Source organism: Bacillus hominis (assembly GCF_018332515.1).
GTDB classification, from domain to species: Bacteria; Bacillota; Bacilli; order Bacillales; family Bacillaceae_G; genus Bacillus_A; species Bacillus_A hominis.
The window spans coordinates 1-53785 of record NZ_BOQD01000092.1 but is presented as its reverse complement, the minus strand read 5'-3'; the positions used below and the strand labels follow the sequence as shown (position 1 = coordinate 53785).

Genomic DNA, 53785 nt, shown 5'->3' with positions numbered 1-53785 from the left:
AAAAAAATTAAACCGAAAATCGTTGAAGAGAAATAGTACATATGTCTTCTTGCGAAAGAGAGTGGAATTCACTGGCTGAAAGATTCCTCGCATAGAATATATCGAACCTATCTCTGAGTCTTAAATGAAAGTTTAGGCGTTCGCCTGCGTTATAGGCACCAAGTGGATATCTATGTATATCAATTAAGGTGGTACCGCGGAACAATGACCGTTTCGTCCTTTTTATTTTATTAAGGGCGAAGCGGTCATTTTTATTTTGTCCTCTAATACGATAGGTGCAGCATTGATGAGAAGAGACATAGCAGCAAATTGTATGAATAAAAGTGTGATTGATAAAAAACTTTGATTTTAGACTTGGAGGATATAAAAGTGAAAAAACAACGAATTGTTGTAAAGATTGGGAGCAGTTCCTTGGCAGCGAGTCATGGAGGCATCTCTAAAGAACAACTTTCAGATCACGTTGCCGCATTGGCACGACTGAAACAGGAAGGGCATGAAGTTTTGTTAATTACATCAGGAGCCGTCGCTGCAGGTTTTTCTGCTCTAGGGTATCCTAGCAGACCTGTGACAACTAAAGGGAAACAGGCTGCAGCAGCTGTCGGGCAAAGTTTATTAATGCAGGCGTACACGGAGGAATTCCGTAAATATGATATCGTTACTGCGCAACTGTTACTAACGAGAAGTGATTTTTCTCGAAAAGAACAATACAGTAATGCGTACGCCACTTTAGGAGAGTTACTAAACCGTTCCGCTCTTCCTATCATCAATGAAAATGATTCCATTTCTTTAGAGGAGCTGACGTTTGGTGATAATGATATGCTGTCAGCTTTAGTAAGCGGACTTGTGTCGGCAGATATGCTTATGATTTTTACGGATGTGAACGGTTTATATGACCAAAATCCTCAAAAAAATGCGGACGCGAAAAAATATTATTTCCTTCCTGAGGTAACAGAAGAAATTGCTTCTCTTGCAGGAGATGCTGGTTCAAAACTTGGGACTGGCGGTATGAAATCAAAAATCGATGCTGCAAAGACGGCACTATCTCTTGGAGTAAGTGTATTTATCGGAACAGGACATGGACAGGAGAAATTTTTAGATGTGTTGAAGGGAAAAGGTGACGGAACGTATATCGGGAATGCGCCTCAAAAAGTAATTAAGATGAACAAGCAATGGATCGCCTTGCATTCGCTTGTTAGCGGACAAATTGAAGTAGATGCCGGGGCAGCTACTGCCATCATTCAGCATGGAAAGAGTTTACTTCCAGCTGGTGTTACGAATGTTTCAGGATTTTTCCAAGTGGGCGAAGTTGTGGAGGTAATCACGCAACAAGGGCGCGTAATAGGAAAAGGACAATGCACATATAGTGCAGAGGAACTAAGGGATTTAAAAGGTATGCAGAGCCAAGATATTCAAGCAAGAGGCGAAAGACATAATTATGAAGTCATCCATAGGAATCATTGGGTTTCATTTTAGGAATAGAGAGGGTAGAGTCCACTGCTCAAATTCTTTAATTTCATAGGCAGGACACACATAGTTAGTGGAGATAAACGGGTCTCAAATTTTTACGTATTAACTTTTTAAAAGGAGGAAATGAAAATGAATGAAGTGTTAGCAAAAGGTAAAAGAGCGAAAGAAATTGCTAGAGAACTTGTGCTTAAATCTACAGACCAAAAAAACGAAGCACTTGCTGCGATTGCTGATCAACTGATATTAGAAACAGCTTATATTTTAGAGGAAAACAAACGAGACATCGAAGAAGGTAAGGCAAAAGGATTTTCTGATTCTCTCCTTGATCGCCTTATGCTGAACGAGCAGCGTATTATTGATATGGCTGAGGGGATTAAGCAGCTAATTGATTTACGTGATCCGATTGGAGAATGTGTAAGTGCATGGGAACGACCAAATGGACTATCTATTCAGGAGATGCGCGTACCACTTGGTGTTGTCGGAATGATTTACGAGGCAAGACCGAATGTGACAGTGGATGCTGCTACAATTTGTTTGAAAACAGGAAACGCAGTAATATTGCGTGGGAGTTCTTCTGCTATTTATTCTAATAAAGCGATTGTTGCTGTAATTCACCTAGCGCTCAAACAAACGAGTTTGCCTCAAGAAAGCGTCCAGCTCATAGAAGATACAACGCGAGATAGCGCGAAGCAGTTGTTTACATTAAATGAGTACTTGGACGTTCTTATACCAAGAGGTGGCAAGCAGTTAATCGATACTGTAGTGAGAGAAGCATCAGTTCCAGTACTTGAAACAGGTGCGGGAAATTGCCATATTTTCATTGATGAAACAGCGGATAAACAAATGGCATTTAATATTATTGTAAATGCAAAAACGCAACGTCCATCTGTATGTAATGCGATTGAAACGATTATACTTCATGAAAATTGGGCGCAGCAATTTGGTAGCGAATTGTTTTCTTCCTTGAAGGAAAGAGGCGTGGAGATACGTGGTGATAAGAACGCATTGGCAATTGATTCATCTATTGCATTAGCTTCAGAAGAGGACTGGGAAACAGAGTTTTTATCTCTCACTTTAGCAGTGAAAGTGGTTTCTTCAGTTGAAGAAGCGATTCATCACATAAATACGTATGGATCTATGCATTCCGAAGCGATTATTACAGAGAACGAGGAAAATGTCAGCAAATTTTTCACTTCTGTTGATGCGGCTGCACTTTATCATAATGCATCAACTCGTTTTACAGATGGATCTGAATTTGGATTCGGAGCAGAAATTGGTATCAGTACACAAAAGCTACATGTAAGGGGACCAATGGGGCTTCCTGCATTGACTTCCACAAAATATGTGATTCGTGGAAATGGACAAATTCGAAAATAAAAGAACAAGTAATAATATGAAGACACCCAATTCAGTTTGAGTGTCTTCATATTATTACAATTATTCATTTACCATACAAAAAGCCCCACGAGCATAGCACTTAATAAGGAAACAGCCATTCCGCTAACAAGAAGCTTCCAAACATTTTTACCGATTATTGCTGATTTTTCCCCGCCAAATAATGAATTGAAAGTTCCGTAAATCATACCTACTGTACTAAAGTTAGCAAAAGAAGCTAGAAACGTTGTTGCAACGGCAATCGTATGAGGTTGTAAAGACTGTAAATTTGATTTTAAATCCATCATGGCAACAAATTCATTCGTTGTTATTTTGATCCCCATTAGTTCAGCTACATACATAGCATCTTTTCCTGATAAACCGAGTAAAAAAGCGAAGGGACTAAAGATAATGGAGAAGATTTTTTGAATTGTTAAACCCGTTACGAAAAAGCTTAAAATACCGTTTAAGCATGCTGTTAATGCTACATAACCAATTACCATCGCTAAAATAACGATAACCATATTCATCCCGACTAACATACTGTTTGAAATAGTAGAAAAGAAATCTTTTTTTTCATTTTTTGAAGGTTTATAAATAACATCTTCTTCTTTCGTAACTTCAATAGGATTTAAAACATTGGCTAAAATTAATGCGTTTATACAGTTTAAAGGAATAGCGCTGAAAATATATGTTGCTGGAACCATTGATAGATAAGCACCAAGAATGGATCCGCTGACGCTACTCATACTCATAATTCCAAAAGTCAACAAACGATTTTCTTTTAACACAGATAATTGATCACGAACAACTGCAAGTGCTTCCGTATTTCCTAAAAACATCATTTGAATGGAAAAGAAGCTTTCTAACTTTGGTAAACGAGAAATCTTTGAAATAATCGCACCAACTTTATCAATAATCCAAGTTAAGATTCCAAAATACGAGAGAATATCAAAGAAAGTGATAACAAAAATGATCGGAAGTAACGCACTAAAGAAGAAATCAATGTGTTGATTTTCCATAGCTGAAGGAAAGGCAAATCGAATTCCTTCATTCGCACATGATAGTAACCAACTGAAAAATGACGCAATTTTATTAATGATAATACTGCCCAATTTTGTACCTAACATAAACCACGTAATAAAAAGCTCCAATATGATTAGAATAACGATTGGTCTCCATTTTATTTGTTTCTTATTAGGCGAACATAGGAAAACGATTAATATGACAACGAAAATCCCTAACATATTTAATATGAACTGCATAACAACAACTCCTTGAGGCTTATTATTTGTATATAAAAAAGCCTCTATTCTTCCAAATTTGAATTATGATCAGAAGTTATGAAGAATGTAAATTATGTTTGGGATCAATCTATTTCAATTAATGTTTTTTCGCTTTATAAAGTATATTTATTAGTAATATAAAGCAACAAAATAAATCTATTGACGGAACGAAGGACAACTAATAATTGCATCCATTTTTAAATTGTTTAGGTGAAATACCAGTATGTTTTTTAAAGACCTTTGTAAAATGACTTTGGTCATGGAAATTTAATAGTGTGGAGATTTCGGATATAGAATGTTTTGTATAGGCCATTAAGCTTTTTGACTCATCTATCTTAGCATGCTGAATATATTCGCCTAATGAAATTCCTACTTCTTTTTTGAAAAGGGAAGATAGATAACTAGGATTTAATGCGACTATTTCTGCTAGATGGGACAGTGTAATATCTTCGTAAAGATGAGTAAATATATAATTTTGACATATGTTTATAGGTTTTGAATGTTTTTGCATCTTCCCATTTTTAACTCGTTCTGAGAACTCAAGTAAAGCATTCTCCAAAAATGGGGAAATGGCTTCACTTTTTTTTATTTCTTCGAGTTTTTGAATAAATAAATCACTGAGGGTATATGCGATTTCAGGGAATAGTCCGCCATCTATAGCCGATCTAGTCGCAAGTGTAATTGCTGCGATGGCAGAATTCTTCTGGCTTCGCAGGTGACTTGTTTTTGATAACACCCCAAGAGCTCCTGATTCAGGTAATCTTCTTAGGTTTTGAATTAAATCATCCTTTTTTCCTTCTTTAATACACTCAAATATTTTCCTTTCAACTAGTGGATCGATATGAGTTAATGTACTTTGACGTTGCTCCGATATTTGTATATCGGGCTGTTCAATCTCAAAATCATCCTTTTTTAACAGTATATTTTTTTGCAAAATATCAGCAACATCTAATTTTTGTTGATACAGCATGTAATAAAGAACCATACTTATATTTAAAAATTTCAAATTGCTTAAAACAGGGAGAGATTGATAATATCGAATCATTTCCTCTTTGTCTATTTTTAGTTGAAGATCATTAACGATTCCTTTAATTGAGATTTCTGATAACCTGGAATAAAGGACTGGTCCAATGATGATATTCCCACTCAGTTGATCGTTTAAACGTAAGTTAATTGAGAAAAAATTTTCAAGAAAGGCAGTCTCTTCAAGTACCGGAAAAGTATAGGGTGGATTTCCACTAAATAGTTGATTAAATAACGCCTCTTTTGAAGAATACAACGGGTTATGCTGAAAATTGGGCGAGATTTCAAATGCCAAATCTCCTTTGTTATTAATGAAAAAGATAGGTGTTTTATGTATGTCAAAAACCAGCTTACAAATATAATATAAATCTTCAAGTTTGGAGCAATTCATTATTTTAACCTCTATTCATTAAACATCAGCCGATAAGTGTACAAGTTACAAGCAACATAAACTTCTCTCTTAAGCAAAGGTTTTACATACAGCTCATGGTTACTCTGCAAAGTAACCATAAATATAATCAGCTGAAATTTTTACCAGTATTCTAAAAAATATACCATAATATCTAAAGAATAATAACTATAATACCATTAAGAAAGCGTTTACTTCATTATTTTTTAGGAGGGCTATCATGAAAAGGGATATTAAGAATATCATTTCACAAATGACATTAGAGGAAAAGGCAAGTCTATGTTCTGGATTAGACTTTTGGAATACAAAAGGAATTGAGCGATTGGGTATTCCTTCTATTATGGTAACTGATGGACCACACGGGCTTAGAAAACAGGCAGAGGGAGCAGATCACTTAGGGATTTATAACAGTATTCCAGCGACTTGTTTCCCTTCAGCAGTAGGATTAGCAAGTACATGGAATAAAGAATTAATCAAACAAGTCGGAGTTGCATTAGGAGAAGAATGTCAGGCTGAAAATGTAGGTGTTCTCCTTGGACCAGGTGCAAATATTAAACGTTCGCCGCTATGCGGAAGAAACTTTGAATATTTTTCAGAGGATCCGTATTTATCATCACAAATGGCTGTAAATCATGTTAAAGGCGTACAAAGCCAAGGAATTGGAACATCATTAAAACATTTCGCTGCTAATAATCAAGAGCATCGTAGAATGTCTGTAGATGCAATCGTTGATGAAAGGACATTGCGTGAAATCTATCTTGCTAGCTTTGAAGATGTCATTAAGGAAGCACAGCCTTGGACAGTAATGAGCGCTTACAATAAGGTAAATGGTGAATACGCTTCGGAAAATAGCTATTTATTAAATGATATTTTAAAAGATGAATGGGGATTTGAAGGTTTTGTCGTTTCTGATTGGGGCGCAGTAAATGAGCGTGTCGCAAGTTTAGCGAACGGTTTGGAGTTAGAAATGCCTTCAAGCTTTGGAATTGGTGAGAAGAAAATTGTCGACGCAGTTAACTGTGGTGAGCTATGTGTAGAAAAGCTTGATCAAGCAGTAGAACGACTACTTTACATTATTTTTAAAGCTTATGATAACCAATTAGAAAACGCTATGTATAGTAAGGAAGCACATCATCAGCTTGCAAGAGAAGTTGCAAGTGAAAGTATGGTTATGTTACAAAATGAAGATTCCATTCTTCCGCTGAAAAAAGAGGGAACGGTAGCGGTAATTGGAGGATTTGCAAAGCAACCACGTTATCAAGGCGGTGGAAGTTCTCATATTAATCCAACAAAGCTTGAAAGTATTCTCGAAGAAATTGAAACGGTATCAGGTGAAAAAACGAACATATTGTTTGCTCAAGGTTATGATATTGCAAGTGATGATGTAAATGAAAGCATGGTTAGTGAAGCGAAAAAAATAGCAGAGCGAGCAGATACAGCGGTCCTTTTCGTTGGACTTCCAGATCGTTATGAATCTGAAGGATTTGATCGGAAACACTTACAGATGCCAGAAAATCACGTGCAATTAATTGAGGCTATCGCTGAAGTTCAAAGTAATATCGTTGTAGTTTTAAGTAACGGTGCTCCAATTGAAATGCCATGGATAGGTAAAGTAAAAGGAATACTTGAAGGCTATTTAGGTGGCCAAGCATTAGGCGGAGCAATTGCTGATTTATTATTTGGTGATGCAAATCCAAGCGGGAAATTAGCGGAAACATTCCCGAAAGTTTTAAGCGATAATCCTTCTTACTTAAACTTCCCTGGTGAAGTTGACAAAGTGGAATACAAAGAAGGGGTGTTCGTCGGATACCGTTATTACGATGCGAAAAATATTAAACCGTTGTTCCCATTTGGCTTTGGGTTAAGCTATACAAATTTTGAGTATAGTAATCTTTCAATAAATAAGAAAGAAATAAAGGATACGGAGATTGTTTCTGTCAGTGTTAACGTGAAAAATACTGGTAGTACGGCGGGGAAAGAAATTGTTCAGCTTTATATAAAAGATGTTGAAAGCAGTATGACTCGTCCTGAAAAAGAGCTAAAAGGATTTGAAAAAGTAGAATTGCAGCCGGGAGAAGAAAAAACAGTTAACTTTACTTTAAATAAAAGATCATTTGCTTATTATAATGTTGAATTGAAGGACTGGCATGTTGAAACAGGTGAATTTGAAATTTTAGTAGGAAAGTCTTCAAAAGAGATCGTTTTACAAGATAACGTGTATATTCAATCAACGACTATAATTCGAAAACAAGTACATCGTAATACTTTACTAGGGGACATATTTGCGGACCCAATTTTAGCACCAATCGCAAAAGGGCTTATGGAAAAAGCATTAAAAGATAGCCCGTTTGGTAGTATGACTGAAGGGGATAGTGATGCCTCTGAAATGATGGACGCTATGCTGAACTATATGCCATTACGAGCATTAGTGAACTTTAGCGCAGGTGCTTTTACAGAAGAAATGTTAAGTGAAATAATTGGGCTATTGAACGATGCGCAGATGAATGGATAAGTGGTGAATACAAGGAAGTTAGTCGGGAGATAATGGTCCGTAAATACCCGATTGGTTTGGGCTAATAATCAGTAGGGATGGACAAAATCCCACTGATTAAAGTTTTACTTTATACATTTGAACATTCTTTGGTGAATTTTATTTCATTGTAGGACGTTTCTCCAACATACAAAAAAGGCAAATGAGAGCTAGAATCTCATTTGCCTTTTTTTGTACTTATTCTGCTAAATATAGAATGATATGCGTGTCTATCATCTTTAATCGTCACTTATAAATATGAACGATGAGCTGGCCATGAACCTTGGAGTTTACGAAGTTGTATAATTTGACCTGTATGATAAGCATCGTGCAAAAGGATATTCATATATTGTTGCCAAACTGGTAGAGAAGGACTTGGTTGATCCAGTTCTGCTTCTTGAAGGGATGTTAATGAAGATTGTAAGGCATCATGTACGTGAAGCGTTCGCTTCACTGTTTGCTGCCAAGCATCCTCATCATTAGGTCCACCTTGGACAAACGTGTCATCATTATTTTGTGGAGCAACAAATGTGTCATCTTGATGTAAGCGGGAAAGTAAGCGCTCTTTAAAAGTTAGTAAATGGTTTGCATTTTCCCAAATCGTATTACTGGCCTTTCCTTCTGGTTGCCAACATGCTTGTGCGGCGGTAAGATTCTTTAACGCTTCTGATATCGGTGGGTACCATTCTTCATCGTAAAAAACTTGTTTGACTCCATTTTGTAATATTTCTTTTTTACCCATTCGTATAACCTCCTTAACTATGAGATAGACCAACAATAAGTGTTAGAGAAAGTAGGTACGTACCTACTTATCATCTGATTGATATTTTGAAGTTTCTAAAAGAACAATATGACGCCGTTGTAGCAATTGCAGAAATAAACTTATGCTTTCTAAATCATTTTTCTTACTGCAATAAATTCTCCTTTCTCTTCAAGAAACCTGCCTCATAGTTGAACATGAAAAGCAACTGCAGCTTAAATTTAAAAAATTGTAGCGAAATAAATTTCTAAATGTTTCAAAATTCTAAAAATATAGAAGGTATAATTCGATAAATATAGAATTTAATACATAGCAAATAAGGAGGGGATAACATGGGAGTCTTTCACGTAACGAGTAGAAAGAGGGAAACGTACAACATTCAAATGAAGTATTCGATACTGTTCGAATGTGCACTTGGCATTGCGGCAATTACTCATAAGAGGTTAATCGACACGCTTGAAAAGCCTCAAAGCGAATGGGAAGAAATTAGAAAATCTTTACCTCATGAAATGATAGAGCATTTGCAATTTGTTGAGGAGCACAATACGTGGAAAGCGTTGCTACAGTTACTGTATGATGGAGATTTTACAGATTTATCTCAGTTTGTTCATAATATCAATTCGTTATCGGAAGTAGATTTTAAATATGTGTGTTTACCGTTTTTAGGAGAGATGTATCAAGCGAAAAGACGTTTAGCAGCTAGCGGAGAAGTTTCAGCTTTACAAGAACTAGTGGAGCTAACGCATGAACATCAATTTTTCTCTGCGTATATTGAGTTTATATGTAATACAGATATGCAATTATTAAAAGGGCATTTAATCGCTGTTATGACAGGATGGTATGAGGGTGTTATTAAGAAAGAGGAAGAGCAACTACTTTCTATACTAGAGCGAGATTATGAAGCGAAAAATGAAATGAATAAAAAGATGAAGCCGGAAGAGTTTGTCGAGTGGGCAACAGGTGGAGTTATATATATGCCAGAACCAAGTGTGCATCATGTACTTCTTATCCCGCAAATGACGTACAGACCGTGGAATATAGAGGCAGATATTGAAGATACAAAAGTGTTTCATTATCCAGTTGCGAACGAAAGTATACATCCTGAAGATCCATATGAGCCGAGCTATTTTTTAGTACATAAACATAAGGCGCTCGGGGATGAGGCAAGGCTCCGTATCGTAAAACTACTATTTGAACAAGAGCGTACACTGCAAGAAATAACGGAAAGATTACAACTTGGGAAATCAACAGTACATCACCATTTAAAGTTATTACGTTCTGCAAAGTTAGTTGATATTCATGACGGCAAATATGTGTTGAGAAAGAAAGCAGTACAGTCTTTAGCGAAAGAATTAGAAGTATTTTTAAATAGATAATATACAACGAGAATGTACATAAAGGGAGGAATTTAATAGAAAAGTTGGTGCGTTATAGTGGAAAATGTATTGAAAAATCGTTCATTCTTTTTTATGTGGATTGGTAGTGCGATTTCAGAATTGGGCGGGGCTTTCGGGACGTTATGTAATTCAATTCTTGTATATGAGTTAACAGGATCAAAAACAGCATTAAGTAGTATGTGGTTATTATATTTTATCCCGTCTCTCATATTGCAACTAATAAGCGGACCATTTATAGATAAATGGAGCCGAAAGTGGATTATGATTTTTTCACAATGGATACGGGCATCTGTTTTCTTACTACCTTTAGTCATGTTAGTTACTAGTAGTATAGAAGTTTGGCACGTGTATGTCGTTCAAATAATAATCGGGCTCATTACACCGCTTTATACACCTGCAAGTCAAGCCATTACACCGAGCATTGTAAGTAAAGAGCAGCTTCAAGACGCAAACGCGTATATAGATGGGATGGCTCGTCTCATGATGTTTCTTGCGCCAGTATTAGGTGGTATCGTCATTAATTTTATTGGAATGAAGCTTACACTATTTTTTGTGTGCGTTTGTCTATTCATTAGTGGAGGATTGTTACTTTTCATAAAAGAAAAGAGAATAAAGCAAGAACTTCGAAAAACGTGGCTAGAGCAATTTCTTCACGGTTTTACATACTTCTTCACAAAACCAGTAATTGTTTGGCTCGGTGTCTTTCTTACTTTCGTTCAATTTGGAGTAGGAGTAACGATGGTTACAAATCTACCTTATATAAAAGATGAGTTGTCAGCAGGATATGCGGAGTACGGATACTTCATGGCAGGTTTCCCACTTGGCTATGTAGTTGGATCAATATTAGTCGGAAAAATAACATATAAAAGCCGGCGTATACTTATGCTTGGAGGATTGTTTTTAGGAGGGCTAACATACATTTCTCTAGGGTTCAATCATAGTATAGTAATTGCGGTGTTCATTGAAGTAATTGCAGGTATTTGTATTGCATTTTTCAATGTTCATAACACGACGATATGCCAACAAACAGTCCAAAGCAATATGATAGGAAAAGTATTTTCAGTGCGACTATTTTTCATACGATCCGCTATGCCATTAGGTGTGTTTCTAGGCGGAATACTGAGTGAAATGTGGGGAGTAAGAGTATTATACTGTATTATCGGTGCGATTATATGTGTCACGTCTTTAATAGGGATATTACTTCCGTATTTTAAATTTTTGGATGAGTCGATTGAGGAGAAGTCAGCATAATTCTAAAAATTTAAAACTTTATAATTGAAAATAATTATCATAATCAATTATAATGGAAGAATACTAGTATTCGTATTACAAAAAGGGAGTGGGATATATGTTTATCGAAACTAAGACATTTACAGTAAAAGAAGGTACATCTGATATAGTAGTGCAGCATTTCACTGGAGAAGGAATTATTGAAAAATTTGAAGGATTCATCGACTTAAGTGTGCTAGTGAAAAAAGTAAGACGAGGAGATGAAGAAGTTGTAGTTATGATTCGCTGGGAATCTGAAGAAGCATGGAAAAACTGGGAAACGAGTGAAGAACATTTAGCTGGACATAGAGCGAGTCGTGGTAAACCAAAACCAGATCATATTATTAACGTTGATCACGCAGTTTATTATGTGAAATCATCGAAATCGGCTTATCAGAAGTCGTAATAATACATTTGTTTCATTATATTCTTTCAAATATATAACCATCTATCTGTTTATTGATAGATGGTTATTAACATTGAATAAAGAGAATGATTTGCATGTGGTGTAAGAAGAATTAACGGTCAGGTTAAAACTAGAAATGTTATAATATAAACTCGATCAGTGAGTAAGATTAGGAGGAACAATAATGGTTCAATCGATAGTTCATATTGCATTAGTAGTAAAAGACTATGATGAGGCAATAGAGTTTTATACAAAGAAACTAAATTTCACATTAGTTGAAGATATTTATCAGCCAGAGGAAAACAAACGGTGGGTAGTGGTATCTCCTCCAGGTTCAGTCGGCACCACAATATTATTAGCTAGGGCATCTAAACCTGAGCAAGAGCCCTTTATTGGTAATCAATCAGGTGGTAGAGTATTTCTTTTCTTAAATACTGACGATTTTTGGAGAGATTATAATGAAATGATTTCAAGAGGAATAGAATTTGTGAGAGAACCGAAAGAGCAATCATACGGAATTGTTGCGGTGTTTAAGGATTTATACGGGAATTTATGGGATCTGTTGCAACTAAAGAATGATCACCCAATTGCACAAAGACTTAATAGAAAGCAATTCGATTAAGCATTTCACAAGTATGTGAAAATAAAATAGAGCTCGGCATGTAACAATTAGCAGTGTGTATAATGGAAATGTATGAGAAAAAATATAATTCAATATCGTTTAAAAGGTGTTTTCTTATTTTAGAAACTGAGAAATATAGATCTATTCGTATAAGGATTATATTACGCGCTCGATAACTTGGAGGATAGAAATGATAGAAAACCTTTCATTTATTACATATGAAAACTATTCTGTTTCTACTGATAAAGTTAAGGGCATTTCTCATTGGTTAAATAGTTCACGCATTAAAATTCAGTCTGCTTTGAAAGTAAATGATGAGTTAAAAGCTTCATATATAGTTCATACATCAATGTGGACATTGCTAGAGGGAATATGGGCTATTAATAATAAGCCAGCCCCTCCAGCTGGATCTGTTTTAAGGTATATTCAAGCATTACCTATTAGACCGACTAATTTTGATGAGTTCCTTAATAAAGTGTTCTTAGGGGATACGACAGAGCGGATTTCTTCAGCAATTTTCTTGATTGAGTGGATTTTACTTAATTTGGAGAATAAATAATAGGGCTATAAAACTTGTCAACTTATATAGGTAAATCGATACTCCATGTCGAATTGTTCATATGATTGCATTCCTTTCGAAAAACGTTCTAAGCTATAGGAAAAAGCATAAGACTATAAAAAAGTCTTAGACGGTATATCTTTCTTTACATATGTAAGTGTTATCAATATGAGTATATATATCCTCTGCTTAAAAGGAGATGAGTAAATGAAGTTAAATCATATGAATCTATGTGTTGATGATTTATCAGAAGCGAGACATTTCTTTGAAACATTTTTTGATTTTCAATTTTTGGAGCAAAAGGGAAAGGCGCTAGTAGTGATGAGTGATGAGAGTGGATTTATACTTGTGCTAAGCGATCCAAAAGCATTTAAGGGGAATAAGGAAGTTATGTATCCGGAAGCTTTTCATATTGGTTTTTTAGTGGATACTTCAAGTGAAGTTGATCAAGCGTATAATCGTTTAGTAGCTGGAGGCATTGAAATAGACAAGGAACCTTATTCGATGAGAGGTAGTAGTTATGGTTTTTATTTTACAATGTTTAATGGATTGTTAATTGAAGTATCTTGCCTTGATTATAGAGATGGTAAGAAAGTTTCAAAACTAAATAGCATTCATCAAGAGTAATTGTTTGAAGGTGTATATATAGCCCCTTATCCAGTGTGGAAGGGGCTTATTTCCATTTAGAACACTTTTATAATGGAACACGAAAGCAAAATAGAAGGGTCACTTAGTCAGAAATTCGACTTATGGGACAGCTTCTTTATTTATTAATCTAACTGAATTTCAAATTCAAACACAGCTGGATCTTTCATAAACGGCATACTTCGGTCTTTAAATTGTAAGCTTATTCCAGACAAAGTATCAGGAAGAGCAGGAGATACAATAAATTGGTAGCTTACATGTCCTTCTGTTCCAGTCCATCCTTCTGCCCAGCAATCGTATGTATCTTTTATAGATAATTCAATAAGGCTGTGTGCATTTTTCTCATTAAGTTTTTTGTTTTTTGAATCCCATTCTTTATATAAATAAATTATACCAGCATTAGAATATTGACGAATAAAGGTTACAGTATATACTGTTTCATTACGTTCATAAGTTTTTAAAACGGGTATATGTTTTTTAAACTTAGCCGGTTCAACCCGAGGTTTAAATTCTTCTTCGTCCATCATGGAAGAGAATAATGAATTTAAATAGTCTGGATAGAATCCATATTGCTTTGCCCAATTATAAATTGCTTCATCATGTGGAAAGCCCGGATTCCCATTTGAAAGTTCTTTTCGTTCTTTTAATAGAGAGCAAATTTTTTCATCAATAGAAGATAAGCGTTCATCGTAATGGTCAGTAGGACGCTCAAAAGGCATTCGTTGCATAATCATTCCTCCTTTTCTATAGTTTAACAAAAAATGACAGACTACTATATTACATAGTCTGTCATTTTTATTTTAATTTTTCACATCATCATACAATTCCAAAGCCTCTTTCACACTCAATCTATTTTTCACAATGCCATGTATCGCTTGAATCATCGCAGCTGGATGTTCGGACTGCCATATGTTTCGGCCCATGTCTACGCCGATTGCACCTTCTTGCAGTGCATTGTACGTAATGTTTAGTGCGTCTTCGATTGAATCTAGTTTTGGACCGCCCGCGATTACGACTGGGGCAGGGCATGTGCTCGTAATTTTTTCGAACCCTTCGCAGTAGTACGTTTTAATAATGTCAGCGCCCATTTCAACGCATACGCGGGAGGCGAGTGCTAGAAAGCGAGCCTCACGTTTTTGTAGCTCTTTCGCAACGGCGGTAATGCCGAGTACTGGCAGACCGTAATCGTGAGCTTCAGAGACTACGTTTGCGAGATTTGAAACAGTTTGTGTTTCATAATCTGATCCAACAAAGACAGAAACACCGACGCCAATTGCGTTCTGTTTTACTGCTTCTTTCACAGGTGTAACAATTGTTTCATTCGCTAAATCTTTGCCGACGACAGTAGCTCCGCCTGATACACGCATAACCATTGGTGTGCTGCAGTTTTCAGGAATGCAAGAGCTGAGTACACCTCTCGTTAAAAAGAGGGAGTCTGTATATGGAAGCAAGTTTTTAACTGTTTCTAACGGTTGTTCTAGTCCGTGAATCGGCCCTAAAAAGTAGCCGTGATCTATCGCTAACATAACCGCTCTGCCATCAGGCAAAATTGTATTTAATCGATTTTTAAATCCCCAAGTCATTCGAAATCACTCCTTCGTTAATGTTGGATTTTCAGTTTGTACAGTATCTTTATTTGGTAAATGCGGTGACTTTATAAAAACAGCTTTAAAAGGCTTATCGGAATGGTTAATAAGATAGTGTGATTCATGAGGGCGAACTTGCAAGACATCACCTTGTTTGATTGGAACTCTTTCGTTATTTATATAGAAATCTATTTCGCCTTCTAACGCATAAAAGACTTCTTCGCACGTTGTATGATAATGATTTTGAAACTCTTGCCCAGGCTGAATAACGACTAGGCCAAGATCAATATTTGGACCTTGTAATAAATATTTCGGTCCGTTATCACCGAAGCGATAGGTGAAGTCATCTTCATTTACCTTAAGCATAGAAATCACTCCTTTATCCCGCGTTAACGAGCAGTAAAACTCCCATCTCAAAATTTGGCTGGAGCAAAGAAGTTAGGTGGGAGTCGGGCTGCCCGTAAACGCCCGATTGGTTCAACTAATAATCAGTGGGGGAGGAACAAAACCCCCACTGATTAAAGTTTCACTTTATGTAATGTGTTACAGCGCACCTGGGGCAATCCACATATGTGATGTAAAACCTTTATCAGCTAAAGAAAGTTGGCTAGCATACACTGTTTTCCATGTTTCATAAAATCCTTTATAAAGCTCATGATTTTCAGTGTTTGGCTTAAATGTTTTTTCCCACTGTACAAATCGCTCGGCAGTTTCTTCCATCGATTCAAAAATGCCTGCACCAACTCCAGCGGCAATTGCCGTACCTAAAGCAGCGGCTTCTTTTACAACTGGTACTTTAACAGGGATTCCGAGGACATCTGCTAGGATTTGTGGCCAAAGTTTTCCTTTAGCAGCGCCGCCAGCAAAGATCACTTCAGAAGGAAAAGTTCCTGTGAGGGCTTCTATTAATCTCAAGTTGCCTAATGTAACGAAGGCTGCATTCTCTTCAATTGCACGGAACATTTCTTTCTTACCGCATGTTTCAGTATTTAAGCTTAAATTTAAAAAGGATGGAGCAGCATGTCGCCAAGAAATATAATTCATTACGTTTGAGAAAGTAGGGATTATCCCGTGTGAGCCGGCGGGTACATTTTTTGCTTGTTCTTCGAGTAATTCATAAGCATCTACACCGAGTTGTTCAGCGAGCTTTTTTTCTTCTTGGCAAAAAGCATCTCGAAACCATCTCATAACAAGGCCAGGGAAAAAAGCGATTGTTTCGTATTGCCATAGGTTAGGAATGACGTGGCAATTTACACGAACCAGTGCATTTGGATCAGTTTCTGGTTTTGTTATATTTACTTCTTGCTGCCAAAAGCTGCCCCCACATATAAACGTTTGTTCTGGCTTCACAACCCCAGTTCCGAGCGAGGCCATTTGTGCATCTCCGCCGCCAGCAACGACCGGTGTTCCTTCGTGTAATCCTGTTAATTCAGAACTTCGTTTTGTGATATTCCCGATAACTGTACCAGCTTCATTTACTTTTGGAGAAAAGGCTAGAGTAAGACCGCATTGCTCAGCAACCCAGTTATCCCAAGCTCTATTTTGTAAATCGAATATACCGGACGTACATCCATTTGAAGGATCAATTTGCAGTACGCCACACAATTTATATAAAATCCAATCGTTTAACATCGTAAAAGAATGAATATTTCTGTATACATCTGGCTCATGCTTTTTTATCCAAAGCAAGCGAGGTAAAGCACCTAACGAAAATGTTTGACCTGACTTTTTATATAACTCTTCTTCAAGTTGTGACCGGATTCGTTTTAGTTCACTAACTTCAGCTGATGCGCGGCCATCAACATTTGCACAAGCCCATATTTCTTGCCCATTTTTATCGTATAAAACAAATCCTTCGCGCATACTTGTTGCACTTATACCTTTAATAGAAGAGGGGGACGTATTACTTTTTTGAAGAACATCCTTTGTACATTCTTGAACGAGCTGCCAATTTTCTTTTACATCAAAATTCATAGAACCGGGATAACGACTATCGGATTTATGAACCCATTCTTTTTGACTTACTGCAAGTTGATTACCATTTAAATCAAAAAGGACTGCTCGAATACTACCTGTACCAGCGTCGTAAGCTAATAGAGTAGACATTAAGAGTCACCTTCCTTTCTTAATAAGGAGAGGGCAGTATGTTCATCGGTAATTAATGTATGAATGAATGTTCCTTTGACCACTGCTTAAACATATGTGTTTGTTATTTTGTTTATTCCAGTTGAACCAATCGGGCGTTTACGGGCAGCGGGGCTCCCACCTAACTTCTTTGTTCAAGCCGAATTTTGAGGTGGGAGTCTTATTGCCCGCAAATAGCGGGATAAATAGTCCAGTGAAAAGAGTGTTCTAGATATGAAAAAAGAAATATACAATGCTACAAAATAAGTAGAGCCAAACTCTATTCAAGGGTATGACTATGAGGCAGAAGGAAACGGTATTATCGTATTACCTGAACGAGTTGTATTTACGGAGGATAACATAAATAAGTATAATTTCTAGTTGAGAGTTAACGGGGATATGTCATTTATTGTCGAATAGCTGACATATTGAAAAAATCGCCGATATAATTTTAGTCACTATATTTCTTCGTCAGACATAATAAAAACGTCCGAATATATCGGACGTTTTTATTATGTTGTTTTTTTAATCTATTCATTAATTGTGAACAGCTTCTTTTTCATTTAACCCAAGTGTGCGTCCTGTTGAAGCGTGAAGCTCTTGGAACAATCTTGGATTTTCCGTTAGTGATACGCCATAAGAAGGGATCATTTCTTTTATTTTTGGCTCCCATGCTAGTATACGTTCTGGGAAGCATTTTTCTAATACTTCAAGCATAACGTGAACCGCAGTAGAAGCACCTGGAGAAGCGCCAAGTAACGCAGCGATTGATCCGTCAGATGCACTAACAACTTCTGTACCAAATTGAAGTGTTCCTTTACCACCTGCATCAGTATCTTTAATTACTTGCACACGTTGTCCAGCAACGACAATATCCCAATCTTCACTTTTAGCATTCGGAATAAACTCACGTAATTCTTCCATACGCTTTTCGTGTGATAACATAACTTGTTGGATTAAGTATTTTGTTAATCCCATTTCTTTTACACCAGCTGCTAACATCGTTAAGACGTTATTCGGTTTTACAGAACCAATTAAATCAAGGTTTGAGCCAGTTTTTAAGAATTTAGGTGAGAAGCCTGCAAATGGTCCAAACAGTAAAGCTTTTTTGTTGTCTATATATCTTGTATCAAGGTGAGGTACAGACATTGGCGGAGCACCAACTTTAGCTTTTCCGTATACTTTTGCATGATGCTGCTCTACAACTTTTTGGTTTTTACATACCATAAATAGTCCACTTACTGGGAATCCTCCAATATGTTTTGATTCAGGAATACCAGTCTTCTGAAGTAGAGGTAGACTACCGCCACCGCCGCCGATAAAGACGAACTTTGCAGTATGGTGTTCGATTTTGCCACTATTCATATCGTGTACTTTCACTTCCCACAAACCGTTCTTCGCACGTTTAATATTTTCAACACTGTGTTTGTAGTTTAGTTCGACATTTTTAGTTTTTAAGTAATCAAACAACATGCGTGTTAACGCACCAAAGTTAACATCTGTTCCAGAATCAATTTTCGTTGCAGCCATCGGTTCATTAGAGGTACGGCCTTCCATAATGAGTGGAAGCCATTTTTTTAATGTATCAGGAGCATCAGAAAATTCCATTCCTTGGAATAGAGCGTTTTTTGAAAGCGCTTCAAAACGTTTTTTTAGAAACTCTACATTTTTTTCTCCTTGCACCAAACTCATATGAGGTAGTGGCATAATAAAATCATGTGGATTACGAATTAAGTTTCTCTTTACAAGATACGCCCAAAATTGTCTTGAAAGTTGAAATTGCTCATTTACTTTTACAGCTTTACCAATATCTATAGACCCGTCAGATTTTTCGGATGTATAGTTAAGCTCACATAGCGCAGAATGTCCTGTACCAGCATTATTCCATTCGTTAGAACTTTCTTCTCCGGCATTAGCGAGTTTTTCAAATACTTTAATTTCCAATTCAGGTGCCAATTCTTTAAGTAATGATCCTAACGTGGCGCTCATAATTCCAGCGCCAATTAAGATAACGTCTGTTTTTTGCTGCATGTTGCTCATGATAATCTCTCCATCCCCTATATTGGCAAAAAAGAGTAGGTGTTTTTATATCTAAGCCGTAAAAAGAAAACACCGCCTAGGCCCCACCTAGGTATTTACCTTTTTTGTCTCAATTATATAACCATCTCATAGTCTATTATAATAATTAATAGACTAAAATATCTAGTGTTATCTGATAATTTTAAACTATTTAACGCTTTATTTCATAGAATTCTTCTGTCATAAGGGTAAAAAGCATAGTAGTAAAGCGGAATTTGGAGAAGAATTCCAGTTTGATGTTATCCCGAAAAAACTTCTATTTTTATGTTTTATCTTTGGAAACTAGTAAAATTTTATTTTTGAAACATTTAATTTGAAAAAATAGAGTAAATAACAAATAAATGATAAGATTATTCTGAAAATAAAACAGGAGGGATACCAATGCTTACACGAGAACAAATCGCAAACTTATTTCGAAATTTTTCTGTGAATGAATGTAAAGGATCAAGTGATTTATACGAATATTTATCAATAAAAATTTCTGAAGATGAGGAAGTTCTTACGTTAGCTTCCTATGCACAACCTGGTCAACCAATCCCAAACTTATTATTAGGTGCAGTCCATTATTTATTGTTAAAAGGAAAAGAACACAGTTTAAAAAGGTATTATTATAGTTTAGTTGAAAATGCTGATACAAATTTTGAAAATGCCTTTCATCAATTTAAAGATTTTTGCCATGAATATCGAGAAGAAATTACCTTTTTATTACAAACGAAACTCGTTCAAACGAATGAAGTAAGGCGATGTGCCTATTTATATCCAAGTTTCTGTTACATATTTAATAAAGTGAACAAACCGTTAGCGTTAATAGAAATTGGTACAAGTGCGGGATTACAACTGTTTTGGGATCAATATCGTTATTCATATGGAACGGAAGAAGTATTTGGAAACACACAGTCTAATGTTCATTTACAATCAGAAATAAAAGGGGATAAGAAGCCATCCTTTTTAAAACAAAGTCCACCTGTTATGGAAAGAATCGGACTAGATTTACATGTGAACGATTTAAATGATGAAGAAGATTATTTATGGTTACGCGCGCTTATTTGGCCAGAACATAAAGAAAGACTTGAACTATTCGATCAAGCAGCGACGCTTGTAAAAGAAAAATCAGTGCAATTAATTGAAGGGGACGGTGTAGCGCTTCTGCCGGCCATTGCAAATCAAATAAGGGAAGATGCTGTAATCTGTATTTTCCATACACATGTAGCAAACCAAATACCTGAAAATGTAAAACATACGCTAGAAAAACAAATTAAAGAGATTGGTGCAAAACGTGATGTATTCCACCTATATAACAACATGTGGGACCGGGACCTTCATATTGATTATTATATTCACGGAAACGAATATTGTGAAATTGTTGGGGAAACGGAAGGGCATGGGAGATGGTTTAGTTGGGGGATTGGGGGATAAGACTTTATGCTAGAGTAAACCTAATAATTATGGGTTTCATCACCAAAATTCGTAATGAAAATAGCTGATGGAAGACACTCCATCAACTGTTTTTTACTTTTCATAAAACTCATTAGGTATCTAAGGTAAGCGTCAAATATTCCTCACCTACAAGTTGTAAATAGCCCATGAGATTCATCTTCTTACATCCAAAGATTTAAAGAAATTAGATTATTAAAACCTGACAGGTGTCAAAACAGAACCTACCGGTTAATTAGCTATATTACTGGTTCAAGAAATTATTACTTCAAACGGAAGAGCCGAAGGAAAGTAAATGTTTAAAATGAATATATAATACATGCGAGAAAGAGCACAATTTGATAGGGGGGCTTCCAAATGCATATGGATGAAAGAATGAATTTGCAGTTAACAAGCCAGGCTCTTCAGGTAATGAATAACGGAATTGCTGTCATAAGTCATGATGGAATCATCACATTCAGCAACCAACCATTCTGCAGCATGTTACATAAAAAAGAAAATGAAATAATAGGTAAGCATATATCAACGATTATTCCTAATCGTAAAAAGCTAGTAGTGAATCAAAATGATAGTTTGTACAAGTACGAGTGTAAGGTGGGCAACCAAGTATTGATTATGAATGAATCCCGTATATATCAGAGCGGGAAAGAAGATGGATCAATTGCCATTTTGGAAAACAAGGAAAAAAGTATACAGTCCTTGGAAAGTATCATCAGTCGGTATGAAAATGCCTTGAATTTACTGTCGGAGTGTATTCTAGGGGTAAATGAACAAGGGATTGTCAATTTTTTAAGTGGTTCTTATGCACAATTTTTAGGGATTGATGACCCAAAGGAAGCGATAGGTAAGCATTGTACGGAGGTTGTTGAGAATACGAGGATGCATATTATCGTGAAGACGGGACAGGTGGAAATTGGGCATATCCAGCGTATAAGTAATCGGAATATTATCGCAACTCGCATACCTATTGTTAAGGACGGTGAGGTTATTGGTGCGATTGGTAAAATTATGTTTCATGATATACAGCAGTTTAAAGCTTTGGGGGATCAGATTAGTGCGATGGAATCAAAGTTATCTTACTATCAAACTGAATTACAGCGGTTACAAGAAGGTAGGTTGTCCTTTCAAAGTATTATAGGAGAGAGTGCGAAAATGAAAGAAGTTAAAACGATGGCCTTGAAGGTTTCTAAAAGTCGGTCTACCGTTTTGATAAGAGGAGAGAGCGGTACAGGGAAGGAGCTCTTTGCACATGCGGTACATCGTGCAAGTCCGCGTGCTAGGGGTTCATTTATTCGTTTGAATTGTGCTGCGATTCCGAGGGATCTTTTGGAGGCTGAATTGTTTGGATACGAAGAGGGGGCTTTTACAGGAGCGAAAAAAGGTGGTAAGCCTGGGAAGATTGAGTTGGCCCATAAGGGAACGTTGTTTTTAGATGAGATAGGTGATATGTCTTTGGACATGCAAGTGAAGTTGCTGCGTGTGTTGCAAGAGAAAGAGATTGAAAGAATTGGTGGTACGAAAATTCAAAAGATTGATGTCCGTTTCATTGCGGCGACACATCGAAATCTTCGTGAAATGGTGCAAAGAGGGGAATTTAGGGAGGATTTATATTATAGGTTGAATGTGTTTGCGATCGATATTCCTCCGTTACGAGAGAGAAAGGAAGATATGATACATATAATGGAATTTTTAATTCGGAAATTGAATGGGGAGCTGGGTAGTAGCGTTCTTTCATTGGATGAGAGAGTAAGGGATATATTCATGGAACATGATTGGCCAGGGAATATTAGGGAGCTAGAGAATGTGTTAGAACGAGCGATGAATGTTATAGAAGGAATGATTATTCAAGTGCATCATCTTCCTGTCTATTTGCGGAAAAAAGATTTGGAAGAAGAGTTATATCATGAAATATTTGAGGTGGATCAAGAGAAGAATGAGATGAGTTATTCACTGCAGGAGGAAGTGGAATCGGCTGAAAAACGGGTGATTACAAGGGCTTTGGAAAAGACAGCTGGAAATATAAAAGAGGCAGCCAAGCTTTTAGGGATTCATCGGGCTAGCTTATATCGGAAAATAGAAAAATATGGAATGTATTGAAGGGGAATAAAGGGCAAACAGGCCCTTTTTTTGTTTGGTTTGCAGTAATACATACTGTCTCTTTTTTGCGACACTTTCTTATGGATGCGACATGATCGTAATCATTTGTAGCGCAAATGCGACATGTGAAGGTGGACATGTAAGGGAGAACGGGGTATATCCCTGAAGGAATAAGGGAATAGAGAATGAGTCGATTTTTGGCATGTTTCTTGCTATATAAATAAAAAAGATTATAGCAAGAAGGGATGGAATTCAATGCTGGAAAATCACAGTTTGCCGCATTTTATTATGCAAAGTATTGAAAAAACACCAAGTAAGGTGTATTTACAATTTGAAGAACAAAGAGTTACGTATGAGGAGCTCTATCATCGAATTACAAAAGCTGCAGCGGGATTTTGTGAGCTCGGTATTCAAAAAGGGGATAAGGTTTGTATTATGCTTCATAACACTCCTGAATATCTGGATGTATGGTTTGCTTTATCTTTTATGGGAGCAATTGCAGTGCCTCTGAATGTGCATTTAAAAGGGGAAGGTCTGCAGTATATTTTATCTCACTCCGATTGTAAGCTAATTATCGTTGATAAGGAATTTGTTCCTCAAATTGCTTCTTGTTTGCCATTTATACAAAGGGACATTCAAATTGTCGTTTACGGAAATGATGAAAGCGCAATCATTACAGGTGAGGGTAAAGAACGGCTCGTAATCGAATTGAAAGATGTACTGAATACAAATAATCATCACCTTCCAACTGAATTTGTTTCCTCTTCTTCTATTAACAGTATCCTTTATACCTCTGGAACGACTGGATTACCTAAAGGGGTCATGTTAAGTCATTCTGCCTATGTAAATTCTGCGCAGTCATTTGCCGTCTATATGGTTGGCGCGAGTTCGAAAGATATCTTATTTACAGCGCTGCCGTTATTCCATATTAACGCCCAGGCCCATACAGTACTCGGTGCTATTTCTTCCAGTGCGACGATTGCTCTTGGCAAGCGGTTTAGTGCTTCTAGATTTTGGGATGAAATTCGCGGTCATGGCGCAACCATTTTTAATTCTTTAGGATCTATGATTCCTATTCTCTGCAAGCAACCAGAAAAGGAAAACGACAATGAAAATTTTGTAAGGGTGACGGCTTGTGCTGCTACGCCTAAGGAATTTTGGAAGCCGTTTGAGGAGAGGTTTGGCGTCCGGATTGTGGAAGGCTATGGATTAACGGAAACGACGGGTTTTTGTGTAACGAATCCATTGAATGCCAATAAGCCGCCTTCTATTGGAAAACCATATTCTTACGTAGAGACGAAGATTGTTAATGAGGAGGGAAATGAAGCGCGGACTGGTGAAATTGGGGAGATTTTTATCCGTTCCTTACAGGGACAAACATTCATGGAAGGCTACTATAAAATGCGGGATAAAACAGAGGAGGCGATGAATGAGGGATGGTTCCATACAGGAGATCGCGGTTATCTAGATGAGGAAGGTTACTTATATTTTTGCGATCGAATCAAACAGTGTATCCGGAGGCGTGGAGAAAACATCTCCTCTTGGGAAATCGAAAAAGTCGTGAATAATCACCCGAAAGTACTTGAATCAGCGGCCATCGGTGTCCCATCGGAAGTGGGAGAAGAGGATGTCAAATTATATGTGATTGTAAAGAAAGGAGAAATGATGTCCCATGAAGAGATTATAGATTGGTGTCAAGAACGTATGGCTTACTTCATGGTGCCGCGATATGTTCAGTTCAGTGAAACTTTCCCAAAAACCGCGACGGAACGGATTCAGAAGTTCAAGCTGAAGGAGGAAGGAATCGGTACTGCTTGGGATCGCGAACAGGTCGGCTATGTAATTAAAAGAACGAGTTGATGTGCTGAAGGGTAGTAAAACAGTTTGCTTTTTATCTCATTACATATTGGAAAGAAGGGATTTCATTGGAAAATAAGCGGGTTGTTACATGGTCCAAAGAAAAAGGAATCGCGACGGTTATCATTGATAATCCTCCTGTGAATGTACTGAGCTGTGCTGTGATTGAGCAACTGACGACGGCGGTCGACGAAATCGAACGGGATGATGAAGTAATTGCTGTACTTTTAACTGGTGCTGGAGAAAAGGCTTTCGTTGCAGGAGGGGACATCAAGTCGTTTCCGGAATGGATTGGGAAAGGGAGTGAATATGCAGAGGGAAAATCATTGTGGCTTCAGAACCCATTAAATAAAATAGAAAGATTGCCGAAGCCTGTAATCGCTGCTATTAACGGATTAGCGCTTGGGGGCGGGTGTGAATTAGCCTTATCATGTGATTTACGGATTATAGAAGAACATGCCCAAATCGGACTTCCGGAGGTGAAGTTAGGATTGTTTCCAGGTGCGGGAGGCACGCAACGTTTGCCTCGATTAATAGGAACTGCAAGCGCGAAAGAAATGATGTTCACTGGTGAACCGTTCACTGCCGAAGTAGCTTGGCGAGTTGGTTTGGTGAATCATGTTGTTCCGCGTGGCGAAGCGCTGAATAAGGCGAAGGAACTAGCTGCGAAGATGGCTCGATTTTCCCTTCCTGCTTTATCTTTGATGAAGCAATCTATCAATAAGGGATTATCTTCTTCTCTTGAGGACGGGCTAAAAATAGAAGCTGAGAATTTCGGCCATGTATTTCAAACGAGTGATGTAAGAGAGGGAGTGGAGGCTTTTATAGAAAAGAGGGTACCGCTTTTTCATCATAAATAAAATAACAAAAAGTAATGCCTGCCTCTGGCAGGCGTTGCAACAATATATAAAAATATAAAAGGGTGTAAAGTAAATTTAAGAGAATCCATTTTATTGAGGGGGATTACGGTTATGGATTTATTGATTGTATTGCTATCGCTTGGCTTGCTTATATTTGTAGCTTACCGAGGATTCTCAGTCATTTTATTCGCTCCGTTATGTGCTTTGTTAGCTGTGTTTTTAACGGAACCGGCGAATGTTTTACCGTTCTTTTCTAATGTTTTTATGGCGAAGATGGTCGGATTCATAAAATTATATTTTCCTGTGTTTTTGCTTGGAGCGATATTCGGTAAAGTGGTAGAAATCACTGGGATAGCAGAAAAAATCGCGAAAATTATCATCCATTTTATAGGTGTGAAAAGAGCTATTCTTTCTATTGTGTTAATGGGAGCGATTCTTACATACAGTGGTGTCAGTTTATTTGTCGCAGTATTTGCGATTTATCCATTTGCGGCGCAATTATTTCGCGAGGCAGACATTCCGAAACGTCTCATTCCAGCGACAATCGCATTCAGTGCATTCACGTTTTCGATGGATTCGCTTCCTGGATCGCCTCAAATCCAAAATGTTATTCCAACTACGTTCTTTAAAACAGATATTTATGCAGCTCCTACATTAGGAATTATCGGAGCATTGTTTATCTTTATATGTGGGATGCTGTATTTGGAAAGGTGTAGGAAGAAGGCTGCGGCTAAGGGAGAGGGATACTTCGGAAAAGGCGGTGCCACTTCTGAACTGGCTGCCACAACTAGCGCACAACCAGTGCAAACGCCGATTGTGTCCAGTGATGTTATTCCAGCTAGTTACTGGGTAGCTTTTCTTCCGCTTGTACTGGTTGGAGTGATGAATAAAGTCTTTACAGCATTCATCCCTGTATGGTATACAAAGGGATTTGATTTTGCATCTATAGGTTTGAAGGAGTACGGAACGATTGATATGGGACAAGTCGTAGGTATTTGGTCAGTGGAAATGGCACTTCTTATCGGAATACTTGGTGCTATATTATTAAACTTCCAAGCGGTAAAAGAACAGTTTCAATCTATTACAAGCGTGGGCGTAAGTGGTTCAATCTTAGCTGCCATGAACACTGCAGCCGAGTATGGATTTGGTGCCGTTATAGCAGCTTTACCCGGATTTGTCATGATTCAAAATTCTTTGACAGGAACATTTTCAAACCCTTTAATTAGCGGAGCGGTCATGACGAATATTTTGTGCGGTCTGACGGGATCAGGTTCGGGTGGAATGAGTATTACATTAGGTTTAATGGCAGAAAAATATATTGAAGCGGCAGCGAACTTTGATATTCCGTTAGATGTGCTGCATCGTGTAATTGCAATGGCAGCAGGAGGTATGGATACTTTACCTCATAACGGAGCAGTTATAACCTTACTTGCGGTTACAGGATTAACGCATCGGGAAGCTTATAAAGAGATTTTTGGTATTACGATAATTAAGACATTAGCCGTTTTCTTCGTTGTTGGAGTGTATATGATGTTTTCTATTGTATAGTAGGGAGGTTGCTTGGCTGTTATAAATAACGCAGCCATCAAGTTAAAATTATGTATAATGGTAAACAGAAACAGCCATCATTCCATGAAATGATGGCTGTTTGTATGTTTTCAATGAATTTCACAAAAAACTTCAAGTGAAGATTGGAATTGAACTATCCTAACCTTCACTTGGTCTAGAGGAGGGCTTCTCGGTTAAAATGATAAAGTCGGTAAATTTACTTGTTACAACAATGCTCTTCTTCTCATCCATTGCGTCATAACCCATTTTTCACCTTTGATAATAGGTGCACCGCCATGTAAAGTATGTTTATTTGATTCATCCTGATAAAAATACTTGAAATATACCGCCCAAGTAGCAATTTCATTACAAGGTGCAGCAACTACAAGCAAATCCTCACATTGGACCCCAGCTGGCCACCATTCATAATAGTCGTGAAAATCATTTCCAAACATGATTTGTCCGTTCTCAAATAGGGTAACAAATGTGGGGTTTCCGTACTTATTTATAAAAAAGTTGAAAATAAACAATAATATTATTATGTAAACAAAAGTGGTGACTAATCGTTTAAGTTTCTTTTGTATTTAGGGGGACATTAAGAATATCTTATGTATTTCTCATCATATTTTCATATTTTTTTAGTAGAGTATACCTTGTATCCTACAAGGAAAGAGGAAGAAGACTATGCATGTACTACATTTTTTAAGTGAATATATAAAGCACCCAAGAACTGTAGGAGCAGTATTGTCAAGTTCTAAGAAACTTGCAAAACAAATGGTAGCCCCTATAAATTTTGAACAAGCAAAATGTATTATTGAGTATGGACCAGGAACTGGAGTGTTTACGGAACAGCTCGTTCAACATAAACATAATGAAACGGTATTGTTAATTATTGAGAATAACGCACAGTTTTACCGTATACTTCAAGAGCGATATTCACACATGGAAAATGTGTACATTATTCATGACTCTGCCGAATATACGGAAAAGTATGTTCAGCAATATAAAATTACCCAAGTGGATTATATTATTTCAGGATTGCCATTTACCAGTTTATCCCTTGATACCTCTACAAAGATATTACAGGTAACAAAAGAAGTATTAGGAGAAGAAGGGAAATTTATTACTTTCCAATATACACGCTTTAAACAACAATTTTTTCGTTCATTTTTTGCAAATATTGAGGTGAAGAAAATAAACTGGAATATTCCACCGGCTTTCGTGTTCACTTGCTTTATGTAAGGTGATGGGGAAGTGTGAAACCAAATCACTATCATGCAAAAGAAACGAATTATTTCCAACATAAAAAATGAACGATTCTTCCCATAATTTTCACGGAAAGAATCGTTCATTTTTTGCTAGAAATATAAACTATAACTTTCATTTTAGACTATTAAAAGGGCGGAATACTTTGCGGAAAGTTGAAAACATTTTTCGGGTCATATTTAGCCTTTACTTCCATTTTAAATGGTAAAGGCTTTCGGGTCGTGTTTCAGCTATTCGTAATGTGAAAAAGCGGGTAGAAAAATAGAACTGACTATACGTTATAAGTAGATGAATGAGCGAGGGTGATTATTCCTAGAGTGAGATTTTGAAGCGTAGCAATGGATCAAAATAATGAATAAAAGGCAATGTTACAAGTATTTCGAATGTAACATTGCCTTTTTGAATAGTTAAATATATTTACTTAAAATCTCCCCAGGTAATCCATCAATCTCACAAACTATACTTGATGTAAAACCAACGTTTAATAAAATTTTTCGAGAGGGAATATTATTTGGATCGATAATTGCCTTTAGTACGTTTACATCTGTCTGCTTCGCTATTTCAATTAATTCTCTTGCAATACAACTACCATATTTTTATCCCCAGTGTTCTGGCAATAACATATAACCAAGTTCAGCTTCTTTAAAATCATCCTCATTTACTGTTATATGTCCAGGTCCGATAAATTCATTTGTTACACTGTTATAGACTTTATAAGACCCATACAGTTTATGTTTTTCATTGCGCCTTAACAATTTTTCATAGTCGCTTTGTGCTTCTTCTAACGGAATGATGCGCTCTGTAATTTGTGCCATGACTTTTTCGTTCGATACAAGCTGGAAGTATAGATTAAAATCTATTGCTTCAAATTTTTTGAAATGTAGCTTATGCATATGATTCCTCCAAACTAATTTTCATTTGTTCTTCAGAAAAGATAAACGATTGTTAAATAGTGATTTCTATTTGATTGCCTTCCGGATCACCTATTACACTTTCGTAATAGCCATCTCCAGTGAAACGTGGTCCATTTAATAAAGGATAACCAGCTTCTACCTACTGATGAAGATAGCTACTGGGAAGCTTTCGATTTGTTCGGTTCGGAATGTGTATGTAGATTATTAGGGGCACATTATATGAAGATCTTCCAGAGGATTTGGTATGCCCAACTTGTTCTAAAGAGATGAATTATATTGCTACAATTACACAAGATATTAAAGAACGAGAACTTATTTCAGTAGTTGATTTTCTGTTCGGGGAAATGCACATCTATTATTACATATGTAAAAATTGCTCTGTAATGAAAACTGAAATACAAAGTACATAATGAAAATAAGACTGACTCATTTCGTCAGTCTTATTTTTGCATTGTAATATCATTAAGAATCGCATGAAATATATCTTTTTGCGTGAAATTATCTGTAAAAAGAGTTTCTCTAGCAACTTCAATTGTATCGTGAGGATTATACCATTTTTGTAATGAATCCTCACCAAATTCATGGCGTTTTTCTCTTGTATTATGCCGTCTAATTGTTTCTTCAAGTGATAAGTCAAAATAATATGTATAAGCGTTTCCTTCAAAATTATGTATTAATTCTCTTAACATATCGCCGTACCTACGACTGTTCAGTATACCTTCTAAAATAACAAATTCACATTTTCCTTTTCCATACTTCGTAATTTCAAATAGTAAATCATGAGATAAGTTACCCATTGTATCGTGCACCCTTAGCATATCTCTACGCACAACGTCTTGAGAGACTAGAAGTGTACCTTGCCCAAAATGTTCTTGCAGTTCTTTTGCGATTGTTGTTTTGCCACTTGCGGAGTTTCCTCGAAGAATGATTAATGTCGATTTCAAAGTCTCAGCTCCAAATTGTTTTAGTAAGCGCTTCTCGCCAGTTTGTAGAAGTTATTGCTTTCAAAGTGATATGAAACATCGTAAATAACCTCCAGTTTATTTGTGGTTTGATTATATGAACTCTTTATTTTAAAGATACAATATTTTCTTGAAAAATAAACAGAATTATTGTAAAGTAATGATAATTAAAATTTATATTGTTTAAAAGCTATGAAAGGAAGTAGTAACAAGTATCTTTTCTTTTAGAGAGTCGGTGGGTGGTGTAAACCGATAGAAAGCGCTTGTGAATCCGTCCTTGAGCGAAATGTGGAACCCTTCAATGTGAAGTTAGTAATCGTTTCCGGTTAAAAACCGTTAATTTTTTAAGTGGAAAGCTTATATTTTCTATGCTTTCAACTAGGGTGGCAACGCGGGTTAACTCTCGTCCCTTTTATAGGGACGGGAGTTTTTTGTGTTTTTTTAGTGAGATTCCCTATCTTAAAAGCTTAATGTGAACGAAGAAGATGACATTAGTCACTTATTAAAGGAGAGATAAGACATGTTAGATGTAAAAGTATTACGTGCTAATTTTGAAGAAGTAAAGAAAAAATTGATTAATCGCGGTGGAGAGTTTCTTGAATTGGATACTTTTGAAGAATTAGATCAAAATCGTCGTGAACTGTTAGTAGAAGTAGAAGAATTAAAAAGTAAACGTAATGGAGTATCTGAGCGTATTGCGAAGTTAAAGCGTGAAAAACAAGATGCTAATGAACTTATTAGTGAAATGCGTGAAGTAGGAGAAAGTATTAAAACGTTAGATGATGAGTTACGTAATGTAGAAGAGGAGTTGAATTCTATATTAATGGCATTACCAAATATACCTAATGAAACAGTGCCTATTGGGGCATCAGAAGATGATAATGTTGAATTACGTAAGTGGGGAGAAATAAACGAATTTTCATTTGAAGCAAAACCACATTGGGAAGTTGCTGAAAAATTAGGATTACTAGATTTTGAGCGAGCAGCAAAAGTAACAGGAAGCCGCTTTGTATATTACAATGGCTTGGGAGCACGTTTAGAGCGAGCAGTAGCTAACTTTATGCTAGATTTACATGTTGAAGAACATGGATATACAGAAATGATTCCACCGTTTATCGTAAATAGCGATAGTTTAATAGGAACCGGACAATTCCCGAAATTTAAAGAAGATGTATTTACATTAAAAGACACAGATTACTCTTTAATTCCAACGGCGGAAGTACCATTAGCGAACTATTATCGTGACGAAATATTAAATGGTGCAGAATTACCTATTAATTTTACCGCTCATACGCCATGTTTCCGTTCTGAAGCTGGTAGTGCAGGACGTGACACGAGAGGACTTATTCGCCAGCACCAATTTAGCAAAGTTGAAATGGTTAAATATACTAAGCCAGAAGAATCATACGATGAGTTAGAAAAATTAACTGCGAATGCCGAAAGAGTACTACAATTGTTACGATTACCTTATCGAGTTATCGTATTATGTACAGCTGATATAGCATTTCCAGCTGCGAAAACATATGACATTGAAGTTTGGTTACCAAGTTATGGGGTATATCGTGAAATATCTTCTTGCTCAAACTGTGAAGATTTCCAAGCGCGTCGTGCAAGCATACGTTTCCGTCGTACACCAGGTGCAAAACCAGAATTTGTGCACACATTAAATGGTTCTGGGTTAGCTATAGGGCGTACAGTAGCAGCTATTTTAGAAAACTACCAACAAGAAGACGGCTCAGTTATAATCCCAGAAGTATTGCGTCCATACATGGGAGGAGTAGAAGTCATTAAATAAGAAAGATGATGATGTAAAATAAAGTTTAACAGTTTATAAAATACTAGCAACGAGGTGCTATATGTTATTTCAAAACAATAATTTATCGGTTAGATATGTAACAAAAGACGATGCACCTATCATCTCCAAATGGTTAACAGATCCAAAAGTTTTACAGTATTACGAAGGAAGAGATAATCCGCAATCTGTAGAGAATGTACTTGAACATTTTATACATAATCCAAATAGTAATGAAAAAAGATGTTTAGTAGAATTTGATGAAGTACCGATCGGTTACATACAAATGTATCCTGTTGATTCTGAATGGAAAGCTTTATATGGATATGAAGAATCAAAAAATATATGGGGCATGGACCAATTTATCGGTGAACCGATCTTTTGGGGAAAAGGGATTGGAACAAATCTCGTTCAAGCAGCCATTACATACATTATAGAGAGTTTAGGAGCAGAAGCGATAGCGATGGATCCTAGAGTAAATAATGAGCGTGCGATAAGCTGTTATGAAAAATGCGGATTTAAAAAAGTGAAGATTTTAAAGGAACACGAGTTACATGAGGGGAAATTAGAAGATTGTTGGATGGTGGAATATAAACAATTCTAATGAATATGCAAGGGGAGTATACAAACAAAGGGAGCTGTGTGAAATGAAAAAAGCATTAATAGTTATTGATGTGCAAGCGGGTATGTATACAGCAGGAATGCCAGTACATAATGGGGAAAAGTTTTTAGAAACATTGCAAGCGCTCATTGAGGAATGTCGCTCAAATGATATTCCGGTTATTTATGTCCAACATAACGGGCCAAAAGATCACCCGTTAGAAAAAGGTACAGATGGCTGGAAGGTGCATGCGGCAATTGCACCACAAGAGGGTGATAGTATCGTTGAAAAGACGACGCCAGATTCATTCCATAAAACAAACTTAAACGAAGTGTTACAAGAAAAAGGAATTGAACACGTCATTATTTCAGGCATGCAAACTGAGTACTGTGTGGATACGACAACACGCAGAGCATTTAGTGAAGGGTATAAAGTAACGTTAGTAAGTGATGCACATAGTACATTTGATACAGATGTGTTACGTGCTGAAAATATTGTGAAGCATCATAACGTAGTGTTTGGAGCGTTTGCTGATGTTGTGACGTTAAAAGATTTGAAAGCGGCTGCCTCTAAATAAGAGGCAGTTTTTTATTTGAAGATAACGTATCAAATATTGTCGGTAGGTCTATGTAATTTCATGTACCGAAATGACAGTACAGAAAAAGGAGCCCACACGATTAAAAAGAGAGCTCCTTCATCAAAATGTTACTTCTTCTTATCTTTATCCAACACATTCTGTTCTTCAGCAAACTCCGTACCATATGCAAAACGGCGATTAATATGAATATTATCGTTTTGATGTCTTGTGTGTGAGTTAGAGAAGCGATGTACAATTACTTCTGATAATGTGAAGACAATCGCTGAAAGGATACTTCCCCATGCAATTTGCATGTAGTTGTCTAATAAAATATTACCGAAAATCCAAACGCTTAAATACGCTAATAAGAAATCTGTCATAATGGCACCAGTATTGCCAATGCGATTTAAAATAATTTTATCAACGAACATATAAGATACGATTGTCACAAAAAGACTGAATGAAATAATTTGGACGAACGTTGCGGGAAAAAATAAAGCTAGTCCGATACTAAATGCGATAATGCACGATATGAATTTGATAAGTACTACAGTAAAACCATTCAATAGTTACACCTCCGATTTATACATAGTTTTGCAATAAATTCAGGAGTTCATACATTGGAACTATTTAATTTATATAAAACTTTATCACGTCGAAATTTTATCTAAATATTAAAAAAACAACTGAAAAATGTTATAGTGAAATGAGAACGTATGACATTTTTAGGTAAGGGGGAATCCGGGATGTGGATTACTTCAGAAGTAGAAATTCCAGATGAGTTAATCGATCACCTTGAACAAGGGAAGTTAGTATTATTCGTTGGAGCAGGAGTTTCTATGAAGGGGAAATCAAACTTACCGAATTTCGATGATTTAGTTGATGAAATTTCGAAAGCTTTATATGTCGAAAAGCGTGAGATGACAGAACCCCACGATTATTATCTCGGTAAAATTGCGAAAACGAAAGATGTGCATCAAGTTGCAAGAGACCTCGTTAATATAGAAAAATCAAAACCAAATCCATTACACTATGCGATTCCAAGGCTGTTTCCGTTAGATACGGATGTTCGAATTGTAACGACAAACTTTGATCAACATTTTACGTCTGTAATTACAGAAATGAATAGAGAGCTGAATATTTATTACGCACCTGCGTTACCGACAGGGAGAGCGTTTAAAGGGTTGGCTTACATACATGGGAATATAGAACAAGAGAAAGAAGCTTTAATTTTAACGGATGGTGATTTTGGAAGGGCTTACTTAACGGAAGGATGGGCGAGACGATTTTTAGTTGATTTATTTTCAAATTACACTGTTTTATTCGTTGGGTATAGTCATAATGATCCTGTAATGAAGTATTTAGCAACAGGCTTACCACCGAGTACAAGGCGTTATGCTTTCGTCGCACAAGGTGATAATACATATCATTGGGAACATTTAGGGATAAGACCGATTGTGTATCCGAATAAAGCAAATAATCATCAGGCACTTGTGAAAGCGGTGAAGCGGTGGGCGGAATTAATGGGGGATAATTATATTACGAAAAGAATGCGTATTCGTGATATTGTAACCGTTCCTCCATCAGTAGAGCAGGAGCAATTATCCTATATAAAACAATCAATAAAAAAAATAGAAACCGTTCGGTACTTTGTTGAATTTGCTCGTGATTACGAATGGGTGGAATGGCTTGAAGCGGAGGGGAAACTAAGAAATTTATTTCTGCTTACAGCAAATTATGATGAAGTAGATGAATTGCTTGCGGAATGGTTAGTGGAGCAATTTCTATTTAGTCATCAAAAAGAACTATTTCAATTGATTTTTAAAAATCATTCTAAAATATCCCCGTTATTGTGGCGAACAATTTGTACGTATTTGAACGAAACGAAGGAAACGATGGATCCTTTGTTATTTGCAAAATGGACATTGCTTGTATTAGAAACGGCAGAAAAAGATAGTAGCTCTATAGAAAAGATTTCTTACTTACTGCAAAAATGTTCTTTTCCTGAGCATAAAGAAATTGGCTTGTTGTTGTTAACGTTTATTTTAGACGGGAAACTTAAATTGAAACGTGTAAGAAGATGGGGAAATGATACGCAAGAATCCATAGAACTTGTGGAATCGAGTCGTTTGCCGGTGCCTATTTTTTCTCATGTAGAGCGAATTTGGAAAGAGAAAATGAGACCACATATTTCATACTATGCTGCTCCTATTATGGTAATGGGATTAGAAAAGATACAACTATTGTCATTAAGACAAAGTGTACTAAAAAAAAGAGATAGAGAAATTTCAGAGCAAGAGTTACAGCAAAATGATTTTACGTTTTTAATTCAAATTGTAAAAGAGTGTCTTACATATTTATGTGAAAACAATGAGAAAAAAGCGAATTATTATATTACAGAAATGATAGAAACAGATAGTGTACTTCAAAAGCGAATTGCGATTGAAGCAATGAGTAAAAATGTATTCGTTACTGTGGACGACAAAATGAAGTGGTTGTTGTATGAAGGTCTTCTTTTAGACTTCACATATAAACATGAAGTTTTTCAAGTTTTAAAGGGCTACTACGCAAATGCTTTAGAAGAAACAAAAGAAGAAATTATTCAAACTGTAATAAAGCACCTTGCAGAGGAGAGGGCGTTTGATGCTTGTCTCGTTTTAGATTTATTATTTGCATGTGATTCGAATAGTCGATGTACGATAGAAGGATATGAATTAATGAAACAGAAGCATCCTCATTTTTCTTCTGATCGATACAGTGTTCCAAAGAAAGAATCTATTGAACAAAGCATTACGTGTAATGTAACAGCTGATGGATTACTGCAGCTGAAAGACGATGAAATAATGAAGCAAGTGCAGCAATTTTCTCAAGATGGTGTTTTTGAACAACGCCATTTTTTAGAAATGTTATCAAAAGCATGTAAATTGAATGTAGAGTGGAGTATTTCGTTTGCATACCAACTAATTGGCGTGCATGAAATAAGTAATGAAGTTTGGTTTGTTTGTATTAGAGAGTGGCGAAATAATAGAAATTTGACGGATGAGCAAATCCAAAAGGTCATTCCGCTATTGCAAAAGTTTGTTAGAAATACTGCTTTTCATTGGTTAATTAGTAGTTTTCTTTATGAAATTAGTAATCGATTAGAAGAGCTAGAGGAGAATAGTATACGTGTTGTAAAACGATTTGCATTTTCCGTATTTCCACAAGTAATGAGAGGGGAAACGGATTTTAAGATTGGAAAACAAGAATTTTACAATGAATCTATTCAGCATCCTGTTGGGAAAATGACTGCTGTATTACTAAAACTGTTAGCATATGATCATTTATACGATCGCAATGTGTATGAATATTTATTTTTATTTGAGGAACAGGTAAGAGTTACTTCGGAAAGAACGAACTTTATGTTTGCTCGTTTAACAGCAGATATTACGTTTTTATACCATATTGAGAAGCAATGGTGTCGAAAAAATGTATTACCTTACTTAGATTTAAAGAAAGAAAGTGAGTTTACGAAATATGCGTGGGCGGGGTTATGTAATACGCAAATTAATGTACCTTTGTTTACAGAGATAAAGCGATATATTAAGTATGCGGTAGAACATTTAGATGCACTATATCCATATACGAGAGAAGCATTTTTAAAATGGCTTAGCTTTGTATTTATTAAATGCGTATTATATTGGGAGCAAAAAACAGATTGGTTATACCCACTTTTGATGCAAGAAAACGAAGAGAATAAAATTAAATTTATGCAGTATTTATGCTACTACGTAAAAACGTTAAGTGGTAAGGAACAACAAAAATTTTGGACAGCGTGGCTTAGTGTGTTTTTAAGAGAACGTCCGAAAATGGGCGTAATATCAACGAGAGAATATATGATGCTTTTACGTATTGTTTTATGCATGGATGAGGTTTTAGAAAAAGGACTAAATATTATTTCGAGTAAATTTCAAGGTGTGGAAGGACAATGTAATCAAGAAGAAATGAAACAATTATTTATCGAGATACTTGAAAAGAAGGAGAGTATGAAAGCGTATAAAGAATTGTATGCAAATGTGTTTTTTACTTTACTTCAGACGTGTCAAGAAGCCGATTTACTTGAAAGTGAGATCATACAAATAAAAGAACTATTAACCAAGTATGGGTTAGAAAGACATGTATTAAATTTAATAGAAAATGAGATGATTCGCATCGGAATTGTAACGGAGAATTTACAAGAGGAATCATAGGGCGAAAAACGGAATTTTAAAAAATGAATAAAAAATTGTTGACAGTGTTTTGAAAAGCGTTCTATAATACGAATCATACTTATTCAATTTCAAAAACATTTGAATAAACAAAGTGCAATGAAGAGATCACAGTAGTGGTTAGTCTTACTGTAACAGAGAGCTGGTGGTTGGTGTGAACCAGTACAGGGATAATCATGAATTACAGTCTTGGAGCATCTTTTTCGTAGTAAAGATAGTATTGTCTTTATGAAGAAAGAGCGGTCAAATGATCGTTAACAGTGAAGAGAGGTAGACGGAAAGTTAGTCTACAACTAGGGTGGTACCGCGATAAATATCGTCCCTACTGATTTATTCAGTAGGGACTTTTTGTATTTTAATGGTCCAACTTGAAAATAAAATATATATGCGTTGAAAGGAAAAGGAGTAGTTGTTGTTTCCCTGTAACAGAGAGCTGGTGGTTGGTGCGAACCAGTACAAAAACAAGAGCGAATTACAGTCCTGGAGCATCTTTTTCGTAGTAAAGATAGTATTGTCTTTATGAAGGGAAAGACGGTCACATTGATCGTTAACAATGAAGAGAGGTAGACGGAAAGTGAGTCTACAACTAGGGTGGTACCGCGATAAATATCGTCCCTACTGATTGGATCAGTAGGGATTTTTTGTACAAAAAATGTGGATTTTTAACTAGTAGATAGTGTCTTTATGGTAATTATTAGTTTAAAATAAGAAGAGGTATCGATTCCACTTTAAATTTGTATAATTTATCAGTTCAGAAAATAGAGAATTTTCCATTCTCTTACTATACTTTTAAAACATTAGAGGAGGATTTCCAAATGGCAAATCATGAATTAGATCAATTACGTAAACAGGTAGATGAAATTAACTTACAACTATTACACCTTTTAAACAAACGTGGTGAAATCGTTCAAAAAATTGGGGAGCAAAAACAAGTACAAGGTACGAAACGTTTTGATCCAGTACGTGAGCGTGAAGTGCTTGATATGATCGCAGAAAATAACGAAGGACCATTCGAAACGTCAACGGTTCAACATATTTTCAAAACGATTTTCAAAGCAAGCTTAGAATTACAAGAAGATGATAACCGTAAAGCGTTACTAGTATCACGTAAAAAGAAAAAAGAAAATACAATCGTTAATGTGAAAGGCGAATTGATTGGAAACGGAACACAAACGTTCATTATGGGACCTTGTGCGGTAGAAAGCTTAGAGCAAGTTCGCCAAGTTGGGCAAGCGATGAAAGATCAAGGGCTTAAATTAATGCGTGGTGGTGCTTTCAAACCAAGAACATCGCCATACGATTTCCAAGGTTTAGGAGTAGAAGGTTTACAAATTTTACGCCAAGTAGCAGATGAGTTCGACTTAGCGATTATTAGTGAAATTTTAAATCCAAACGATGTGGAAATGGCATTAGAATACGTTGATGTAATTCAAGTTGGAGCACGTAACATGCAAAACTTCGATTTACTACGAGCTGTAGGTAAAGTTAACAAGCCAGTATTATTAAAACGTGGTTTAGCAGCAACAATTGATGAGTTCATCAATGCAGCGGAATACATTATTGCGCAAGGAAATGACCAAATTATTCTATGTGAGCGCGGTATTCGCACATACGAAAGAGCGACACGTAACACATTAGACATTTCAGCAGTACCGATTTTAAAGAAAGAAACACATTTACCAGTTATCGTTGACGTAACACATTCAACAGGACGTAGAGATCTATTATTACCAACAGCGAAAGCGGCACTAGCAATTGGTGCGGATGCAGTAATGGCGGAAGTTCATCCAGACCCAGCAGTTGCATTATCAGATTCTGCACAACAAATGGATATTCCAGAATTCCATAGATTCATGGATGAGTTAAAAGGTTTCAAAAATAAATTATCTTAATTCCATATCATATATGCGCTGAAGAGGAAACAGTAGTGCTTATCTCACTGTTAAAGAGAGCTGATGGCCGGTGTGAATCAGTACAAAGGTAAGCATGAATTACAGCCTTGGAGCATCTTTCCCGCCAACTTTTGGAGGGAAAGACGGTCAAACGATCGTTAAAGAAGAAGAGAGGTAGACGAAAGTTGTCTACAACTAGGGTGGTACCGCGATAAACATCGTCCCTACTGAGCGCTCAGTAGGGACTTTTTTGTACAAAAAAATAGTAAAGGGGCAAGAGAAATGAGATACATTACAGCTGGAGAATCACATGGTCCGCAGTTAACCGTTATTTTAGAAGGTGTACCAGCAGGTTTAACACTTACGGCGGAACATATTAATAAAGAATTATTAAGAAGACAAAAAGGGCATGGACGCGGAAGACGCATGCAAATTGAAACTGATACAGTTGAAATTGTAAGTGGTGTTCGTCACGGGATGACACTTGGCTCGCCGATTACGTTAATCGTAAAAAATGATGATTTCAAACATTGGACGAAAGTAATGGGTGCAGACCCGATTTCGGAGCAAGAAAGTAAAGAAATGAAACGTACAATTACAAAACCACGTCCAGGACATGCGGATTTAAACGGAGCAATTAAATACGGTCATCGTGATATAAGAAACGTATTAGAGCGCTCTTCTGCAAGGGAAACGACAGTTAGAGTTGCGGCTGGTGCAGTTGCGAAACAAATTTTGAAAGAGTTAGGTGTGGAAATTGCAGGGCATGTTCTTGAAATTGGTGGGGTGCAAGCGAAGCGTATTTCAAACTTACCAATTGAAGAAATTAAAACGATTACTGAAAACTCACCAGTTCGATGTTTAGATAAAGAAGTAGAACAAGAAATGATGGATGCGATTGATGATGCGAAAAGTAGCGGAGATTCAATCGGTGGTATTGTTGAGGTAATTGCAGAAGGTATGCCAATTGGAGTGGGTAGCTACGTTCATTACGACCGTAAATTAGATGCAAAACTTGCCGGAGCTATTATGAGCGTGAATGCATTTAAAGGTGCTGAAATCGGAATTGGTTTTGAAGCGGCAAGACAGCCTGGAAGTAAAGTGCACGATGAAATTATGTGGGATGAAGAAAAAGGCTACACAAGAAAAACAAATAATGCCGGCGGTTTAGAAGGCGGTATGACAACAGGTATGCCGATTGTCGTAAGAGGCGTAATGAAGCCAATTCCTACATTATATAAACCGTTAGCAAGCGTAGATATTGATACGAAAGAAGCGTTCCAAGCGAGTATTGAGAGATCTGATAGCTGTGCAGTACCAGCAGCAGGTGTTGTAGCTGAAGCTGTCGTTGCATGGGAACTTGCAGATGCACTAGTCGAACAATTCGGAAAAGATCGTATGGAATTATTAAAGCAAAACATTTCGCAACATAACAAATACGCAAAAGAATTTTAATGAAAAGGTGGATTTAGCATGCAAGTAAAAAATCAACTATCATCATTACAACCGTATAAACCAGGTAAATCACCAGAGCAAATGAAAGAAGTATACGGGGACCATTCATTTGTTAAGTTAGCATCAAATGAAAATCCATTTGGCTGTTCACCTCGTGTTTTAGGAGAATTACAAAAATCGTGGCAAGAACATGCATTGTACCCAGATGGCGGAGCTACAACGCTCCGTCAAACGATTGCAGAGAAATTACAAGTGCAAATGGAACAAGTACTTTGTGGTAGTGGGCTCGATGAAGTTATTCAAATTATAAGTCGTGCAGTGCTCTGTAAAGGAGATAATATCGTAACTGCTGGCGCGACATTTCCTCAGTACCGTCATCATGCGGTTATTGAAGGATGTGAAGTGAAAGAAGTTCCTTTAAATAACGGTGTATATGACTTAGATAGAATTTCTTCAGCGATTGATGAACATACAAAAATCGTTTGGATTTGTAACCCGAATAATCCGACAGGCACATATGTTGATGAGCGAAAATTAAATCAATTTATTGAGGGAGTTAGTGAAAAGACGTTAATTGTCATTGACGAAGCATACTATGAATACGTAACCGCGAAAGATTTCCCAGAGACAGTACAGCTTCTAGAAAAACATAAAAACCTTCTTATATTAAGAACGTTTTCTAAAGCGTACGGTTTAGCATCATTTCGCGTTGGGTATGCGATTGGACAAGTAGAATTAATCGAGAAATTAAATGTCGTTCGTTTGCCGTTTAACGTGTCTTCATTAGCACAAAAAGCCGCAACGATTGCCTTTAGTGATGAAGCGTTTATTGAAGAAATAGTACGCGTTAACGAAGAGGGATTACAACAGTACAAAAGTTTTTGTACAGAAAATGAAATCCCGTTTTATCCGTCGCAAACGAACTTTATCTTCTTACCAGTAGATGATGCTGGGGAAATTTATGAAGCTTGTGCGCACGCGGGGTTTATTATTCGTCCGTTTCCAAATGGCGTCCGTATTACAATCGGAACTAGGGAACAAAATGAGGGAGTGATTTCAGTGTTAAAACAACACTTTGAAAATAAAAAAAGTAAGTCTCGAGATGAGACAAATGTGTAAAAAGGTAGTATTAATTGGAACAGGATTAATAGGAGGCTCACTTGCATTAGCGATAAAAAAAGAGCACGATGTAACGATTACCGGCTATGACATATTTAAAGAGCAAGTAGAGCGCGCAAAAGAATTACATGTAGTTGATGAAGTAGCAGTAGATTTACAGAGTGCATGTGAGGAGGCACATTTAATTGTTTTTGCCTCTCCAGTTGAAGAAACGAAAAAGTTATTACACAAACTTGCATCATTTCATTTACGAGAAGATGTTATTGTTACCGATGTAGGAAGTACGAAAGGGACAATTATGAATGAAGCAGAAGCTTTATTATCAAAGAAAGTTTCTTTTATCGGTGGACATCCAATGGCAGGTTCTCATAAAACTGGCGTTGAAAGTGCAAAGGCGCATCTTTTCGAAAACGCATTTTACATTTTAACGCCAATGAATCACGTGCAGGCGGATCAAGTAGATGAGCTAAAAGAGTGGTTAAAAGGAACAGGCTCGCATTTTCTCGTTTTAAATACAAAAGAACACGATTATGTAACAGGAATTGTTAGCCATTTTCCGCACCTTATCGCCGCAGGATTAGTAAAACAAGTTGAGAAACATGCCGGGGATAATCCGCTTATTCATCAACTAGCGGCAGGCGGATTTAAAGATATAACACGTATCGCATCAAGTAGTCCGAAAATGTGGAGTGATATCGTAAAGCAAAATCGCGGGCATTTATTGGAACTATTAGAAGAATGGATCTCAGAAATGGAAGAGTTATATAAGACTGTTTCTAAAGGAGATGCAGGTGAAATACAAAACTATTTTGCTGACGCAAAAGAATACCGTGATTCTTTACCAGTGCGAAAGAGGGGCGCAATTCCTGCCTATCACGACTTATACGTCGATGTTTTAGATAAAGTAGGGGCTTTAGCTCATATTACGAGTATTTTAGCAGAAGAAGAAATTAGCATTACAAACTTGCAAATATTAGAAGCGCGCGAAGGATTGCTTGGAGTGCTTAGAATTAGCTTCCAAAGAGAAGAAGATCGCATGAAGGCAAAGCTGGCGCTAGGAAAAGAAGAATACCAAACGTATGAAACAATTTAAAAAAGAGGGTGACAATGTGAAAGTAACTACAATACAACCTGTAACTGGCGGATTGAATGGCGCAATTACAATCCCAGGTGATAAATCAATTTCGCATCGCGCTGTCATGTTTGGCGCAATTGCAGATGGAAAAACAACAATTAAAGGATTTCTTCCTGGTGCGGATTGTTTAAGTACGATTTCTTGTTTTGAAGAAATGGGAGTAGAGATTACGCAAAATGAAGACGAAGTTACGGTAATTGGAAAAGGATTAGAAGGTTTGCAAGAACCAAAAGCTGTATTAGATGTTGGTAATTCTGGTACAACGATCCGATTAATGTCAGGAATACTTGCAAACACACCATTCTTTTCTTGTGTACAAGGCGATGAGTCTATTGCAAAAAGACCAATGAAACGTGTAACAAATCCATTAAAGCAAATGGGTGCAAAAATTGATGGCCGAGAAGAAGGAACGTTTACGCCGCTCACAATACGTGGCGGAGATTTAAATGCGATTCAATATACTTCACCTGTCGCAAGTGCGCAGGTGAAATCAGCTATTTTACTTGCAGGTCTTCGAGCAGAAGGTGTAACAGCTGTTACAGAACCACATATTTCACGCGACCATACGGAAAGAATGCTTGAAGCATTTGGTGTTAAGGTAACTCGCGAAGGAAAAACAGTGAAATTAGCAGGTGGACAAAAGTTAACAGCAACAGACGTTCAAGTGCCAGGTGACGTATCATCAGCAGCATTTTTCTTAGTAGCAGGAGCAATTATTCCAAATAGTAAACTAGTATTACAAAATGTAGGAATGAATCCAACTCGTACAGGTATTATTGACGTTTTAGAGAAAATGGGTGCTACGTTCACTGTAGAACCAATTCATGAAGGTGCATCAGAACCAGCTGCAAACATTACGATCGAAACATCTTCATTAAAAGGAATTGAAATTGGTGGAGATATTATCCCAAGATTAATCGATGAAATTCCAGTTATTGCTTTAGCGGCAACGCAAGCAGAAGGAATTACAGTTATTAAAGATGCGCACGAATTAAAAGTAAAAGAAACAAACCGTATTGATACAGTCGTTGCGGAGTTAACGAAACTAGGAGCTCGCATAGAAGCAACTGATGACGGCATGATCATATACGGAAAATCAGCTCTAAAAGGCCATACAGTAAATAGTTACGGTGATCACCGCATTGGAATGATGCTTGCGATTGCTGGCTGTATAGCAGAAGGAAAAACAACAATTGAAGATGCAGAAGCAGTAGGAGTATCATATCCTACGTTCTTCGAAGAACTTCAAAAGTTAGCTAAATAAAGTGATGAGAAGCAGATATGCAGTATTAAATATACATTAAGCTCGTAAGGACTTGATAAGCCAGCTACTTACAATGTTAAAAATGAATTATTTAACAACGATAGGACTTTTGAGACAAGGTTTTTCCCTTAACGTTGAAAAGAAGCCGAACAAGAAGAAAGGTACCTATTGATTTTAATCGCTTTCATTTATTTTATTAACTGGACAATTGATGAAACATTTCAACTTAGAAAGGAAGAAATATTTATGATAGTAGAAATCGTAAATAATCAACAACAATTAGAAGATGCTTACGCTATTCGACAAAAGGTTTTTATAGAAGAACAACAAGTCGATGTAGAAGAAGAAATTGATGAACATGACAAAACCGCTACTCATTTTGTGTTATACGATAATAGCAAGCCAATTGGAGCTGGACGTTTTCGTATTGTAGATGGCGTTGGTAAAGTTGAACGAATTTGTGTAGTGGCAACTGATCGCAAAGCGGGTTCTGGAAAATTAATTATGAATGAAATTGAGAAGTTTGCACAAAGTCAGGGCATTTCTAAAGTGAAATTGAATGCTCAAAAACATGCAATTGGTTTCTATGAAAACTTAGGGTATGAAAGTATTTCTGAAGAATTTATAGATGCGGGTATCCCTCATCGCACAATGATTAAGAATCTGTAAATGGAAAGATAATGCGGGGGATTAATTTTCTATAACTTTACAACGAGAAAAATCACCCTAATATTATTTAAAGTGGTAAATGTGTCTTTATAAGTCATATGAACTAACTAAAGCTTAATTTCTCTCTTACAATACCGAGAAATTAAGCTTTTTTATTATAGGATTTACTTAGCGTTGAAAATCCATATTTTCCTACCAATCTTATCTGGGATTCAAAACGTTGATATATTTCTAATCATCAACCCGAAACATTCAAAATTATAATACAATACATATAGGGAATGGAGGAGAATTATATGACCGTTATACAATTAAAAGAAGATAAGTTCAGAGAAGCATTACGTTTATCAGAATACGCTTTTCAGTATAAAGTAAATGAGGAACGATTGCAGCAGCAACTTACTCGAATGAAAGAAAGTCATGAAATATACGGCATTATGGAAGGGAAAGGTTTAGCAGCAAAACTGCACCTTATTCCTTTTCATATTTACATAGGCAAAGACAAATTTAAAATGGGCGGCGTTGCAGGGGTAGCGACCTATCCAGAATATAGAAGAAGTGGGTATGTAAAAGAGTTACTTCAGCATTCACTGCAAACGATGAAAAGAGATGGATATAGTGTATCGATGTTACATCCATTTGCCGTTTCATTTTACCGCAAATACGGCTGGGAGCTTTGTGCAAATCGCCTTGTATGTCATATGGAGAAGAGCGATTTAATTATGAAAAAACAAGTGAACGGTACAGTGAAACGTTTTAGTAAAGATAATCATCCAGAAGACGTAGAGAAGCTATATGAAACATTTGCAGAACGATTTTCTGGTATGTTAGTTCGCGGACGTAAATGGTGGCTACAAGTGGTGTATCATGATTTAACATTGGCAGTTTACTATGATGAAAATAAAAATGCGACAGGTTACATTTTATATAAAATAGAGGATTCTAAAATGACGGTAGAAGAATTTGTTCCACTGCATAATGAAGCGAGAAATGGCCTATGGAACTTTATTTGCCAGCATGATTCTATGCTTAAAGAACTTGAAATGATATTAAGTGAAAAAGAACCGTTGTTATATACATTGCAAGAACCGCGAGTGAAGGCAGAACTGAAACCATATTTTATGGGTAGAATTGTAGATGTGGAGCAGTTCTTAAATCAATATGAGTTTAATTGGAACAGTGCGCAACAAGAAGTGATCTTACAAATTACAGATTCATTTGCACCTTGGAATAACGTAACTGTGAAACTTGCAAATCATGAAGTAACAATTATAAAAGAAGAGACATTGCATAAAGGAATTAGACTAGATATCAATGCGTTATCTACAATAATGTTTGGCTACAAACGTCCGTTAGAGCTAAAAGAACTTGAATTAATTAGCGGAAGCGAAGAGGAAATACGAGTATTTGAGAATTTAGTACCGGTACGAGAAGCATTTATTTATGATTTCTTTTAATTCACATATATGAAATCGAGCTGTCCCAAATAAAATTTTGGGATGGCTTCCTCCTATGTTGTCAGTTTTTGTCGGTAAGTCGATATATCTTAAAAATCGCTGATGTAATTTCATTCACAAGCAGGGGCTATAAAAATTCTGTATTACTTTGTCGCGTACTTGACTTTTAATCCGTGTAATTTATAATTAAAAACGGAATGAATTTTCATTCCTGAAAATTGAGATGAGCAAAATGGCTAAAAATAAACAAGAGGATATTTTTGATGCTGCTATAAAACTTTTCGCAGAGCGTGGTTACGATGGTACGACAATTCCGATGATTGCTGAAAAAGCAAATGTTGGCGCTGGTACTATTTATCGCTATTTTGAAAATAAAGAGGCACTCGTTAACTCACTATTTTCAAAGAGCATGTTGCAATTATCTGAAATACTAAAAACTGATTTTCCTGTTGAAGCAAATATTCGTGAACAGTTTAGTCATATTTATAACCGTTTATTTGAATTTGCGAGAAATAATGTGGATGCTTTTCTTTTTACAAATTCTCACTGTGATAGTTATTTTCTTGATGAACAGAGTAACAAAATATTTGACGATTTTATAGGCTTCTTTATGAATATTATAGAAGATGGAATCGCAAAAGGTTTGCTCCGTCCATTGCCTCCAGTTGCTTTAATTATTATTGTATATCAACCGCTAGAAAAATTAACTAAAGTAATGGCAACAGGGCAATTAGAATACTCAAAAGAATTAGTAAAAGAATTGGAAGAAAGCTCTTGGAATGCTATTAGAATCATTTGATTCTATAGCTCTATAAGGACAGGAATGAACATTCATTCCGAAATAGATATATAAAATGAGAACAGGAGATGATATATCCACACAACTAAAGGAATGAATATTCATTCCGATAGAGGTAGGTAAATAGATTTAAAAATAATTTAATAGAATAATAGGAATGAACGTTCATTCCGAATGCAACATGAAATTCTAAAAGTAGGAGATGATTCATATGAGCAAATTAAAAAATTGGAGAAGTTTATCTTTTCTATTATGGATAGTTATTACTATTACAATGGTCGTAACGATGCCTAATATGGATAAGTTAGTGAAAGAAAAAGGGCAGATTACGATTCCTAATACAGAACAAAGTAGTATTGCTGACAAGATGATAAAAGAGATGGATAAAGAAGGTGTTGAAAAGTACGAAATTATAGCCGTTTTTAATAGTGGTAATAAAGCAGCTTTAACTACTGAGCAAAAAGAGGAAATAACAAAAACGATCAATGCGTTACAAAGTGAAAAAGAGCAATTAGGAATTAAGGAAGTTGTTTCACATTTAGATAATAAAGACTTGGAAAAACAGTTAATTTCTAAAGACAATACGACTATTTTAACGCAAATATCGGTAGATAAAAAGCATGGTGAAATATCAAAAGTTGCAGAGGAGCTACATAAAAAAGTTAAACCGAAAGGGGTAAAAACATACTTAACAGGAAGTGACTTAATCGGAGATGATTTTCTTAAATCCTCTCAAGAGGGAGTGCAAAAGACAGAAGTTATTTCAATCATTTTCATTCTTGTAGTATTAATCATTGTATTTCGTTCACCAATTGTTCCGATCGTTTCACTTCTTACAGTTGGGGTATCGTACTTAGTTTCAATGGGAATTATTGCTCATTTGGTTGATCAATTTAATTTTCCATTTTCAAACTTTACACAAGTGTTTGTAGTTGTCGTCCTGTTTGGAGTAGGAACAGACTATAACATTTTATTATATACGAGATTTAAAGAAGAATTAAGTAAACAAGAAAATGCGTATTTAGCTACGAAAGAAACATTTAAATCAGCAGGTAAAACCGTTTTATATAGCGGAATTGCAGTACTAATCGGTTTTGCATCTCTTGCATTAGCGAGTTTTAAATTATATCAATCTACTTCAGCGGTAGCAATTGGTGTCGCAGTATTATTACTCGTATTAACCACTTTAAATCCATTTTTCATGGTGCTATTAGGAAAAGGAATGTTTTATCCAGTTAAAACATTTAAAGGACATGAGGATAGTCGTTTATGGGGATTCTTTGCGAAAAACTCGGTAGCAAGACCATTTGTTGCTTTAATTATTGTGTTTGTGATATCGATTCCTTTCGTATTAAAATATTCTAACACGCATAATTACAATGATTTATTTGAAGTAGATAATAAGTATGAATCAAAAATGGGGATTAATGTAATAGAAGAGCATTTCCCGCCTGGTTTCTCTTCACCGGGTACGCTAGTTATTCAATCTGACAAAAAGCTAGATGAAGCGACTTCTCTACAAACTTTAGATGAACTAACTGAAAAACTTTCGAAAGTTAAAGGGGTTTCAGAAGTATATTCACCGACGCGTCCAACTGGAGATAAGATTAAAGAATTATATATAAATAAACAAGCCGGAGAATTGAATACAGGCTTAGGAGATGCAAATGGTGGTATAAAAGAAATTAATGACGGATTAACTGATGCGAAAGACAAAATGGGTGGTAATGACTCAAATAGTCTCGCAAATGTTCAAAAGTTAATTGATGGAACAAATGAGGCGGAAAATGGCGTAACAGCATTAGGAACAGCTTTAAATCAATTATCGAATGGAATAAACAATGGGGCACAAGGGGCGAAGCAAATAGAGGATGGGCTAGCATCATTAAACGGAAATATCAATGCCATTTCAAATGCAACTTCTCAGCTTCATGCTGGTTATACTCAGTTAGAAAAAGGTTTAAGTTCGTACGATCAATATTTCGGAAGTATTTCTCAAGCGATTGATGGTGCGAAAAAAGGATATGAACAAATTGAAATGTTAATGAACAATTTCATTCAAACAAAACCAGAATTAGCAAATGATCCTAATGTGCAGCAAACATTAGGAATTACAAAAGAAGCTCAGAAGCAATTAAGTGTCCTTTCAAATGAATTAAATCAATTAGCGACGCAGCACAAAGCAGCGATGAGTTCATTTAAAGAAGCGAATCAATCGTTACTGAAAGTAGATAGTGGTTTAAAAGAAATGAACAGTGGCGTTACGCAATTACAAAAAGGAGCAACCGAGCTGAAAAACGGCTTGAACGAAGGAGCTACAGGTTCAAAACAAATTGCGAACAAATCAGGTGAGTTACAATCTGGACTAACGAAAATCAATGATGGGCAAGGGCAATTATTAACTGGACTGAAAGATTTGCAGGAAAAGATGGGGCAATTACAATCAGGCTTATCTAAAAGTACAGAAGGTTTAGGAAAAGTAAGTAACGGTCTAGGGGACGCTCAAAAATATTTAGGTGAGCTGAATGAATCGAAAAGCTCAGAGAAGTTTTATATCCCAAAAGAAGTTTTGGAGGGAGAAGACTTCCAACAGGCATTGAATACGTATATGTCACATGATAGAAAAACTGCTAAAATGACAATCATTTTAGACGTAAACCCGTATTCAAAAGAAGCGATGCCTATTATTCAAGAAATTAATAAAACGATAGACGGTACGTTAAATGGTACAGAATTAAAATCGGCGAAAAAAGCAATTGGCGGAACAACAGCTAGAAACGTTGATTTAAAAGAAGTAACCGGGCAAGATTTCTTACGTACAGCTACGATTATGTTAATTGGAATTGCGATTGTATTAATAGTGATTACCCGTTCATTATTAAACTCAATATTTATTATTGGATCATTAATATTAGCGTACTTCGCATCACTTGGTATAAGTGAACAAATTAGTGCGCATATATTACATGTAGAATCATTAAGCTGGAATGTTCCATTCTTTAGCTTCATTATGATTGTCGCTTTAGGAGTGGATTATAGCATCTTCGTAATGATGCGATATAATGAGATAGAAGGGGATTCAGTAACGAAAATTGTAAATGCATCTCGTCATATAGGAGGAGTCGTATTATCAGCGGCACTTATTTTAGGTGGGACATTTGCAGCATTAATTCCTTCAGGTGTATTAACGCTAATACAAGTAGCATTAGTTGTTGGCATTGCCCTTATACTATTAGCTTTAATTGTTATGCCAATTTTATTACCAGCTTTAATAGGGTTAACGAGTAAAATACAAAGTTATAAAAAGAAAATAATTGATAAGAAGTAATAAAAAAACTGTAGAGAGTGTGTTCTCTACAGTTTTTTATTGAAAACAGAGTGAAGAACGTTTGCGAATAAACAAAAAAAATACTTTCTAATATATGGTGAAATATAGTTAGGGAAATACGGAAAATATTCACGCCCTTTTTTGTAGTAGAAGGGATTTATGGGTAACAAACAAATCATTCGTTTATGGTATGTTAAGTTTTGATGGGGCAATTATATTCTTGAGGTTGTGTGAATATCTTTTTGATATGAATTTGTATAACGAAATGACCGATTCATTTATATTCACTTTTCTTTCATACATAATATCCTAATGGAATATCGTGTGTTTCCGTTTGTTTTGAGTATTGTTACTAGTTACATATACCGAAAAACAAATTCATTGCTAGCACAAATCCTTATTCACTATATATGGAATTTAACTAGTAGTATTTAAAATGCTGTATTAACCAGTAAATCAATGTAATAACCACACGATAAAAGCAATCAACCGTTGCTATTCATCCAGCTTCTACTATATAATAGCTATAGTCTACAATAATTGAGTCGTAATATGCGATTTTTTAAGACAATCGGTGAGAAAACGCTGAAATAAGTGGTATTAGTAGGAGGACACAAATGATTACAGTAAGTAACGTTAGTTTGCGTTTCGCAGATCGCAAATTATTTGAAGATGTTAACATAAAATTTACGCCAGGTAATTGCTACGGTTTAATTGGAGCAAACGGTGCTGGTAAATCAACATTTCTAAAGATTTTATCTGGAGAAGTTGACCAATCAACAGGTGACATACATATTACGCCAGGTGAGCGTTTAGCAGTATTAAAACAGAATCACTTCGAATATGAAGAGTTCCCTGCACTAGAAACAGTAATGATGGGTCACACACGTCTTTATAAAGTAATGCAAGAGAAAAATGCAATTTACATGAAAGAAGACTTTAGTGATGAAGATGGCATGCGTGCTGCAGAACTTGAAGGTGAGTTCGCTGAGCTAAACGGTTGGGAAGCTGAGTCTGAAGCAGCAATCCTTCTAAAAGGATTAGGTATCGGTGAAGATATTCATGATAAAAAGATGTCTGAATTAACAGGGGCAGAGAAAGTAAAAGTATTACTTGCTCAAGCTTTATTCGGTCAACCTGACATTCTATTACTAGATGAGCCTACCAACCACTTGGACTTAAAAGCGATTCAATGGTTAGAAAACTTCTTAATGAACTTTGAAAATACAGTTATCGTTGTATCCCATGACCGTCACTTCTTAAATAAAGTATGTACGCACATGGCTGACCTTGATTTCGGTAAAATTCAATTATACGTTGGTAACTATGACTTCTGGTATGAATCAAGCCAATTAGCATTAAAACTAACGCAAGATTCTAACAAGAAAAAAGAAGAGAAAGTAAAAGAGTTACAAAACTTTATTGCGCGCTTTAGCTCAAACGCATCTAAAGCGAAGCAAGCAACTTCTCGTAAAAAATTATTAGATAAAATTACATTAGATGATATTAGACCGTCATCACGTCGTTATCCGTTCGTTGGTTTCACACCAGAGCGTGAAGTAGGAAATGACTTATTAACGGTTGAAGGTATTTCTAAAACAATCGACGGAGAAAAAGTATTAGATAATGTGAACTTCACTTTAAATAAAGGTGATAAAGTTGCATTTATCGGCCGTAACGATATTGCAATGACAACATTATTTAAAATTCTTATGGGTGAAATGGAGCCAGATAGCGGTTCATTCAAATGGGGTGTAACAACATCTCAAGCTCATTTCCCAAGAGATAACTCTGAGTACTTCGAGAACAGTGATTACACTTTAATTGATTGGTTACGTCAGTTCTCTCCACAAGATGAATCAGAAAGTTTCTTACGTGGTTTCTTAGGCCGTATGCTATTCTCTGGTGAAGAAGTAAAGAAAAACGTTTCTGTTTTATCTGGAGGAGAAAAAGTTCGTTGTATGTTATCTAAAATGATGTTAAGCGGTGCGAACGTATTAACATTAGATGATCCAACGAACCATTTAGACCTTGAGTCTATTACAGCATTAAACAACGGTTTAATCACATTTAAAGGAACATTACTATTCACTTCTCATGACCATCAGTTCGTACAAACAATTGCAAACCGTATTATCGAAGTAACGCCAAACGGTGTAGTTGATAAGGTAGCAACGTATGATGAGTTCTTAGAAAATGAAGAACTTCAAAAACAAGTTGATGCAATGTACAAAGGTCAATAATGAATGATGAAAACCCCCGCTCTCTTTTATGAGAGCGGGGGTTTTGTTGAAAAGAAATACAATCTTTTCATTTAAATAAAGGTGGGACTGAAATTAATAATTATTCAAAAATAACATTAGCGATGGTAAGAAATTTTTGAAGCGTGGATAAACCCTGAAATGATGAAGAAATGGTTTTTTACATTGGAAGGGACGAATAAAGTAACGGAAAATACTCCTGAAGTAGGAGGAAGTTGGGAAATTGTTGATCATCGTAATGGAAAAGATTATCGAGTAATTGGGGAAGTTAGTTATAAAGGATAGGATTGTAGAAAAAGTGTAGTTTGAGCAATTACTTCAAACTACACTTTTTCTTATGTGAAATATGTACCAAAATTGGAGATAGATTAGTTTGCAAATGAGGAAATAAAGGATTATAGTTTGTGGAGTCATAATTAGTGGATGAGTTTTGGGAGAAAACAGGAAATGTTACAAATGTATTTTGTTAAATAGAAACCAAGGTCAAAATGTTTAAAAAGAAATGGTTGAATAAATACAAGCTTCAAATTATAATTACTAATATTCTTTATATAGTTAAATAAATAAAATCTATGTGAAGAAGAAAAATTGAATAGAGAGAAAGACTTATACAAAATAAGCCTTGGATGATTAAAAGAGGTGGAGAGATGCAACAATTTTTATTAAAGAGTAAAAGAGTATTAAGTAATCATTTTGGATTTTTCGTATTTGCAGT

At 36.1% G+C, this 53785-nt stretch carries 38 protein-coding genes, 9 pseudogenes and 5 other annotated features; of the genes and pseudogenes, 33 read left to right on the top strand and 14 right to left on the bottom strand.

From position 1 onward, the window contains the following. The first annotated feature begins 13 nt into the window (after positions 1–13). Positions 14–224 (top strand) — a binding site (T-box leader). Positions 225–369: 145 nt separating this feature from the next. Then, positions 370–1473 carry a glutamate 5-kinase gene (gene proB, locus KI356_RS10930; protein ID WP_212935422.1) on the top strand — a complete coding sequence of 368 codons (1104 nt, stop codon included), beginning with the start codon at positions 370–372 and terminating at the stop codon, positions 1471–1473. Positions 1474–1596: 123 nt separating this feature from the next. Continuing rightward, positions 1597–2844 (top strand): glutamate-5-semialdehyde dehydrogenase, encoded by a 1248-nt coding sequence (locus KI356_RS10925; RefSeq protein ID WP_212935421.1) that lies wholly within the window; start codon positions 1597–1599, stop codon positions 2842–2844. Positions 2845–2912: 68 nt separating this feature from the next. Here the strand turns inward: KI356_RS10925 and KI356_RS10920 are convergent, their stop codons facing one another. Beyond that, complete coding sequence (locus KI356_RS10920; RefSeq protein ID WP_128280377.1) at positions 2913–4106, bottom strand: NupC/NupG family nucleoside CNT transporter; 1194 nt, start codon at positions 4104–4106, stop codon at positions 2913–2915. 199 nt (positions 4107–4305) lie between these two features. Next, positions 4306–5541 (bottom strand): helix-turn-helix domain-containing protein, encoded by a 1236-nt coding sequence (locus KI356_RS10915; RefSeq protein ID WP_128280376.1) that lies wholly within the window; start codon positions 5539–5541, stop codon positions 4306–4308. 238 nt (positions 5542–5779) lie between these two features. Between KI356_RS10915 and KI356_RS10910 the strand changes: the two genes are divergently transcribed. Continuing rightward, positions 5780–8071, top strand: coding sequence for a glycoside hydrolase family 3 C-terminal domain-containing protein (locus tag KI356_RS10910; RefSeq protein WP_212935420.1), 2292 nt, complete (start codon positions 5780–5782; stop codon positions 8069–8071). Positions 8072–8339: 268 nt separating this feature from the next. Here the strand turns inward: KI356_RS10910 and KI356_RS10905 are convergent, their stop codons facing one another. Next, positions 8340–8831, bottom strand: a complete 492-nt coding sequence (locus tag KI356_RS10905) for a DinB family protein (RefSeq protein WP_212935419.1) — start codon at positions 8829–8831, stop codon at positions 8340–8342. Between the two features lie 350 nt (positions 8832–9181). On the opposite strand from KI356_RS10905, the gene KI356_RS10900 reads away from it, so the two are divergent. From KI356_RS10900 to KI356_RS10875, 6 genes and pseudogenes are all read left to right on the top strand, one after another. Then, positions 9182–10225: an ArsR/SmtB family transcription factor gene (locus KI356_RS10900; RefSeq protein WP_212935418.1), complete on the top strand. Its 1044-nt coding sequence runs from the start codon at positions 9182–9184 to the stop codon at positions 10223–10225. Positions 10226–10282: 57 nt separating this feature from the next. Beyond that, complete coding sequence (locus KI356_RS10895) at positions 10283–11497, top strand: MFS transporter (protein WP_128280372.1); 1215 nt, start codon at positions 10283–10285, stop codon at positions 11495–11497. A 97-nt stretch (positions 11498–11594) separates the two neighbouring features. Next, positions 11595–11921, top strand: a complete 327-nt coding sequence (gene hmoA / locus KI356_RS10890; protein WP_097830404.1) for a heme-degrading monooxygenase HmoA — start codon at positions 11595–11597, stop codon at positions 11919–11921. 184 nt (positions 11922–12105) lie between these two features. After that, positions 12106–12543 (top strand): VOC family protein, encoded by a 438-nt coding sequence (locus tag KI356_RS10885; RefSeq protein WP_212935417.1) that lies wholly within the window; start codon positions 12106–12108, stop codon positions 12541–12543. A 214-nt stretch (positions 12544–12757) separates the two neighbouring features. After that, a pseudogene (locus tag KI356_RS10880) lies at positions 12758–13102 on the top strand (DNA polymerase subunit beta); the annotation flags it as partial. A gap of 207 nt (positions 13103–13309) precedes the next feature. After that, the gene (locus tag KI356_RS10875) at positions 13310–13729 is read left to right on the top strand and encodes a VOC family protein (protein ID WP_212935416.1); all 420 of its coding nucleotides are present in this window, start codon (positions 13310–13312) and stop codon (positions 13727–13729) included. A 143-nt stretch (positions 13730–13872) separates the two neighbouring features. Here KI356_RS10875 and KI356_RS10870 read toward each other — a convergent pair whose 3' ends face one another. From KI356_RS10870 to lsrK, 4 genes are all read right to left on the bottom strand, one after another. Continuing rightward, a complete protein-coding gene (locus KI356_RS10870) occupies positions 13873–14475 on the bottom strand; it encodes a hypothetical protein (RefSeq protein WP_212935415.1) in 603 nt (200 codons plus the stop codon). Between the two features lie 72 nt (positions 14476–14547). Further along, positions 14548–15330: a 3-hydroxy-5-phosphonooxypentane-2,4-dione thiolase gene (gene lsrF / locus KI356_RS10865; RefSeq protein WP_128280370.1), complete on the bottom strand. Its 783-nt coding sequence runs from the start codon at positions 15328–15330 to the stop codon at positions 14548–14550. A gap of 6 nt (positions 15331–15336) precedes the next feature. Then, a complete protein-coding gene (locus tag KI356_RS10860; protein WP_002120251.1) occupies positions 15337–15699 on the bottom strand; it encodes a cupin domain-containing protein in 363 nt (120 codons plus the stop codon). Between the two features lie 177 nt (positions 15700–15876). Continuing rightward, positions 15877–17439 carry an autoinducer-2 kinase gene (lsrK, locus tag KI356_RS10855; RefSeq protein WP_212935414.1) on the bottom strand — a complete coding sequence of 521 codons (1563 nt, stop codon included), beginning with the start codon at positions 17437–17439 and terminating at the stop codon, positions 15877–15879. Positions 17440–17724: 285 nt separating this feature from the next. On the opposite strand from lsrK, the pseudogene KI356_RS10850 reads away from it, so the two are divergent. Beyond that, a pseudogene (locus KI356_RS10850) lies at positions 17725–17838 on the top strand (autoinducer 2 ABC transporter substrate-binding protein LsrB); the annotation flags it as partial. A gap of 156 nt (positions 17839–17994) precedes the next feature. Here KI356_RS10850 and mqo read toward each other — a convergent pair. After that, entirely contained in the window at positions 17995–19497 is a 1503-nt protein-coding gene (mqo, locus tag KI356_RS10845) for a malate dehydrogenase (quinone) (protein ID WP_128280367.1), read from the bottom strand. A 420-nt stretch (positions 19498–19917) separates the two neighbouring features. On the opposite strand from mqo, the pseudogene KI356_RS10840 reads away from it, so the two are divergent. The 5 genes and pseudogenes from KI356_RS10840 to KI356_RS10820 all read left to right on the top strand — a co-directional run bounded on the left by KI356_RS10840 (position 19918) and on the right by KI356_RS10820 (position 27332). Beyond that, positions 19918–20965, top strand: a pseudogene (locus tag KI356_RS10840) (DUF2332 domain-containing protein). Positions 20966–21327: 362 nt separating this feature from the next. Beyond that, a complete protein-coding gene (locus tag KI356_RS10835; RefSeq protein ID WP_212935412.1) occupies positions 21328–23067 on the top strand; it encodes a sigma 54-interacting transcriptional regulator in 1740 nt (579 codons plus the stop codon). A 255-nt stretch (positions 23068–23322) separates the two neighbouring features. After that, complete coding sequence (locus KI356_RS10830) at positions 23323–24927, top strand: ATP-dependent acyl-CoA ligase (protein WP_212935411.1); 1605 nt, start codon at positions 23323–23325, stop codon at positions 24925–24927. A 65-nt stretch (positions 24928–24992) separates the two neighbouring features. After that, positions 24993–25784, top strand: coding sequence for an enoyl-CoA hydratase (locus KI356_RS10825; protein ID WP_212935410.1), 792 nt, complete (start codon positions 24993–24995; stop codon positions 25782–25784). Positions 25785–25895: 111 nt separating this feature from the next. Further along, positions 25896–27332 carry a GntP family permease gene (locus KI356_RS10820; protein WP_128280363.1) on the top strand — a complete coding sequence of 479 codons (1437 nt, stop codon included), beginning with the start codon at positions 25896–25898 and terminating at the stop codon, positions 27330–27332. 224 nt (positions 27333–27556) lie between these two features. Here the strand turns inward: KI356_RS10820 and KI356_RS10815 are convergent. Further along, positions 27557–27682: pseudogene (locus KI356_RS10815) on the bottom strand (2OG-Fe(II) oxygenase); the annotation flags it as partial. 334 nt (positions 27683–28016) lie between these two features. On the opposite strand from KI356_RS10815, the gene KI356_RS10810 reads away from it, so the two are divergent. Then, positions 28017–28574 carry a class I SAM-dependent methyltransferase gene (locus KI356_RS10810; RefSeq protein WP_212935409.1) on the top strand — a complete coding sequence of 186 codons (558 nt, stop codon included), beginning with the start codon at positions 28017–28019 and terminating at the stop codon, positions 28572–28574. Positions 28575–28725: 151 nt separating this feature from the next. Here KI356_RS10810 and KI356_RS10805 read toward each other — a convergent pair. From KI356_RS10805 to KI356_RS28175, 3 pseudogenes are all read right to left on the bottom strand, one after another. Beyond that, positions 28726–28794: pseudogene (locus tag KI356_RS10805) on the bottom strand (BBE domain-containing protein); the annotation flags it as partial. A gap of 211 nt (positions 28795–29005) precedes the next feature. Continuing rightward, positions 29006–29491 (bottom strand): annotated as a pseudogene (locus KI356_RS10800) (GNAT family N-acetyltransferase). A gap of 52 nt (positions 29492–29543) precedes the next feature. Next, positions 29544–29642, bottom strand: a pseudogene (locus KI356_RS28175) (VOC family protein); the annotation flags it as partial. Here KI356_RS28175 and KI356_RS28470 point away from each other — a divergent pair. Beyond that, positions 29639–29922, top strand: a pseudogene (locus tag KI356_RS28470) (hypothetical protein); the annotation flags it as partial. The pseudogenes KI356_RS28175 and KI356_RS28470 sit on opposite strands and share 4 nt — an antisense overlap. Before the next feature lie 30 nt (positions 29923–29952). Here the strand turns inward: KI356_RS28470 and KI356_RS10795 are convergent. Next, entirely contained in the window at positions 29953–30456 is a 504-nt protein-coding gene (locus tag KI356_RS10795; protein ID WP_212935408.1) for a kinase, read from the bottom strand. 201 nt (positions 30457–30657) lie between these two features. Next, positions 30658–30888 (top strand) — a binding site (T-box leader). Between the two features lie 106 nt (positions 30889–30994). Here KI356_RS10795 and serS point away from each other — a divergent pair. From serS to KI356_RS10780, 3 genes are all read left to right on the top strand, one after another. Beyond that, on the top strand, positions 30995–32269 hold the full coding sequence (gene serS, locus KI356_RS10790) for a serine--tRNA ligase (RefSeq protein WP_212935407.1): 1275 nt from the start codon (positions 30995–30997) through the stop codon (positions 32267–32269). Between the two features lie 61 nt (positions 32270–32330). Then, a complete protein-coding gene (locus tag KI356_RS10785; RefSeq protein ID WP_212935406.1) occupies positions 32331–32870 on the top strand; it encodes a GNAT family N-acetyltransferase in 540 nt (179 codons plus the stop codon). A 43-nt stretch (positions 32871–32913) separates the two neighbouring features. Beyond that, on the top strand, positions 32914–33444 hold the full coding sequence (locus KI356_RS10780; RefSeq protein ID WP_212935405.1) for a cysteine hydrolase family protein: 531 nt from the start codon (positions 32914–32916) through the stop codon (positions 33442–33444). Between the two features lie 128 nt (positions 33445–33572). Here the strand turns inward: KI356_RS10780 and KI356_RS10775 are convergent, their stop codons facing one another. Next, on the bottom strand, positions 33573–34010 hold the full coding sequence (locus KI356_RS10775; RefSeq protein ID WP_128280357.1) for a YndM family protein: 438 nt from the start codon (positions 34008–34010) through the stop codon (positions 33573–33575). Positions 34011–34160: 150 nt separating this feature from the next. Here KI356_RS10775 and KI356_RS10770 point away from each other — a divergent pair, with 150 nt between their 5' ends. From KI356_RS10770 to KI356_RS10710, 13 genes and pseudogenes are all read left to right on the top strand, one after another. Further along, positions 34161–37673 (top strand): DUF4020 domain-containing protein, encoded by a 3513-nt coding sequence (locus tag KI356_RS10770; protein WP_212935404.1) that lies wholly within the window; start codon positions 34161–34163, stop codon positions 37671–37673. Positions 37674–37781: 108 nt separating this feature from the next. After that, positions 37782–38018 (top strand) — a binding site (T-box leader). A 54-nt stretch (positions 38019–38072) separates the two neighbouring features. Then, positions 38073–38311, top strand: a binding site (T-box leader). A gap of 195 nt (positions 38312–38506) precedes the next feature. Beyond that, positions 38507–39583 carry a bifunctional 3-deoxy-7-phosphoheptulonate synthase/chorismate mutase gene (locus KI356_RS10765; RefSeq protein WP_002120208.1) on the top strand — a complete coding sequence of 359 codons (1077 nt, stop codon included), beginning with the start codon at positions 38507–38509 and terminating at the stop codon, positions 39581–39583. Positions 39584–39592: 9 nt separating this feature from the next. Beyond that, positions 39593–39812 (top strand) — a binding site (T-box leader). Positions 39813–39865: 53 nt separating this feature from the next. Beyond that, positions 39866–41038 carry a chorismate synthase gene (gene aroC / locus KI356_RS10760; protein WP_212935403.1) on the top strand — a complete coding sequence of 391 codons (1173 nt, stop codon included), beginning with the start codon at positions 39866–39868 and terminating at the stop codon, positions 41036–41038. Between the two features lie 18 nt (positions 41039–41056). Further along, complete coding sequence (gene hisC, locus KI356_RS10755) at positions 41057–42157, top strand: histidinol-phosphate transaminase (protein ID WP_212935402.1); 1101 nt, start codon at positions 41057–41059, stop codon at positions 42155–42157. Next, entirely contained in the window at positions 42150–43250 is a 1101-nt protein-coding gene (tyrA, locus tag KI356_RS10750; protein WP_128280353.1) for a prephenate dehydrogenase, read from the top strand. Before hisC ends, tyrA begins: the two co-directional genes overlap by 8 nt. A gap of 16 nt (positions 43251–43266) precedes the next feature. Then, complete coding sequence (aroA, locus tag KI356_RS10745) at positions 43267–44556, top strand: 3-phosphoshikimate 1-carboxyvinyltransferase (RefSeq protein WP_212935423.1); 1290 nt, start codon at positions 43267–43269, stop codon at positions 44554–44556. 246 nt (positions 44557–44802) lie between these two features. After that, positions 44803–45225 carry a GNAT family N-acetyltransferase gene (locus KI356_RS10740; protein ID WP_033714084.1) on the top strand — a complete coding sequence of 141 codons (423 nt, stop codon included), beginning with the start codon at positions 44803–44805 and terminating at the stop codon, positions 45223–45225. A gap of 296 nt (positions 45226–45521) precedes the next feature. Continuing rightward, positions 45522–46682, top strand: a complete 1161-nt coding sequence (locus KI356_RS10735) for a GNAT family N-acetyltransferase (protein ID WP_212935401.1) — start codon at positions 45522–45524, stop codon at positions 46680–46682. Positions 46683–46914: 232 nt separating this feature from the next. After that, on the top strand, positions 46915–47481 hold the full coding sequence (locus KI356_RS10730) for a TetR/AcrR family transcriptional regulator (RefSeq protein WP_002110452.1): 567 nt from the start codon (positions 46915–46917) through the stop codon (positions 47479–47481). A gap of 211 nt (positions 47482–47692) precedes the next feature. Continuing rightward, entirely contained in the window at positions 47693–50809 is a 3117-nt protein-coding gene (locus tag KI356_RS10725; RefSeq protein ID WP_128280351.1) for an MMPL family transporter, read from the top strand. Between the two features lie 276 nt (positions 50810–51085). Further along, positions 51086–51244 (top strand): CPBP family glutamic-type intramembrane protease, encoded by a 159-nt coding sequence (locus tag KI356_RS10720; protein WP_307856594.1) that lies wholly within the window; start codon positions 51086–51088, stop codon positions 51242–51244. A gap of 182 nt (positions 51245–51426) precedes the next feature. Next, on the top strand, positions 51427–53052 hold the full coding sequence (locus KI356_RS10715; RefSeq protein WP_002110450.1) for an ABC-F family ATP-binding cassette domain-containing protein: 1626 nt from the start codon (positions 51427–51429) through the stop codon (positions 53050–53052). 92 nt (positions 53053–53144) lie between these two features. Further along, positions 53145–53337, top strand: a pseudogene (locus tag KI356_RS10710) (SRPBCC family protein); the annotation flags it as partial. Positions 53338–53785 lie beyond the last annotated feature (448 nt).

What these genes read in the sequence shown, in the direction of transcription:
- lsrK (WP_212935414.1), bottom strand. Translation starts at nt 17,439, where the DNA reads ATGTCTACTCTATTAGCTTACGACGCTGGTACAGGTAGTATTCGAGCA.
- serS (WP_212935407.1), top strand. Translation starts at nt 30,995, where the DNA reads ATGTTAGATGTAAAAGTATTACGTGCTAATTTTGAAGAAGTAAAGAAA.
- mqo (WP_128280367.1), bottom strand. Translation starts at nt 19,497, where the DNA reads ATGAGCAACATGCAGCAAAAAACAGACGTTATCTTAATTGGCGCTGGA.
- KI356_RS10740 (WP_033714084.1), top strand. Translation starts at nt 44,803, where the DNA reads ATGATAGTAGAAATCGTAAATAATCAACAACAATTAGAAGATGCTTAC.
- KI356_RS10780 (WP_212935405.1), top strand. Translation starts at nt 32,914, where the DNA reads ATGAAAAAAGCATTAATAGTTATTGATGTGCAAGCGGGTATGTATACA.
- KI356_RS10735 (WP_212935401.1), top strand. Translation starts at nt 45,522, where the DNA reads ATGACCGTTATACAATTAAAAGAAGATAAGTTCAGAGAAGCATTACGT.
- KI356_RS10900 (WP_212935418.1), top strand. Translation starts at nt 9,182, where the DNA reads ATGGGAGTCTTTCACGTAACGAGTAGAAAGAGGGAAACGTACAACATT.
- KI356_RS10905 (WP_212935419.1), bottom strand. Translation starts at nt 8,831, where the DNA reads ATGGGTAAAAAAGAAATATTACAAAATGGAGTCAAACAAGTTTTTTAC.
- hmoA (WP_097830404.1), top strand. Translation starts at nt 11,595, where the DNA reads ATGTTTATCGAAACTAAGACATTTACAGTAAAAGAAGGTACATCTGAT.
- KI356_RS10920 (WP_128280377.1), bottom strand. Translation starts at nt 4,106, where the DNA reads ATGCAGTTCATATTAAATATGTTAGGGATTTTCGTTGTCATATTAATC.
- KI356_RS10830 (WP_212935411.1), top strand. Translation starts at nt 23,323, where the DNA reads ATGCTGGAAAATCACAGTTTGCCGCATTTTATTATGCAAAGTATTGAA.
- KI356_RS10885 (WP_212935417.1), top strand. Translation starts at nt 12,106, where the DNA reads ATGGTTCAATCGATAGTTCATATTGCATTAGTAGTAAAAGACTATGAT.
- tyrA (WP_128280353.1), top strand. Translation starts at nt 42,150, where the DNA reads ATGTGTAAAAAGGTAGTATTAATTGGAACAGGATTAATAGGAGGCTCA.
- KI356_RS10715 (WP_002110450.1), top strand. Translation starts at nt 51,427, where the DNA reads ATGATTACAGTAAGTAACGTTAGTTTGCGTTTCGCAGATCGCAAATTA.
- KI356_RS10725 (WP_128280351.1), top strand. Translation starts at nt 47,693, where the DNA reads ATGAGCAAATTAAAAAATTGGAGAAGTTTATCTTTTCTATTATGGATA.
- KI356_RS10765 (WP_002120208.1), top strand. Translation starts at nt 38,507, where the DNA reads ATGGCAAATCATGAATTAGATCAATTACGTAAACAGGTAGATGAAATT.
- KI356_RS10820 (WP_128280363.1), top strand. Translation starts at nt 25,896, where the DNA reads ATGGATTTATTGATTGTATTGCTATCGCTTGGCTTGCTTATATTTGTA.
- lsrF (WP_128280370.1), bottom strand. Translation starts at nt 15,330, where the DNA reads ATGACTTGGGGATTTAAAAATCGATTAAATACAATTTTGCCTGATGGC.
- KI356_RS10910 (WP_212935420.1), top strand. Translation starts at nt 5,780, where the DNA reads ATGAAAAGGGATATTAAGAATATCATTTCACAAATGACATTAGAGGAA.
- KI356_RS10770 (WP_212935404.1), top strand. Translation starts at nt 34,161, where the DNA reads ATGACATTTTTAGGTAAGGGGGAATCCGGGATGTGGATTACTTCAGAA.
- KI356_RS10835 (WP_212935412.1), top strand. Translation starts at nt 21,328, where the DNA reads ATGCATATGGATGAAAGAATGAATTTGCAGTTAACAAGCCAGGCTCTT.
- hisC (WP_212935402.1), top strand. Translation starts at nt 41,057, where the DNA reads ATGCAAGTAAAAAATCAACTATCATCATTACAACCGTATAAACCAGGT.
- aroC (WP_212935403.1), top strand. Translation starts at nt 39,866, where the DNA reads ATGAGATACATTACAGCTGGAGAATCACATGGTCCGCAGTTAACCGTT.
- KI356_RS10730 (WP_002110452.1), top strand. Translation starts at nt 46,915, where the DNA reads ATGGCTAAAAATAAACAAGAGGATATTTTTGATGCTGCTATAAAACTT.
- KI356_RS10860 (WP_002120251.1), bottom strand. Translation starts at nt 15,699, where the DNA reads ATGCTTAAGGTAAATGAAGATGACTTCACCTATCGCTTCGGTGATAAC.
- KI356_RS10875 (WP_212935416.1), top strand. Translation starts at nt 13,310, where the DNA reads ATGAAGTTAAATCATATGAATCTATGTGTTGATGATTTATCAGAAGCG.
- KI356_RS10870 (WP_212935415.1), bottom strand. Translation starts at nt 14,475, where the DNA reads ATGCAACGAATGCCTTTTGAGCGTCCTACTGACCATTACGATGAACGC.
- KI356_RS10915 (WP_128280376.1), bottom strand. Translation starts at nt 5,541, where the DNA reads ATGAATTGCTCCAAACTTGAAGATTTATATTATATTTGTAAGCTGGTT.
- KI356_RS10785 (WP_212935406.1), top strand. Translation starts at nt 32,331, where the DNA reads ATGTTATTTCAAAACAATAATTTATCGGTTAGATATGTAACAAAAGAC.
- KI356_RS10810 (WP_212935409.1), top strand. Translation starts at nt 28,017, where the DNA reads ATGCATGTACTACATTTTTTAAGTGAATATATAAAGCACCCAAGAACT.
- KI356_RS10925 (WP_212935421.1), top strand. Translation starts at nt 1,597, where the DNA reads ATGAATGAAGTGTTAGCAAAAGGTAAAAGAGCGAAAGAAATTGCTAGA.